We start from the raw sequence: 55,615 nt of genomic DNA on the forward strand, positions 1-55,615 counted from the left end.
GCCTGTACGTGAGCCTGGAGGGCGCGGCCCGGCTGATCCGCTCGTACGAGCCGCACTTCGTGCCCGGGCTGCTCCAGACGGACGGCTATGCGCGCGCCGTGCTGGAGGCCGGGACGGTCGGGCAGACGACCCCGGAGTCGATCGAGCGGCATGTGGCGCTGCGGCTCGCGCGCCAGCGGCTGCTGGAGGCCGCCGACCCGCCCCATCTGTGGGTGGTGATGGACGAGACGGTGCTGCGCCGTCCGGTGAGCGTGGACGCCGCCGTCATGGCCGGACAGCTCGACAGGCTGATGGAGTTCGCCGAGCGCGACCGGATCACCTTGCAGGTCTCCGAGTTCGCGGCCGGCCCGCATCCGGGTACGTCCGCGCCCTTCTCCCTGTTCCGCTTCGCCGAGCCCGAACTGCCCGACATGGTCGTCACGGAGTACCTGACCGGTGCTCTGTACCTCGACGACCGCAAGGAGGTCTCCGCGCACCTGGAGGTCCTCGACCACATGACGACGCACGCCGCGTCCGCGCAGCACACCAAGAAGATCCTGCGGGACGCCCGCGCAAGCCTCTGAGCACGCCCCCCGTCACCCCGAGCATCCCTCCGAGTCCACGAGGAGCAGACCCGCATGACCGGATCCGAGGCCGAGCAGGCACCCGCCCGCATCGACACCAGCAGGCCGCATCCGGCCCGCGTCTACGACTGGTGGCTGGGCGGCAAGGACAACTACCCCGTGGACGAGGAACTGGCCCGCAGGATCCTCGCCGTGGACGGCACGGTGCTGCGCGGGGCGCGGGCCAACCGCCGGTTCATGCAGCGGGCCGTCCGCACGGCCGCCGAGGCCGGGATACGCCAGTTCCTCGACATCGGCACCGGCATCCCCACCCAGCCCAACCTGCACCAGGTGGCGCAGGGCGTGGCCCCCGAGTCCAAGGTCGTGTACGCGGACAACGACCCGATCGTGCTGCGGCACGCGGAGGCCCTGCTGCACGGTTCGGCGGAGGGCACCACCCGGTACGCGCACGCCGACGTCCGCGACGTCGACGCGCTGCTGCTCCGGGCCGCCGACACCCTGGACCTCACCCGACCGGTCGCGCTGTCGCTGGTGGCGCTCACGCACTACCTGAGCGACGACCCGGCAGGCGACGACGTGCACGGCCTGCTGAAGAAGTACGTCACCGCGCTGGCGCCGGGCAGCTGGCTGATCCTCTCCCAGGTCACCCCCGATCTGAACCCGGCGGCCATCGAGAAGGCCGCGGAGAACTTCCGGCGCAGTGGAACCCCTTTCTACCCGCGTTCCCTGGCGGAGTTCACCCGCTTCTTCGAGGGCCTGGAACTGCTCGGCCCCGGCGTGATCCCGGTGTCCGGCTGGCGTCCGGAGCCGGAGGACGTGGCCGTCCAGGCGGAGGGCATCGTGCCGGTCTACGCGGGAGTCGCCCGCAAGCCCTGAGTGGGTACCGGGCGCGTCCCCGGCCGGTGGGAGATCGGGTGAAGGCCGCTGTCCGCACCCCTGACACCGCCGCCCCCTCCGGTAGCATCGGTGACCGGGAGTCGACGGTTCGTCACGGGCGGGCCCTGCGGGGGAAGCGGGCATGGTCAAGAGGTACGTGGTCGCGCCGCACGGGGGCCGTGGCACCCACCCCGACATCGGGTCCGCGCTGCGCGCCGCGACCGCGCGGGGCCGGGCCGCCCGGGTGGAGATCACTCCCGGCCACTACGAGGAACGGCTCACCGTCCAGGGCGAGATCGAGCTGACCGCGCTCGGCGACCCCGGCTCCGTGGTGGTGAGCGTTCCCCGGGGCACCGTGCTCGACGTGTCGGGGTCGGTCGTGGTCCGCGGCCTGGCGCTGGTCGGCCGGGACGCCGACGCCGGCGTCGTCGACTGCCGGGCGGGGACCCTCACCCTCGACCGGGTGGCGGTCCGGGCGCACGACGGGGTCTGTGCGCACGCCCGGCCGGGCACCTCCATGACGCTGACGGACAGCGAGTTCCGCTACGGCCGGACCGTGTTCGCCGGTGCCACCGGACATGTCGAGCGGTGCCGGTTCACCGACGCCGCCGACAACGCGGTCGCGGTGATCGAGAACGCCCGGGTGCTGGTCCGGGACAGCCGGTTCGACGGCAGCCGGATCCACGGCGTACGCGTCAGCGACGCCTGGGCCCACCTCGTCGGGTGCGAGGTCACCGGCGCCGAGAAGGCGGCCGTCATGGCGGACACCCGGGCGGAGCTGACCGTCGAGGGGTGCACGGTCGTCGCCACGCACATGGCGGGCCTGGCCTTCATCGAGCAGTCCAGGGGCTCCGTGCGCGGCACGCGGGTCACCGACGCCGAGAACGGGATCCTGGTGGCAAGCGGCGCCGACCCGTCGGTGCGCGGCTGTGTGTTCGCCGACTGCCGGGACACCGGCATCCACGTCCAGGACTCGGGCCGTGGCACGTTCGAGGACTGCGAGATCACCGGTGCGGGAAACGTCGGGGTGCTGTCGACCCGGGGCGGCGCCCCGCGGGTGACCGGCTGCCGGGTCTCGGCGGGCAATGTCGGCATCGCCGTCACCGAGAAGGCCAGAGGCCACTTCACCCGGGTCGACGTGCACGATCTGACGGGTGTCGCGCTGCGGGTCTGGGACGAGAGCAAGGCCGAGTTCGCGCAGGTCACCGTCGAGCGCTGCCCGTTCGGCCTGGAGACGCGGGGCAACGGCGGTACGACGGCCGAGCTCACCGACGCGAGGATCCGCGACTTCGACATGGCGGCCGTGGCCGCCGTCGGCCAGTCCCGGGTGACGCTGAGAGGCGTGTCGGCACAGCGCGGGCTGCTGGGGTTCGGCGCCGGCGAGGAGGCGCAGCTGCACGTGCACGACAGCGAGGTCTCGGCCGTCGGCACCGGCGGGGCGCTGGCGTTCGGCACGGCGCGGCTCGTCGTGCGGAACCTCGCCGTCACCGGTGCGCAGTCGTACGGGCTGTGCGGGACGGGCTCCGCGTATCTGGACGTCGCCGACAGCCGGTTCGAGGACTGCGCGGCCACGGGCGTGCGCTGCGACGACGCATGCGGCGGCCGGCTGGCGGACTGTGCCGTGACCGGGACGACGGCGGTGGCCGTGCAGCACAACGGCCGCGTCAGCCTGATCTCGCTCCGGACCTCCCTGCCGGTCAGGGAGATCACGGAGCCGGCCCCGCCGCCGACGATCGTCAACCACTACCACGGCCCGGTCTTCGTCGAGGCGGTCCACAGCGCCCAGTTGGCGTGGAACAACACCAGCGTCATCCAGCAGCAGACCGACCAGTCCCACCAGACCGACCAGAGCGATCAGGACGGAGCCGGACGATGAACGACCCGCAGCAGGAGCACCACTACGAGGGGCCGGTGTTCCAAGGGGCCGTGTCGGGCTCCCAGTTCGCCTGGAACAACGAGACGGTCACCCAGAACCAGCAGCTCAACGGCGCGGTCGCCCCGGAGCACGAGGCGCTCGCGACGCTGGTGACCGAGCTGCTCAGGCAGCTGCCCGCAGCCGGTCTCGGCGACCGGGAGCGCGAGGACGCCGAGAGCGCCGCCCAGGAGGTCCTCGCGGAGATCACCGGCCCGGAGTCGCCCGAGCCGGGCAGGCTCCGCCGCTCGGTGACCATGCTCAAGGGAGCCCTGGCGCCCGTCGCGACCGGCCTCGCGGCCGGGACGGCGGTCGGGGCGCAGGAGTGGGCGCAGTCCGCGATCAGGGGGCTGACGGGACTCGTCTGAGGTCCGAGCCGGCGCTGCCCTGCCCGGCTCTGCCCTGCCTGGCCCTGCCCTGCCCGGCCCTGCCCGGCGAGGGCCGGGCGGCACGACGGGGCGCGGGGGCCTCGTACGGCTCCCGCGCCCCGGACCCGACGCGGCGGACTCAGGCGAGCTTGGCCGACAGGGTGATGGTCGTGCCGGTGAGCGCCTGACTGACCGGGCAGTTCTTCTTGGCGTCCTCGGCGGCGGCGGCGAACGCGTCGTCGTCGAGGCCGGGCACGGTGCCCTCCACGGTCAGGTGGATGCCGGTGATGCCCTCTCCCGGCTGGAAGGTGACGTCCGCGGAGGTGACGAGCTTGGTGGGCGGGGTACCGGCGCCGGCCAGGCCGTGCGACAGCGCCATGGAGAAGCAGCTGGAGTGGGCGGCGGCGATCAGCTCCTCCGGGCTGGTCTTGCCGTTCGCCTGCTCGGCGCGCGAGGGCCACGACACCGGCTGCTGACCGATGCCGGAGGAGTCGAAGGTCACGACCCCGTTGCCCTCGAGCAGGTTGCCTTCCCAGACGGTGTGTGCGGAGCGCGTGGTTGCCACGACGAATCCTTTCGAACTGTGACTGTGGAGAACAGCGGGCGGTTCCGGTGACGGATGCCTGGCACCCATCCGATCACACCCGGCGTCGATCCACCCACCGGACAGGGCGGCCACCGCCGGGCGCGTCGCCGGGGCTTCGCCCGTTTCGGCCGGATATCACAGCCGGGCATCGCTGCCTTCGGAAGACCTGACGGGCGACCTGGTGAAGCCATACAGTCCATACATGCTCGAACTCTTCCAAGTCCTCGGGGGCATAGCGGGATTTGGCGGCGTCGCGCTCGGTGTGCTGTACCTGCTCTACCGGGACTTCGTGCGCGACATCATCCGCAACAAGATGTTCCGTGCGCTCACCGCGACCCAGGCGACCGCCCTCTTCGGCGCTGTCATCGTGCTCACCTTCACCGTCGCGATCCTCGGTATCTTCGCCACGCTCGCCGAGAGCAAGGGCGTCCAGCAGTTCGTCGTGCTCGTCGGCATGCTCCTGGTGTTCCTGCTGGCCGTGCTGTTCATCGCGGCCCGGGTGGCCACGGGCGGCTCCCGCCGGGCGCCTCGCGCCGCCGGGACGAACGGTGTCGAGCGGTCGCTCACCACCGTGCGCAGGCATGTGGAGCGGGACGAGCCGGAACCGGCGGAGCGTGCGCTGGAGGCCTCACGTCTGGACCGGGAGTCGGAGGAGTTCTGGTACTGGAAGGCCCGGATCGCCCTCTCCCGCGGAAACCAGCAGGGGGCCTCCCGCTATGCCGACGAGGCGCTGGGCCTGGACGCCCGCAGCCCGCACGCGCTCGCCCTGAAGATCATGCTTCTGCTGCTCGGCAACGATCCGGCGCAGCGGGACCAGGCGGTGCGGCTGGCCGAGGCCAGTACCGGGCTGAGCGCCCAACTCGACACATGGCTGCGCCGGTTGCGGGCCGAGAACATGTTCGACGGCGGGCTGCGCACACGGACCGGTTTCGAGGCGCGCTGTCCGCTTCCCACAAGAACGACGGAGGGTGTGCATGCCGACTGAACCGAGTCCCGCGGCGGGTGCGGAGGCGGTCCTGTACGTGGGGCCGCTTGCCGGTGAGGGCGCGGACGAGACCTGGGAGCGGGCGGTCCGGTGGGAGTCCCGTTGGTCCGGGTCACCTGTCCCACGGGTGATCGCACGGACGCCCGAGCAGGTCGACGCGTTCGTCGCGGGCCGGCCCAACCCCATCGTCCTGGTCCGTCCCGGAGACAAGGCCCCCGTACAGTCGCCGCCGGACGGCGACGTCCTGTCCAACTTCTTACGGGCCCAAGGCGTGTTGGTGATGTGCGGCGCGGAAGGGATCGCACCCGTGCCGGGGCCGCTTCTGCCGGGCCCTGCTCTGCTGCTCACCCGATTGCCGCTGCCACCGGGGCGCGGGTGGCTACCCCGTCACCGTCACCGCGCGCGGGAGACGGAGTGCCGGGCGTTCGCGGAAGCTCGCGGTCTGACGGCCGGCCCCACCCTGACGGCGACGTTCGACCCGTCGAACGTGCAGCCGGACGGGTTCACCGTCGTGATCCATCCCGACGTCACGACTCCGCCCGCGGGAAGTCCCGACGAACCCCTGTGGCGCTGGTTACGGCAGGGGCTGGTGATCCGGCCGTGGCCCACCCTGCGGGCGCTCACGCGGCCCGGACGCAGAAGCCGGGAGATCCGCATCGGGGGCTCGGAAGGGTCGGGGTTCTCTGTCCGGGGGGCAGAGGCCAATCGCCGCGCCACGCCGAGCCCGCCGCCGCCCCAGCAGCCTGCCTCGGCCAGCCCCGCCGGGCTCGACAGCGAGTCCGACGCCGAGAGCGGGCCGGCCTACTACTCCGACTCCTACGGAGTCCCGGCCGCGCCGTCGCCCAGCTACTCCAGCCCGCGGCCCTCCTACGACTCGGCGCCGCTCCCCGACTTCCTCCGGCCGGACTTCATGCTGCCGGCCGCCTCGGCGCCCGCTGCCCTCGGGCGGCAGGCCGGGCCCCCCGGCCGGCCCCGCACCTCCCGCGACACCTCCCGCCCCCTCCCCCACGACGGCCTCTACGTGCGCCGCAACAACGCCTTCGGCACCCGTTCCGCGCTCGGGGTGAAGGAGCTCATCGAGCAGGGCGTGATCGTCGGGCAGGAACACATCAGGTTCGACGACTTCGTGGTCTCCCGGGACGGGCAGGTTCCCGGACCGCGGAGCGGGGAGGCCATCGCCGTGAGTCATGGACTCACCGCGGTGACGGGCGAGTTCAAGGCGCACGAGGCGACGACCCACTTCGTGGAGATCGCCCTCAAGGCCGGCCCGACGCCCGCGGACCCGGCTCTCGCCTCCGCACCCCTGCCCGTCAACTTCGTCTTCGTCGTGGACACCAGCGGTTCGATGCACGGCGAGAAGCTCGACACCGTCAAATCGTCGCTGCACACGATCTACGGACAGCTGCGTCCGACCGACTGCCTGGGCATCATCACGTTCGACCACCGGGTGCGCACCGTCCTGCCCGCGGCCACCAAGGAGGAACTGGAGCGGTCGGGGAACTTCGCGTCGGTCGTCTCCGGGCTGGAGGCGGACGGCGGCACGGACATCAACCTCGGGGTGCAGTACGGCATCGACGAGATCAGCCGTAACGCCGTGAGCGGGCGCACCGTCAACTGCCTGTATCTCCTCTCCGACGGCTCCCCGAACTCCGGCGAACGGGACTGGGTCAACATCCGCAGGAACATCGGGGCCCGGGTGCGCAGCGGCCTCACGGTGTCGTGCTTCGGCTTCGGCTCCGACGCGCGCATGCCCGAACTGTCGGCGCTCGCCGGCGTGGCCGGCGGACACTCGACCTTCGTCACCCGGCCCGAGCAGGTCAAGGCCGATCTGCTGGAGGACCTCGGCCGACGCGACCACCTGGCCGCGGTCGACATCCAGCTCCGGCTGGACATCGACCCGGCGGTGGAGATCCGGCACGTGTACGGGCACGACCCGGTCACCGACCCGAGAGCCCGGGCGGAGGTGTTCCAGCAGGCCCGGCAGGCCGCCGAGCGAGCCCGCAGCGACTACGGCACCGACGCCCTGCCCGACATCATCACCGCCGAGAAGGGCATGCGGATCTTCGCACCCGACCTCGCCTTCGAGGAGACCTACTGGGTGGTCCTGGAGGTGCGGGTGCCGGCCGGCCGGGAGCCGTCCGCGCTGGGCACGGCGACCGTGCAGTACGTGGACACCCTGGCCCGCGACAGCCGTCGCCACGAGTTCGACCTGGCGCGCGACACCTCCCTCTCGGCGGAGACGGTCCTGGTGCACGGCATCGGACTGTGGACGAGCGAGGTGACCTTCCACGCGCTGGACGACCTGTACGAGCGGGACAAGGAAGCGGCCAAGCGCCGTCTGGAACGCCATCTGAAGGCGCTGGAGGCGGCACACGCCCACCATCCGGCCAAGGAGTTCCGCGACGACCGGGTCACCCTCAGCAAGTTCATGTCGCTGACCGACTCCCTGGGCACCGTGGTGTCCTTCACCGACTCCCCCGGGGGCGGCTTCGGCGGCCCCGCGGTCCAGCTGATGAACGACTTCGGGAGGGTCCGCTCCGGACACTGGGCCCGCCACTGACGCGCCCGGCACGGCGAGTCGTTCACCGCACCCGGAACACCGGCCCCCGTGCGGTGAACGGCAGTCGACCGCCCTGCGGGATCAGGTACGCGTGTTCCCGCCGTACCCGCAGCACATCGCACCAGCCGTCGGTGATGACGAGCAGCGGCGCGCCCGGCGGGAAGTCGTCGGCGCGGTGCAGCAGATCGATGCCGGGCTGCAGGACCGTGCCGCCGCGACCGTGCACCCGGACCCGGCCGGCGATCTCGGTGACCGGCAGATAGCCCGCGTCGTGCGCCTCCGCGTCGCAGAACACGACCCGGGCGGCCGGGACGTCGCGGGCCTCGGCGTAGGAGGCGATGGCGCCGAGCGCCTTGCCGAGCAGGGTGCGGTCCATGGAGCCGGAGGTGTCCAGGACGACGCCGAAGGTGCAGCGGGCGATCTCCTCGGGCGGGAACCAGCGGCCGGCGCGCGGGATGTCGGGAGTGGAGGCCTGCCGGCGCGCGGGACGGGCGTAGGTCCGCACCGGCTCGGGGCGTGGTACGAACTCGTCGAACCAGCGGGCCAGTTGGGCGTCCCAGGGCAGCGGCGGGTGACTGAGCGCGCGGATCTCCTCCACCAACCCGCCGGGCAGCAGACCGCGTTCCTGCCGCTGGTGCAGGTCGAGGCCCTGCGCGAGACCGCGGCGGTAGAAGCCGTCGAGGTCGACGTAGTCGTGGGGCGGGCCGAGCGGGGCGCCGAGAATGTCGCCGAGGCCCTTGCCGCGCAGGGTGGCCAGCCGCCGCATCCGGCGCAGGTCCACGGTGATGCGGTCGTACACCTCCTCGGCCGACAGACCCGCCAACTCGGCGTCGTACAGCAGCCCTTCGGGCATGGTGCCGACCTGCATCTCGCGCAGCCAGCCGTTGACGACGTAGTCACAGGCGACGTTGAAGAGGTAGGGGTCGCGGGTGCCGCAGCGGTCGCCGTGGCGCAGGGCGGCGTGCAGCATCTCGTGGGCGAGGACGAACCGCCACTCCTCGTCGTCGTAGCGGCGCAGCGGGTTGATGTAGATCTCGCCCGCCTCCGCGTTCACGGCGGCGATCGAGATGCCGTGCGCGCGGGCGAGTTCGGCGTCGGCGACGAGCTTGATGCCGGCCGCGAGCCCGCCGAGCAGCGGGTAGGACGAGACGAACCAGCTCAGCGCGCGTTCCCAGGGGCGCAGGGGGGTCACCTCGCCGCTGAGGGACGTGCGGCGGCCGCCCGCCATGTCCATCGCGGCGGACACGGTCCCGGTCAGGGCGGTGGCGAAGGCCAGCGGCCAGTCCGGCATCCGGCGCCCGGACCAGGTCCAGCGCACGAGCACCTGGTCGGCGGCCGTCCCCGCGGTGCCGCAGTGCTCGTAGGCGGCCGGGAGCCCGGTGCGCCGCCAGCGGGCGGCGAGCTGTTCCTCGTCGCCGCCCGGGTACGACGTGGGCAGCTCGTCGGGGACGCGGCCGACCGGAAAGGCCAGCAGAAAACGGTTGACGACCATGCAGCGCGCGGCGAGGTCGTACCGGTCGGGCTGGGCGCGCTCGTGCGGGGACGCCGGGAGGTGTCCGAAGCCGAGGTGGAGGGCGGCGTGGGCGAGCGACCAGGCCCAGACGGCGGGGTCGGCGAACCGGGTGGGGTGGGCGTGCAGGGTGCCGTTGGAGTCGGCGCGGACGAGTCCCTCGCGGGGAGCCATGGTGCACTCCTCACGGCGGCAGGTCTCGAAGTCGACGGCGGCCAAGGCCGGGTTGCCGTACATCGCGTGTCTCCCGGCCGCGAACGCCTCACCCGCGAGTTCCCGCTTCTTCTTGTCCCGGTCCTCGCGTCTCACCGGCGCGCCTCCACCAGGCGGGGCATGTCCCGGGCCGCCTCGACCAGGAACCAGGCGGGCAGCACGGGGTTGCCGTCGGCGTCGGAGGCGATGACGGTCTGGGCGATCTCGACGGAGATCTCGGCGAGCTGGACGAGCAGCGACTTGGCGCGGTACGCGGTCTGCCGCCCCTTCGACGACATGTGCTCCCTGACGGCGGGGAGTTCCTTGACGAGCCGGCCGCGGAAGGAGTCGGCGAGGTAGTAGAGCAGGTCGCGGTCCTCGACCCGGCGCGGCCAGGGGGCCTCGCCCTTGAGGATGGCCTCGATGCCGTACCGGCTGCGCACGATCTTGACGTAGCCGCGGAAGGCGATGGCGTGCGCGGGCGTCAGGGTGCCGTGCGCGAGCACCGTGAGGGTGTCCTCGTCGAGGTCGCGCCCGAAGGAGTGCAGCGCGTCGGAGAGCATGTGCCAGGAGCGGGGGGTGGAAAACGGTTCCTCGGTTTTCGGCGGCTTGGACCACAGGTGGTCGGGCCGGTCGGTGAGGTGGTCGAGGACCCACGGGTGGATGTCGTTGCCCGCGGCCCACTTCAGCCAGTCCTTCGCGGACGCCTCGAGGTGGACGTGGGTGAGGCGGTTGACGAGCGCGGAGGCGATGGGCCGCGCGAGCGCGTTGTCCGTGGCCCGGTTCCCGGCGCCGATGACGATCGAGCCCCTGGGGAGCTCGTAGTTGCCGATCCGCCGGTCGAGGATGAGGGAGTAGAACGCCTTCTGCACATCGGGCGTGGCCGCGTTGAGTTCGTCCAGGAACAGGCAGTACGGCTCGTCACGGGCGATGGCCTCCGGCGGGCAGAACACCGAGCGTCCGTCCCGGATCTGGGGAACGCCGATCAGGTCCTCGGGCGCGAGCTGGGTACCGAGCAGGCTCACGCACTCCAGCCCCAGCGACTCGGCGAAGTCCCTTACCAGGGAGGACTTTCCGATGCCGGGGGCGCCCCAGAGGAACACCGGCCGCACGGTGGCGAGGCCGAGGAGCAGTTCGGGGATACGGGAAGGAGTGACGGTGACGGCAGCCTGCAAAGAAGGCTCCTCGGAGGGATGCGGGAAGGGCGCGCGAGTGCGCGGGATCCGGACGAACGGATCAGTACGGACAGTGTGTGCGTACGGCCCTCGCGGCGCAGCCGATTTTCAGGCGGCGCGCTCCTGCGGTCCCGTCTCCAGCGGTACCTGGGGCCCGTCGGACTCGCGCAGCCAGCGGCGCAGGACGCGGTGCAGGTGCTCCGCGCCGGTCAGCTCCTCGTCGTCCTCGACGGGTGCGGACAGTGCGATCGGGGACAGCAGGAACGGTCTGCCCTGGGCTCCGCCGAGGCCGCCGTGGGAGCCGATCTGCTCCTCGAAGGCGAGGACCTCGCCGTCGGCCGGGTCGTGGAAGGAGTTGACCATGATGTCGGCGGTGTGCGGGAAGGAGTGGGTGCGGCGCACGGCGTCGGCGGCGCCGGGTCCGAAGGCGGCCAGCGGGCCGGGCGTCCGGTCGAGTCGGTCCAGCGGGATCTCCGCGCCGTACGCGCCGAGGACGACCCCGCCGTGCTCCTCGCTGCGGACGAGGAGGAAGCCGATGCCGGGGTGGTTGGCGAGGGTGGTCAGCAGGGCGGGGTGGCGGGCGTCGATCTCCTCCTTGCTCATCCGGTGCGGCACGTCCGGGAAGGAGATCAGCCCGAGGTTGCCCGAGGCCAGCACGATCGGTTCCGAGCGGCGGCCGGACGGGCGATGGCGTTCGCCGCCCTCCTCGACCGGCCGGCGCAGCGCCGCGCGGACGGCGGCGCGGGCCTCGGCACCGCTGTGGGTGCGTTCGGCCCTGCGCGGCACGGGCAGCCCGCAGCCGGCCCGCACCAGATCGCCGAGGGTGAGGCCGTAGCGGGCACGAAACGTTTCGCCGGGGCTCTGGCCGTGGTCGGACAGTACGACGATCCGGTAGGGGCGGGGGGCGTGCTCGGCGACGTTCTCGAGCAGCGCGAGCGCCCGGTCGAGGCGGCCGAGGACCTGCTCGGTGTCCCGGCCGAGCGGCCCGGAGTGGTGCGCGACCTCGTCGTACGCCACCAGGTCGGCGTAGACGGAGGTGCGGCCGGCGAGCATGTCGCCCATCACGGCGGCCACCACGACATCGCGTTCGACGACCGTCGCGAAGGCGCGGACCAGCGGGTAGAGGCCGCCGCGTCCGACGCGCGGGCGCTCCCTGCGCAGCCGGGCGCGGGTGGACTGGACCGTCTCGCGGACGACCTCGGCGACGAACGACAGGGCTGTGCGCACGGCGTTGGCCGGGTCGGAGAAGTAGGCGAAGTAGCCGGCCCGGGACCGGGTCTCCCGGCTGCGTCGGCGGGTGGCGATGGACAGCACGAGGGCCTGCTCGTCGGCGCCGCCGCTGAAGAGGTTGCCGCGGCTCGCGCCGTCGGCGGAGAGCAGACCGCCGTCACCGGTGCGTTCGACCGCACGGCGCTGGAGTTCGGCGGCGCTGGTGGGGCGGTTGCAGACCATCACCTCCCCGGTGTCCTTCTCGTACCAGCGGAAGGCGGGCACGTCGTGGTTGCTGCCGTGCAGGATGCCGAGCTGGCTGGCGCCGGTCTGGCTGGACCAGTCGGTGTGCCACGGGGTGAGCCGGTGGCTGGGGCGGGGGGCGCCGCTCCGTGCGAGGCTCTGCGCCCGGCCCTCGTGCGGGACGCCGCCCAGCCATCGGGCGACGGTCGGCATCAGTCCCTTGCGCACCGCCGAGGCCAGCACGTCGTGGCCGACGCCGTCGAGCTGGAGGAAGACGGTGCCCGGCGTGGAGGGGCAGGCGGCGCCGCCTCTTCGACGGCGGTCGGCGAGCCGGTACAGGCGGCGGCGGTAGGCGTCGTCGTCGCGTACGGCCAGGGCGCCGCCCGTCGCGGAGGCGACGGCGGACATCACGGCGGCGACGATCACGGCGGTCTCGGGGGCCACCTCGCTCTGCCCGGAGGGGTTCAGGCGCAGGGCGAGCAGCAGCAGCGAGCCGTTGAGGAAGAACACCAGCAGACCGAGGACCAGCGCCGGGACGAGCAGCAGCAGACGCACCAGCAGGGGCCAGGCCAGGGCCGACAGCACACCGAACACCCCGGCGCCGACGGCGGCGGTCCTGGCGATGGTGGTGGCGCTGTCCCCGTCGGCGGACTGGAGCCGGAAGTCGGGCAGGATCCCCGCGAGCACCAGCATGGTGAGCGTGGAGACCGCCCACACCGCGACGCTCCGTCCGACCTGACTGGCGGCCCGCCGCCAACGCACCCCACGCACGCCCCGTACACCTCACGTTCCGGCCCCGACGCCCGCGGGGGCCGTCCTCCACCCTGTCACACCGCGGTGGCGGCCGGCCCGCGGCTATCGCCCGTCGTAGCCGGCCGTCGGCATCGACAGCCTCCGGTGCACCCGGGCCTTCATCTGCGCGTCGTAGGCGGGCTCGGCGCTGCCGACCGTCTCCACCCGCACCCCGCGCCGGGCGCACTCCGCGGAGAACTCCTCGACGGACGACAGCGCGCTCTCGAGGACCCGGCGGCTCGGCGCGACGAACAGGTCGACGTCGGCCCGGATCCCGTCCCACAGCACACAGTGGTCGGCGCGCAGCCCGCGCACCAGCAGTTCCCGGCCGACGACATAGCCGCGCTCCGCGGCCCACCGCGCGCACATCGCGTGCTGGCTGCGGGAATCCACCAGGAAGGGATCGGCGTCCAGTTCCTCGAGCGGCGTCAGACTCGCGATCGCCGTGACCCGCATGACCCGCACCGGTCCCATGGCGTCCCCCTCACCTCCGGGTTTCGCCGCCGACCCTACTCCTGCCCGTAGGCTTCGGGGGAGTCGCGCGAAGGAGGCAAAGAGGTGGCGGTGGAGATCACGTGGTGGGGGCACGCCACCTGCACGGTCGAGGATTCGGGCGTACGTGTGCTCACCGATCCCCTGTTCGCGCGCCGCCTCGCGCATCTGCGCCGCCGGCGGGGCGCGGTGCCCCCGCCCGGCGCCTGGCGCGCGGACGTGGCGCTCGTCTCCCACCTGCACGCCGACCATCTCCATGTGCCCTCGCTGGCGCGCCTTGCGCCGGGCACGCGCCTGTTGGTGCCCCGGGGCGCGCCGCGCGCCGTCCCCGGGCTGCGCCGGCTGCGGCATCTGCGGCTGAGCGAGATGGCGCCGGGGGACGAGATCGCCGTCGGCGACGTGCGGATACGGGCCGTCCCCGCGCGCCACGACGGGCGGCGGCTGCCGGTCGGACGGCACCACTCCCCCGCGCTCGGGTACGTCGTCGAGGGCGAGGCCAGGACGTACTTCGCCGGGGACACCGGCCTGTTCGACGGTATGGCCGAGGAGGTCGGGCCGGTCGACGTGGCGCTGCTGCCGGTGGGCGGCTGGGGGCCGTATCTCGGCGAGGGGCACCTGGACGCCGGGCGCGCGGCCGAGGCGCTGGTCCGGCTGGCGCCGCGCACCGCGGTGCCGGTGCACTACGGCACGTACTGGCCGATCGGCATGGACGCCGTGCGCCCCCATGAATTCCATGCCCCCGGCGAGGAGTTCGTACGGCTCGCGGCGGAACGGGCGCCGGGCGTGGCCGTGCACCGGCTCGGGCACGGGGAGAGCGTGCGCCCGGAGGTCTCCCGGTGAAATGGTGGCTCGCCGCGACCGTGACGGTCGTGCCGACGGAGGCCACGCAGCAGGCCCTCGGCTATCCGTCGTTGTTCCTGCTGGTGCTGATCGGGGCGCTGGTGCCGGTGGTGCCCACGGGGGCGCTGGTGAGCACCGCGGCCGCGGTCGCCGTCCATCAGACGGTGCCGTACGCGCTGGCGATGGTGTTCCTGACGGCGTCGCTCGCGGCCTTCTGCGGGGACGCGGCGCTGTACTGGCTGGGGCGGCGCGGGATGCGGTCGAAGAACGGCTCGCGCTGGCTGGAGGCGATCCGCTCGCGGGCGCCCGAGGAGCGGCTGGCGCAGGCGCAGGACAAGCTCGCCCACCACGGCACGGCCGTCCTGGTGCTGTCCCGGCTGGTGCCCGCGGGCCGGATACCGGTGATGCTGGCCTGTCTGATGGCGGAGTGGCCGCTGCGCCGCTTCGTGCGGGGCAATCTCCCGGCGTGTCTGGCCTGGACGCTGACCTACCAGCTGATCGGGATCCTCGGCGGCTCGCTGTTCCCCGAGCCCTGGGAGGGCGTGGTCGCCGCGGTCGCGCTGACCGTGGTGATCGGCGCGGCCCCGAGCCTGTGGCGCCGGGCCCGGGGAACCAGGGCCGCCTAGCCCGGCGACCGTACCGGTCCGGCATCGCGCCCGGTCCGGGGCGATTTTGCCTGTCCGGGCCGCTCTTGCCGGTCCGGCGACCGTGGTGCGCGGGGCCCGTGTCGCTCCGGTACCCGTACTGCCCCAGTGGCCCATGCCGCTCCGGTACCCGTACTGCCCCAGTGCCGGTGCCGGTGCCGCTCCGGGCCCGTGCCTCCTCGGTGCCGGTACTACTCCAGTACCCGTGCGCCACCCACCGGGAGGTCCCACAGGTCGTCCCGCGCCAGCCCCGCCTTCTCCCAGGCCGCGCGCACGCGGGTGAGGGGTTCGAGGACCGGCTCGGCGGACAGCACGAACGTGCCCCAGTGCATCGGGGCCATCCGCCGCGCCCCGAGGTCGAGGGTGGCGCGGACCGCCTCCTCCGGGTCGCAGTGGACGTCACTGAGCCACCAGCGGGGGTCGTAGGCGCCGATGGGCAGCAGGGCGAGGTCGATGCCGGGGTGGCGCCGGCCGATGCGGGAGAACCAGTGGCCGTAGCCGGTGTCCCCGGCGAAGTAGACGCGCTGCCCGTCGGGGGCGGTGAGCACCCAGCCGCCCCAGAGGGAGTGGCAGGTGTCGGTGAGGGAGCGCTTGGACCAGTGGTGGGACGGCACGAAGTCGAAGCGGACACCGCGGAGTTCGGCCGCCTCCCACCAGTCCAGCTCGGTGATCCGGGTGAACCGGCGGCGCAGGAACCAGCGTCCGAGCCCGGCCGGCACGAACACGGGCGTGTCGCGCCGGAGCCGGCGCAGCGTGGGGGCGTCGAGGTGGTCGTAGTGGTTGTGGCTGATGACGACGGCGTCGACGCGCGGGAGCGCCTCCCAGGGGACGCCGACGGGGGTGATCCGGGCGGGGGTGCCGAGGATGCGACGGGACCAGACCGGGTCGGTGAGGACGGTGAGGCCGCCGACGCTCACCACCCAACTGGCGTGCCCCGCCCAGGAGACGGCGACGGTACGGGCGTCCACCCGGGGCAGCGGGGCGGGCGCGAAGGGCAGCCGGGGAATGTCGGCGAGGCCGTCCCTGCCGGGCCGTACGGAACCCTCGCGGGCGAACCGGGCGAGGGCCTTGAGGCCGGGCAGCGGTGAGGTCAGCCGGTCGTGGAAGGTCCGCGGCCACACCCGCCGCTCCCCCGGCGGGCGGGGCTCGGCGAGCGGCGGGGCGGGGGGCGCGAGCGGGGACCGGGGGGCCGGGGCGTCGGCGTCCGCCGCGGTCAGCATGCCGGTGGCGGGCGACTCGGACTGCTGCGTCATCGAGGAGGCTCCCATCGCTGAGCGTCGTCACGGAGATCGTCGAAGACCGATCCCAAGAGCGTCAACGCGCGTTGCACCTGCGGCAGTTCCAACGGCGCGGGGGATGTGAGGCATTGCGCGCGCTGTGCGTCCGTACCGTCCAGCAGCATCCCGGTGGACAGCCGGACGCGCAGCGCGCCGAGCTCGTCCCCGAAACGGTGTCCGCCCGGCGCGGGCATCCCGAGCCGGGCGGAGAGGAAGTCCTCCAGGTCCTGTGCGTCGCCGACGCCGTGCGCGGTGAGCGCGGTGCGCAGCGGCCCGAGATCGACGTACAGATGACGGCCGGCCCGGGGCGGCAGGGCGAGGCCGCCCGCGGCGACCACGGTGGCGTGCACGGCGCCCGCCACGCGCGCGTGCAGGCGTACGGCGGCGGCGACGCGCGCCGTGACCGGCTCGGGCTCGGCGAGGGCGTATCCGGCCGCGGCGGCGACCGGGGCGGCCACGCGCGCGCCGAGCGCGGTGAGGACGTCGAGCACACGCGCGTGCAGGTCGTCGCCGGTGGCCGAGGCGGGGAACCGGGCGACGGCCGCCGGCCAGCCGGTGGGCAGCAGCGCGCCGGCGAGGTCGCTGACCACGGTGACGTGCTCCGGGAGCATCTCGGCGGGGCTGACCAGCACGGTGTCCTGCGGCGCGTGCAGCGTGTCGCGCCAGGTCTCGTCGCTGACGAGGTGCAGGCCCTCGCCCGCGGCGGCCTCCACCGCCTCGTGCAGCACCTCGGGCGGCGCGACGGTCGCGGTCGGATCGTCGGCGACGGACAGCACCAGCAGCCTCGGGTCGCCGCCCTCGGCACGCACCCGGCGCACGGTCTCCAGCAGGGCGTAGGGGTCCGGGACGCCGCCGCACTCGGCGGGCGTCGCCACATGGAAGACGGGTCTTCCCAACAGACGTGCGTACGGCGCCCACCAGGCCGCGCAGGGCCGGGGCACCAGGACGTCGCCGCCCAGGGCGGCGGTCAGCGCCAGCAGCAGGGCGGGGGCGCCGGGCCCGGCCACGATGCGCCCCGGCTCGGCGGGGGTGCCGCGGCGCTCCCAGTAGCCGCGGGCGGCGTCGAGCAGGGCGGGGCCGCCGCCGACCGGCTCGGCGTCGGCGCGGCCGGCGGCCTCGGCGAGCACCGAGACGAGTTCCGGCAGTACCGGCAGGCCGTCCGAGGGCAGCGGCGGGCCGTAGCGGACGGGCCCGTGGTCCTCGGCTTCCGTCCGCCGCATGTCGTCCTCCGCGCAGTCCGTCCCTGGTGCCCTGCCTGGTCCTGGCGCCGTGTCCGGCGTGTCCGGCGTGTGTCCGGCGCTGTGCCGTACCCGGCCGTCGGACGTCGTCGTGGGCCGGGCGGGGCGGGGCGTCCCGTGCGGGGCCCGGCGGTCCTGCGGGGCCGGACGCCCGTACGGGGCCGATCGTGCCCCTGCGTTCTGAGTACCCCGTGGGACCGCACCCCATGGCCGGCCGCGCAGGTTGCGCCGGTCACAGCGGCCGGTCCGGGTCTCCGGCGGGTCAGGCGCCGCCCTCGGGGTCCCGGCGGCGCAGCCGGTGCACGGCGGCGCCGAGCGCTCCGGCGATCAGGAGGCCACCGGCGGCGAGCGCGGGAACGGAGTCGGTGAAGGCGCCGCCCTCACCGGCCTGGACGCCGTGCCCGACGGTGGCGGGGGCGCAGTCGCTCTCGTGGGACGGTGCGGCACGGGGCCGGGGCTCGGGCGGGACGCACGGCTGGACGGTGCGGCAGGTGTCGGTGTGCGCCGTGGCGGCGCCCGGGACCTGCGGACAGGGCCGGGTGGTGCCGCAGGACGCGGTGGCCACCGGCCCGCACGGCTGCGGTGCGCCGCGCGCGACGTCCAGGGTCGCGCTCCACGGCTTGCCCTGTCCGCCGGGCGCCGCCGGGCAGGTGCCGTCGACGGTCCAGGCGGCGTCGGGTCCGACCGCCTCCGGGCTCACCTCGAGGTCGGCGGCGGGCGCGATGTGGGCGGTGCCACGGTAGGCGGACCCGGACTGCGCGCCGTCGGCGCCGGGGACCATGCTCAGTTTGACGGTGCCCTCGGCGAAGGCCTGCGAGGTGGCGTCGAGGCTCTCGGGCGCGGCGGCGCCGAGGGGACCGCAGGAGACGGAGACGGTGACGCTGCCGCCCGGGGCGACGCTGCCCGGGCTGACCTCCGCCGCCGGGTCCGCGAACGCCGCCGGACCCACGGCGACCAGCACGGCGCCGGCCACGGCGAGGGAGGAGAGGAGGTGAGCGGTGCGACGCATGGCACGGTTCCTTCGGCCGACGGCTGCGGGCGGGGCGTTCTCGCCCCACAGCCATCAGAGCCCGAGGGCCCGCCGGCCGCGCGCGGCCGGACGCCATTGGCGGGACACAGGCCACCAACCGGGTGACCGTCGGCGCCCGCGCGCGTCGGCGGGCCGTGCTAGACCACGTCGTCCAGGACCTGTTCCCGCAACCGGTTGCAGCAGCGGTTGATCAGCCGGGACACATGCATCTGCGAGATGCCCAGCCGCTCCGCGATCCGGCTCTGCGTCATGTCCTCGAAGAACCTCATGTACAAGATCGCCCGTTCCCGCTCGGGCAGCGCGGCGAGCCGGTCCCTGACGGCCTCCCGGTCGACGACCGTGCCCAGCGCCGGGTCCGCCGCCCCCAGCACGTCGCTCAGCGAGTAGCCGTCCTCGCTGCCCGGCAGCTCCGCGTCCAGCGACAGCGCGGTGAAGCTCTCCAGCGCCGCCATCCCGATGCGCACCTCCTCCTCGCTCAGCTGCGCGCGCTCGGCGATCTCGGCGACGGTGGGCCGCCGCCCGGAGACGGTCCGGGCCAGGTCCTGGTCGGCGAAGCGCACCCGGTTGCGCAGTTCCTGGACCCGGCGCGGCACGTGCAGGGTCCACATGTGGTCGCGGAAGTGCCGCTTGATCTCACCGGTGACGGTGGGGACGGCGTAGCTCTCGAAAGCGTTCCCGAGGTCGGGGTCGTAGCGGTCGACGGCCTTGACCAGGCCGAGGGCGGCGACCTGGCGCAGGTCGTCGAAGGCCTCGCCGCGGTTGCGGAAGCGGCCGGCGAGGCGGTCGGCCATGGGCAGCCAGGCCTCCACGATCTGGGAGCGGAGCGTGTCGCGCCGGGGTCCCGGGGGCAGGGCGGCGAGCCTGCGGAAGGCGTCGGCGGTGTCGGGGGCGTCGTCGTGCGGGTGGCGCTTCACGTGCGTTCGGTTCGGCATGGGGTGTGGCAACTCCCTCGGCAGTGCTTTGGGTTGGCCGGTCACCGGGGAAGCGCGACAGCGGCCCGACCGGGCCGCCGGGGGTCGCGAATTCGCGCCCTCCCACGGACGTGCCTCCGGTCCGAAGCACTGTGGCGCGCCTGCCCCGGACTCCCCCCGCCAAACACCCGCCCAGGTTTTCCCACGGCTCCCGGGGTCACCCGGAGCGGGACGCGGCCTTCACACCGTGTCCATGTCCCCTGCCCAGGAGGTCACTTCCATGAGCGTCAAGGTCTCCGACCACGTTCTTCAGCGCCTGCGGGAGTGGGGGGTGGAGCAGGTCTTCGGCTATCCCGGCGACGGCATCAACGGCCTGCTCGCCGCCTGGGGCCGGGCCGGGGACGAGCCGCGTTTCGTACAGTCGCGGCACGAGGAGATGTCCGCGTTCCAGGCGGTCGGCTACGCCAAGTTCAGCGGCCGGCTCGGGGTGTGCGTGGCGACCTCGGGGCCGGGCGCGATCCATCTGCTCAACGGCCTGTACGACGCGAAGCTCGACCATGTGCCGGTCCTCGCGATCGTCGGTCAGACGCACCGCTCGGCGATGGGCGGCTCGTACCAGCAGGAGGTGGACCTGCACACGCTGTTCAAGGACGTCGCCTCGGAGTTCGTGGAGACGGTGACGGTCCCCGAGCAGTTGCCGAACGTCCTGGACCGGGCGATCCGCACCGCGTACGCCCGTCGCTGCCCGACCGCGGTGATCATTCCCGGGGACGTGCAGGAGCTCGCCTACGCGGCGCCCACCCACGAGTTCAAGATGGTGCCGTCCAGTCTCGGCCTGAGCGACGGGACGACGATCCCGTCGGAGGAGCCCCTGCGGCGGGCCGCCGACATCCTCAACTCCGGTGACAAGGTGGCGATCCTGGTCGGCCAGGGTGCCGCCGGGGCCCGGACCGAGGTCGAGCGGATCGCCGGACTGCTCGGCGCCGGCGTCGCGAAGGCACTGCTCGGCAAGGACGTCCTGAGCGACGAACTCCCCTACGTCACCGGCTCGATCGGCCTGCTCGGCACCCGGCCGTCCTACGAGCTGATGCGCGACTGCGACACCCTCCTGACGATCGGCTCGTCCTTCCCGTACACGCAGTTCCTGCCCGAGTTCGGCAAGGCGCGGGGCGTGCAGATCGACCTCGATCCGCACATGATCGGGATGCGCTACCCGTACGAGGTGAACCTCGTCGGCGACGCGCGGGAGACCCTGCGCCGGCTGATCCCGATGATCAGGGGCGAGGAACGCGGCCGGGAGTGGTTCGACACCGTCTGTGACAACGTACGGCGCTGGGACGACGTCCTGGACCGGCGGGCGCGGCTGTCGGCCGACCCGATCAACCCGGAGTACGTGGCCCGCGCGCTGTCCCCGCTGCTCCCGCCCGACGCGATCGTCACCTCGGACTCGGGCTCGGTGGCGAACTGGTACGCCCGCCACCTCGCGCTGCGCCCCGGCATGCGCGGCTCCCTCTCCGGCACGCTGGCGACGATGGGCTGCGGCGTGCCGTACGCGATCGGCGCGAAGTTCGCCCACCCGGACCGGCCGGTGATCGCGCTGGTGGGGGACGGGGCGATGCAGATGAACGGGCTCGCGGAGCTGATCACGGCCGCCAAGTACAAGGACCGCTGGTCGGACCCGCGGCTGGTCGTCGCGGTGTGGAACAACCGCGATCTGAACCAGGTGACGTGGGAGATGCGCGCCATGGGCGGCGCCCCGTCGTTCCTGCCCTCGCAGGAACTGCCGGACGTGCCGTACGCGGAGTTCGCCCGCTCCCTGGGGCTGACCGGGGTGCGGGTGGAGACGCCGCAGGACGTGGAGCCGGGCTGGCGTACGGCCCTGGAGGCGGACGGCCCCGCGGTCGTCGAGTTCCTCACCGACCCGGCCGTGCCGCCGGTCCCGCCGCACGCCACCTGGGAGCAGATCGAGGCCACGCTCTCCTCGGCCCTCAAGGGCGACGCCGACCGGAACTCCATGATCAAACAGGGCTTCAGGGCGAAGCTCCAGGAGTTTCTGCCGGGGCGGCAGGAGAAGTAGTCCGGCGACCCTGTGTCGGCTCCCTGTGCTCGGGTACGCGGTGGCCACCGACGCCGAGAGAAGGCCTGGAGGGAGAGACATGCAGCGAGGCAGCGACCGGCTGAGCGTGCACCGGGACGACGAGATGAAGCACGAATTGCAGGGTCTGCTGAGGTCCGGCCACCCCACGCGGGTGGAGGAGTGGCACGACCCCGAGCCGTCCGCCGAGGACGACCCCGAGATCTGGGGCGGGCCGGTGGTGCCCGGGAGCCCCCGGGCGACGCTGGAGACCGTGCGGCTGGAGCTGGCGCGGACCCTGGGACGCAGTGCCTTCCCCGCGGGCGCGGGCGCGCTTGCCGTGGGCCTGCGCCGCAAGAACGCGCCGGACGCGCTGGTGGAGGCGGTACGGCAACTGCCGGGCAAGGATCGCTACGCCACCGTCCAGGAGCTGGCCGAGGCACTGGTCGGGAGCGGCCGGTGACGGCGCGGGACCCGGTCGCCGGGATCGGGCCCGCCGGCACAGGGGCCGCAAGCACACGGAAAGGACGTTGAAACCCGGCTACCGGGCGGCCCTGTTCGCCCAGGAAACAGCCTGACCGACGACCTGCGGCCGGTGGATCGTCGGTCGGCCGTCGACGGGCAACCGTAGGCGGGTGGCTGTGGGCGGGCCGCTGCAGGCAGGCCGGTCGTCGACGGTCGGGCGCAGGCAGTCCGGCAGTCCGGCAGTCCGGCAGTCCGGCAGTCCGGCAGTCCGGCAGCACACAGTGGACAGTCCGCGGTAGACCGGTCACCCGCATACAGATACAGACAGGCATCGCGGAACATCGCACGGGACTGTGCGGGACGGCTCCGGTGGGCTCAGGCCGCGCCGGGGCCGCTCGTCGTTCCCCGGCCCCGGCCCCACTTGCCGACCGGGGTGCCCGCCGGGCCGCCCTCCCCGGTCGCCCGGCTCCCGGCCGGGGCCTGGCGCGCGTGGACCTCGTCCGCTCCGACGGCCCGTTCCCTCGCCCCGTCCCGGGTGCGGCCCGGCGAGACGAAGCGGCGCGGGTTACGGCGCAGGTACTCGCCCTCCAGCTGGGCCATGCGCCCGTTGTGGGCACGCAGGGCGTCGTTCGAGCCGTACAGCAGGGTGTCGTGGCGCGTGCGGTGGATCGTCTCCAGCTCTTTCATGAGCTGCTGGTCGTCCAGCCGGTCCGGGTCGACTCCGGTCATGGTCATGCCCCGCTCGTCGTGGTCGTCCATGCGGGTGGGGTACCCCACCCGGGAGCAGGTCTCCGCATCCACTGTACGAACATTCCGGCCCCCGGGCCCCCGGGCGGACCTGCTCCCTACCGGGCCCGCTCCACTCGCCGCTCGTCCCACACGGGCTCCGCGGTCTCCCGGACCCGGCCGTCGCTGCCGAAGACCAGATAGCGGTCGAAGGAGCGGGCGAACCAGCGGTCGTGGGTGACGGCGAGGACCGTGCCGTCGAACGCCTCGAGGCCCTCCTGGAGGGCTTCGGCGGACTCCAGGTCGAGGTTGTCGGTCGGCTCGTCGAGGAGCAGCGCCGTGACGCCCTGCAGTTCCAGCAGCAGGATCTGGAATCGGGCCTGCTGGCCGCCGGAAAGCCGGTCGAAGGTCTGTTCGGCCTGCTGGGTCAGCTCGTAGCGGCGCAGCCGGGACATGGCCGCGCCCCGGTCCTGGGAGTGTTCGCTCCACAGGATGTCCAGGAGGGTGCGGCCCAGCAGCTCGGGGTGGGCGTGGGTCTGGGCGAAGTGCCCGGGCACCACCCGCGCCCCGAGCTTCCACTCGCCCGTGTGCGTCACGGTGTCGCCGGCCAGCAGCCGCAGGAAGTGCGACTTGCCCGAGCCGTTGGAACCTAGGACGGCGACCCGCTCGCCGTAGAAGACCTCCAGGTCGAAGGGCTTCATCAGACCGGTGAGCTCCAGGCCCTTGCAGGTGACCGCCCTGACGCCCGTGCGGCCGCCCTTGAGGCGCATCGTGATGTCCTGCTCGCGGGGCGGCTCCGGCGGCGGTCCCGCCTCCTCGAACTTGCGCAGCCGGGTCTGGGCGGCCTGGTAGCGGGAGGCCAGCTCATGGCTGATGGAGGCGGCCTGTCGGAGGCTCAGGACCAGCTTCTTCAGCTGGGCGTGCTTCTCGTCCCAGCGCCGGCGCAGCTCCTCGAAGCGGGCGAAGCGTTCGCGGCGGGCCTCGTGGTAGGTGGCGAAGCCGCCGCCGTGCACCCAGGCGTCGGCCCCGGCCGGGCCCGGCTCGACAGAGATGATCTTCTCGGCGGCGCGGGAGAGGAGTTCGCGGTCGTGGGAGACGAAGAGGACCGTCTTGCGGGTCTCCTTCAGCCGTTCCTCCAGCCACCGCTTGCCGGGCACGTCGAGGTAGTTGTCCGGCTCGTCGAGCAGCAGCACCTCGTCGGTGCCGCGCAGCAGCGCCTCCAGCACGAGCCGCTTCTGCTCACCGCCGGAGAGGGTGCGTACGAGCCGGAACTGCGCCTTGTCGTAGGGGACGCCGAGCGCGGCCATCGTGCACATGTCCCACAGCGTCTCGGCCTCGTACCCGCGCACCTCGGCCCAGTCGGCGAGGGCCTGCGCGTACTGGATCTGCGCGGCCTCGTCGTCGACGGTCATGAGCGCGTGCTCGGCCCGGTCGACGGCCTGCGCGACCTCACGGATGCGGGGCGGGGCCACGGACACCAGCAGGTCGCGGACGGTGGTCTCGTCCCGCACGGAGCCCACGAACTGGCGCATCACGCCGAGACCGCCGGACACGGTGACGGTCCCGCCGTGCGGTTTCAGCTCGGCCGAGATCAGCCGCAGCAGGGTCGTCTTGCCGGCGCCGTTGGGTCCGACCAGCGCCACCACGGCCCCTTCGCCCACCCGGAAGGACACGTCGCCGAGCAACGCCCTCCCGTCGGGGAGGTAGTACTCGAGGTGCGCGGCTTCCAGGTGTCCCATGAGGACGCATTCTGCGGGCCGCCCACGGGATGCGGCAAACCGTTATGCGCCGCGGGCCGGGGAAGGACCCCGTCGCCTCTCAGCCCCTCAGCCGCCGGCTCCCGCCACCGGCTGTCCCGCCGGGCCGCCCTCCCCGGCGGGCACGACCGTGGCGCCCGCCCAGGACAGGGCCTTCCAGCCGTCGGCCGGGGAGCCGTCGAGGACGACGGTGCCGGTGTTGGCGAGGCGGTGGGCGGCGGCGTAGGGAACGTCGACGTTGACGGCGCGGGCGGCCGCCCAGGCGCGGATCGCGGCGCCGTGGCTGACCATCGCGACGGTTCCCGCGCCGCTCGCCGCAGCCTCGGCGACCACGGCGTCGTACCGCACCAGGAACTCGGTGCCGCTCTCCCCGCCCGGCATGCGCAGCCCGACGTCGCCCGCCGCCCAGGCGAAGACGGTGCGCATGTAGAGCTCGCCGTGCTCGGAGTTGCCGGGCACCATCTCCAGGTCGCCCGCGGAGATCTCCCGGATGCCGTCGCGGACGAGGACGTCGAGGCCGCGGGCGGCGGCCAGCGGGGCGGCGGTGAGCCCGGTGCGCACGAGGGTGGAGACGTAGAGGGTCTCGATGTCCTCGCCGGCGAGGGCCTGCGGCAGGGCAGCGGCCTGCTGTGCCCCGAGTTCGGTGAGGCCGGGTCCGGGGACGGCGGTGTCGAGCAGGTAGTCCACGTTCGAGGGGGTCTGGCCGTGGCGGACGAGCAGCAGTCGCATGCAGTGACCCTCCGGTGTCGAATGCCGCCCCCGCACAAGAAACGGCCACTTCAGGGTACCCGCAGCGCATGATGTCCGATGTCGATCTCACCGTCCTGAAGCCCGGCCGGCACGGCCTGCGCGATCTGTTTCTCGCCCTCGACGACCAGGTGTTCGCGTTCGCCGCCGAGCGGCACTGGCCGGCCGCCGAGCCGGTCCTGCCGCGGCTGAGCCGCAGCGCGAACCACGGCGTGCTCTGGTTCGCGACGGCGGCGGCCCTCGCGGTGTCCGGCACGCCCCGGGCCCGCCGCGCCGCCGTGCGCGGGCTGACCTCCCTGGGCCTTGCCTCCCTCACCATCAACACCCTCGGCAAGCGCTCGGTGCGCCGGTCCCGGCCCGTGCTGGACGCGGTTCCCCGAGGGCGGCGGCTGAAGCGGCAGCCGATCACCACCTCCTTCCCGTCCGGTCACTCCGCGTCGGCGGCGGCCTTCGCGGCCGGGGTCGCCCTGGAGTCGCCGGTGTGGGGCGCGGTGGTGGCGCCGGTCGCGTTCTCGGTGGCGATGTCCCGGGTGTACACGGGCGTCCACTTCCCGAGCGACGTGCTCGCGGGCGCGGCGCTGGGCGTGGGCGCCGCGTTCGCCGTCCGGCACGTCGCGCGCCGCCGTCGCCGGAACCACCGGGACACCGACTCCGTCTGACATACCGTCAGCCCATATGGCAAGACGAATGATCTCACCATCCGAGCATCGGCGTACGGTGAGGGAACCGGGGACCCGGTTCGTCGAGAAGGGGCAGAGCCATGCCGAAAGCACAGGAAACGGCCGTCTACACGCACGGACACCACGAGTCGGTGCTGCGTTCGCACACCTGGCGGACCGCCGCCAACTCCGCGGCCTACCTGCTCGGTTCGCTGAAGCCCCACATGAAGATCCTGGACATCGGCTGCGGTCCCGGCACCATCACCGCCGACCTGGCCTCCCTGGTCCCCGACGGACACGTCACCGGCGTCGACCACGCGCCGGGGATCCTGGACCAGGCGCGGGCCACGGCCGCCGAGCGGGGCCTGACCAACATCGACTTCGCGGTGGCCGACGTGCACGCCCTGGCCTACCCGGACGACACCTTCTGCGTCGTCCACGCCCATCAGGTGCTCCAGCACGTGGGCGACCCGGTGCAGGCGCTGCGCGAGATGCTGCGGGTGACGAAGCCGGGCGGCTACGTCGCGGTCCGCGACTCGGACTACGCGGCGATGACCTGGTATCCCGCCTCGTCCGGGATGGACGACTGGCTGGACCTCTACCGCCGGGTGGCCCGGGCCAACGGCGGCGAACCGGACGCCGGGCGCCGGCTCAAGTCCTGGGCGCTGACCGCGGGGTTCACCGACATCACGGCGACCTCCGCCACCTGGACCTTCAGCACCGCCGAGGAGCGTGCCTGGTGGAGCGGCCTGTGGGCCGACCGCACCGTGGCCTCGGCGTACGCGGAGCGCGCCACGCAGGGCGGGCACGCCACGGCGGAGGAACTGCGCGCCGTGTCGCAGGCCTGGCGGGAATGGGGACGGCGGGAGGACGGCTGGTTCAGCGTCCTGCACGCGGAGATCCTGTGCCGAAAGGCCACCTGACCCGCAAACGGTTCGCGGACGGCTCGTGAATGAAGTGCGAATGATCTCCACGATCCGGGAAACCCGCATTGCAGGAGGTTGACACTATGGTTCCCGTTCTGCTGGTTCTGCTGCTGGTGCTCATTCTTTTCGGCGCCGGATTCGCGGTGAAGTTGCTCTGGTGGATCGCACTCGCGGTTCTCGTCCTCTGGCTGCTCGGCTTCCTGGCTCGTGGAACCAATTCCGCGGGAGGCAGGGGCCGCTGGTACAGGTGGTGAACTGAGGCGGCGAAGCAACACCGGCTTTCCCGGGAGCCGGGCGACTCACTCCCGGGGAAGCAGCGGTCCCAGCGGCCCGAGGTCCAGATTCAGGTCCTCGGGCCGCAGTCCGTAGCGGTCGCGCAGCTCGGCCATACGGTCGTCGAGCAGCATCAGGGTGAGCCCGATCCGCTCCTCCTGCTCCTCGTTCAGGTCGCCCGTGTCGAAGCGGCGCAGCGCCTGCCGTTCCATCAGCTGGCGCAGCAACTCCACGACGGTCAGGACGAGTTTCACCAGATCGCGCTCGACGGTGTCGGGTTCGAGGTCGAGATGGTTGCGGCCTTCGGTCACAGCGACTCCCCCCATGGCGACGGTACCTGCTCGTTGACGGAGCTGATCAGGGCGTTGAGGTCGATGCGGACGAGGTCGACGTCCGCGATGCGCAGCGTGATGTCCCCCGTGATGACGACCCCGCCGGCCAGCAGCCGGTCGAGCAGGTCGACCAGGGCGACCTCACGGCGCTCCACGACGGTCATGCGCCCTCCCCCGGGTCCACGGCGCCCGGGCCCACGGCGCCCGCCTCGCCGGCGGACTCCACGAAGGAATAGGCCGCCCAGGGCCCCGTGAGTTCCACGCGTATTCCGGTTTCCTCCCCCTTGGTACGGTCCACCGTTTCCACGAATTCCTCGGACTCCGCACGCGGAACGAGATAGGCGGCGTTCAGCACATTCTGTCCGGACGCCTCGGAAAGGGCGGAGTTCTGCGGCGGGTGGAGGCGGGCGTCCTCGGCGTGCGCGGACAACTTCTCGTGGAGGCCGCCGGCGAACCGCTCGGCGCGCTGCCGGCTGTCGTCGTGGGCCCGGGCCTTCGAGCGCCGCTGCATCAGGTAGTCCCGGCCCGAGGCGGGCTTGCTCACCGCCTGCTCGGCCTCCTGCGCCTCGGGCTCGACGTACACCTTGACCCCCCACTCGACGCGCCCCGCGAGCCGGTCCAGGACGCGCCGGAAGTCCTCCTCGCGCTCCTCGATCATCACGCGGACGCCACTGTCGTCCCGGAACACCGTGGCGAGCCGGAGCGGCAGCGGAGTGGTGACGGCCGTGAGGGCGTCGATCACCTGCTGGTGGGCGCGGGCGGTCTCCGTCAGCCAGTCCAGGTCCTCCAGACGGTGCCGGAGCGGCTCCTGAGCGAAGTCCCGCTCCGGCACATGGCTGACCACGGCGATCAGGCCGCGGTGGGTGAGCAGCCTGGGCGGATCGCCCGCCACCCCCGACAGGGCGGCCTGCAGGGGCGCGCCGAGGGGGTGACAGACGGCGTACACGTAACGCAGTCCGGTCATGGTGACTCCTCTCGGACGTCCTTCGGTGCGCGGCTCGTCCTGGGGGTGCGGCTCGCCCTGGGGGCGCGGCCCTCCTTCGGGGCGCGCCCCGCCTTCAGGGCACGGCTCTCCGCACGGCTCTCCTCGGGGGCGCGGCCCAGCTCCAGTTCCTCCAGCCGCGCCAGCCGCTCCCGCAGATCGGCGTTCTCACGCGCGAGTTCGTTGCGGCGGGCGCCGGAGGAGAGAGCCGGGTCGTCCTCCCACCAGTCGATGCCCATCTCCTTGGCCTTGTCGACCGAGGCGACGATGAGGCGGAGCTTGATGGTGAGCAGTTCGATGTCGAGCAGGTTGATCCGGATGTCGCCCGCGATGACGATGCCCTTGTCGAGGACGCGTTCCAGGATGTCGGCGAGGTTGGCTCCGCCGCCCTGGCCGTACGGCTCCGGCATCCGGCTCGCCATACTCATCGCCGGTTCCTGGCCTTGGCACGCCTGTCCTCGGCCCGGGGCTCCTCCTCGGGCTCCTCCTCGTCGTACTCCTCGTACTCGTCCTCGGCGTCCTCGGGCTCGCCCTCCTCTCCTTCTTCCTCCTCCTCGTACTCGCCCTCGGGCTCCGCCTCCTCGTCCTCCGCCTCCTCGTCCTCGGCGTACGGGCCCTCGTCCTCGTAGCCCTCGTCGTCCTCCGGGCGGCCGTCCTCGGCGTCCCGCGCCTCGGCGCCGTCCTCGGGCTCGCCGTTCTCCTCGTTCTCCTCGTTCTCCTGCTCCTCTTCGGCGACCGCGTCCTCGTGGGTCGTGACGACCTCGCCGTCGCGGATCTCACCGCGCCAGCTGTCCTCCGCCTCCCCCTTGATGGTGATGAAGCGGGCGAAGTGCTTGAGGTCCAGGCGGGCACGGCGGCCCTGGGCGCGCCAGATGTTGCCGGTCTTCTCGAACAGCCCCGTGGGGTAGTACTCGATGATCAGCAGGATCCGGGTGAGGTTCTCGGCGAGTTCGTGGAAGGAGACGACGCCCTTCGTCGTGCCCTTGGCGCCCTCCGACGTCCAGGCGATCCGGTCGTCCGGCACCTGTTCGGTGGTCTTCGCCTTCCAACTGCGGTTGGACCAGAAGACCTTCGCCTGCCAGTCGCTGGTGGTGTCGTCGGCGCGGTTCGCGCTCTTGACGCCCTTCGCGAAGGTGCTGAAGTCCTGGTACTGCGTCCACTGGTCGTAGGCGGTGCGAAGCGGCACGCCGACGTCGATCGTCTCCATGATCACGGTCGGCTTCTTGCCCGCGCTCTTCTTGCCCTTGCCGCCCTTGCCACCGAGGTTCTTGAACGCGCTGGTCACCTTGTCCTTCACCCGCGAGCCACCGAGCTCCAGCGCGCTGCGCAGCGGTCCCTTGCCCTCGGCGACCTTGCGGCCGCCTTCGAGGGCGAGTTTGGCGAAGCCGGGGCTGTTGCCATCGGCGATGTCGTTGAGCTTGGCGGTGGTGTCCCCGAGCTTGTGGCCGACGCCGGTCAGCAGGCGCGTGGCCTGCGCGGCGAGGTACTCCTGCACCTCTTCCTTGAGCCGGTCGGCGGCGTCGCTGTGGGCGACTCCGGAGAGCGGGTTGCCGCCCGCCGCCTTGCCGGCCGCGGAGGTCGCGGACTTGGCGGATCCGAGGGTTTCGGTCATCGGTCGCCGCCTCCCTTCGGCCGCCGGGCCCGGGAGGCGGTACCCGAGGCGGCCCTCGATGCGGTCCTCGCGCCCGGCTTGCCGGCCGACGCGGTCTTCTTGGCGGCCGTGGCGCGGGCCGGAGCCTTCTTGGCGGGCGCCTTCTTCGCGGGGGCCTTCTTGGCCGTCTTCTTCGCGGGCGCCTTCTTCGCGGGCGTCTTCTTCGCCGTCTTCCTCGGCGGCTCCTCCTCGCCCTCCTCGTCGCCCTCGTCGCCCTCGGCGTCCTCGGCGTCCTGCGCCTCCTCGTCGTCCTCGTCGGCGTCCTCGGCGTCGGCGTCGGCGTCGGCGTCCTGAGGCTCCTCGTACTCCTCGTCCGCCTCGTCGTCCGTGTCCTGCACGCCGGGCACGACGCCCTCGAGCTGGTCGCGCACCTCGGCGGTACGGCCGTGCAGCCGGTCCGCGAGGGCGTCGATCTGCCGCTCGACCATGGCGCCCGAGGCGGCCTTGCCGACCCCTCGCAGGTCCTGGCGCAGCTGGTCCCCGATCTCCTTGAACTGCGGATTGTCCTTCAGCTGCTGAGAGACCAGGTCCGCGATGCCCTTGGGGGTCAGGTTCATCCGCTTGCCGGCCACCAAGGTGCCGACGGCGAAAGCCAGTTTCAGTTTCTTGGTACGTCCGAGGAGGTACCCGGCACCCACCGCGAGGCCCAATGCCGTTCGGTTCATCCTGTCCACCCGTCGTCCGTTCCCGCGCTTCTGCGCGTCGCGCTCTCCAGCCGGTCGAGGAGTTCGTCCTCCTGCTCGTCGAACTCCTCCTCGGTGATCTCGCCGGCGTCCAACCGCTCTTCCAGGCGGGCGAGTTCGGCCCGGACCGTGGCGGGGTCGTAGTAGATCCGCTCGGCCTCCTTGACCACCTGTCCGATCACCCAGCCGCTACCGCGCACCGGGGCGAACGGCAGCAACAGCACCTCTGAGATGAGTCCCATGGCGCACCTACTCCGTGGTGGCGCCCGCCGGTACGGCCGGACCGGGCTCGACGAAGCTGTAGGGCGGCAGCGGCCCGTTGACCCGCAGTTCGAGGTGCGGACGGCCCTTGCGCAGGTCCTCCGCGGCCTCCAGGAACCGGGCCGCCGAGTCGCGGTCCACCAGGAACGAGACGTTGACCAGCCAGCCGGTGGACTCGGGGCCCACACTGGTGGCCGAGGCCAGCGGGTGGAGGTTCTGCTGCACGTCGGCCGCGTCCTCGGCCTCCTGGGCCTTGACCGCGGCGGCCACCATCTCGCCGAGCTGGATCTTCTGGTCGTAACTGCCGCCTCCGGACTGCCGGTTGGCCTCCGCGAGGCCGCGCAGTTCGGGGTTCTCGGCCATCACCAGATGCAGGACGGCCTCCTCGACGTGCGAGGCCTTGATGTTGTACTCGACCTTGCCGTCCAGGGCCCGCAGGCGCTCCTCGTAGTGCTCGGTGCGCTCGGCGAGGACCCCGGTGACGGAACTGTCGTCGGGGGCGACGCTGCCGAACCGCATGGGCAGCACGCAGCCCTGGGCGCCCGCCTCGGCGAGCACGGTCTGGTGGGCGAGCAGCTCCCTGCGCTTGGGCCGCAGCCCCTCGGGGGCGTCGCTGACGACCGCCGCCAGCGCGCCCTCCTTCAGGACGCGCACCGGCAGGGCCGGATCGCCGACGCCGGCCAGGCCGTCCGGAAGGTCGGGGTGCGAGCCGGCGACGATGCCGTACACATAGGTGCTCACTCCTGCTCCTCCTTCCTGCGCGCGGTGGTGCTCTTACGGGCCCGCGGCCTGGGCTCGCGCTCCTCCTGGGAGGAGCTCTCGCCACGGGCCTCCTTGAAGGCGCCGGAGATGGTCTCCGCCGCGCCGGACAGCGCGCCCTTGGACTTGCCGCGCGCGCCGGACTCGGTGATCTCGCCGACCAGGTCGGGCAGGCCCGGGCTCTTGCGCGGCCCCGCCTCCAGGTCCAGGCGGTTGCACGCCTCGGCGAAGCGCAGATAGGTGTCGACGCTGGCCACCACGACCCGTACGTCGATCTTCAGGATCTCGATTCCGACCAGGGACACCCGTATGAACGCGTCGATGACGAGACCCTTGTCGAGGACGAGCTCCAGCACGTCGTAGAGGCCGCCGGAGCCACCTCCACCGCCGGACTGTTGTGCCGGAACAACGGTCATGTCGACCGCGCCTCCTTGTCTGGCATTGGATGATCGGGAATGACTGCGGGCCGGCGGCCTAGCGGCCGCCCTGCCGGTGTGCGTCGGAGCGCCCGCGCTCGTAGCGGCGAACGCGCCGGTAGCCGGTGAGCTGTCCTCCGGGATCGAGATCGACCTGGTAGCTCGCCATGAGGCTCATCGTGTCGGGCACGCGGGACAGCTCCAGGACCTCGACGTCCAGGGACCAGCCGTCCTCCGTCTGCTCGAAGGACGAGACGCTCTCGGCGGTCATCCCCGTGAGCTCCGTGAGCTGGGCGCGCGCCTGGCGCAGCACCTCCATGGGGCTCGGCCGGTCGTCCACCACGTCGCCCTTGCCTTCCTTGCGCGTCGGAGTCCGCGCACTCTCCGGACTCTGCACACTTCGCGATCTCTGCGATCTCTGAGGTCTCTCCGATCTCTGAGGTCTCTGAGGTCTCTGTGATTCCTGCGGGTCCTGCGAACTCCGCGAACTCTCCGGAGTTCGTGAGGTTTGCGAACTGTGAGATTCAGGTGATTCACGTGCGTTATGTGGATCACCTGACGCAGATGACCGTGATGTACCTTTTGTGCTTACCATGGCATCCGGGTGGCCCAAAGGCTCCCGACCAAACCTTCGCGCGGAACGGAGTGCGTCGAGCCGGCGCCGGGCCGGGCCCAGGGATCCCCCGCGGCCCGTCAGCCCCGACCAGGGCCCAGCGTGGGCCTGCTCGGTCGACGCCCGCTCGGTCGACGCCTGCTGGGTCGACGGGCACGACGGCTTCGACGAGGTGCGCGGCTTCGCCCGCGCTGCCGAGCTGCTAATACGCGACGAGGTCGCCCTTCGTGTACTGCTTCGCCTGCCCGCCGCCCGGGAAGAGCGCCTTGTCCGGCCGGTGGGCCTCGACGCTGCGGCGGCCCACCCTCACCTTCCGCACGTCGCCCCGCCCCCGACCCCGCCCCCACTCACGGCACGATCGCCTGCTCCACCAGCAGCCGGGCGGACGCGGCGATCGACTCGGCGTCGATGCCCGCGGCGTGCAGTTGTTCGGCCGGGCTCGCCGAGCCGGGCATCGTCCGGACGGCGAGCCGCACCAGCCGGGGCACCGGCCGGCCGTCGAGGAAGGCGTCGAGGACCGCGTCCCCGAGGCCGCCCTGCTCGTGGTGGTCCTCCACGCTCAGCAGCAGGCCGGTCTCCTCGGCTGCCCGCCGCAGCGTGGCCCGGTCGACGGGCTTGACCGAATACAGGTCGATCACCCGGACCGCGATGCCCTCGCCGGCGAGGGCATCGGCGGCCTTCAGCGCCTCGTGCACGGTGACGCCGGCCGCGACGATCGTCAGCCGGTCCCGGCCGGAGGAGCGCAGCACCTTGCTGCCGCCGACGGGGAACTCCTCGTCCGGCCCGTAGAGCACCGGGTAGGCCCCGCGTGAGGTGCGCAGATAGCGGACGCCGTCCAGGCCGGCCATGGCGCCGACGAGCCGGGCGGTCTGGTGGGGGTCGCACGGGTACAGCACGGTCGAGCCGTGCACGGCCCGGAACATCGCCAGGTCCTCCAGGCCCATCTGCGAGGGCCCGTCCTGTCCGATGGCGACCCCCGCGTGCGAGCCGACGAGGTTGATGCCGGCCCCGCTCACCGCGGCCATCCGGACGAAGTCGTGGGCCCTGGTCAGGAAGGCCGCGAACGTCGAGGCGTACGGCACCCAGCCGCGCGTGGCCAGGCCGACCGCGGCGGCGACGAGCTGTTGTTCGGCGATGTAGCACTCGAAGAACCGGTCGGGGTGCTCCTTGGCGAAGGCCTCGGCGCGGGTGGAGTCGCTCACCTCGCCGTCGAGGGCGACGATGTCCTCGCGGGCGGTGCCGAGAGCGGCGAGGGCCTTGCCGTAGGCGTCACGCGTCGCCACGCCCTTCTCGCGGTCCTCCCCGTCCCAGCGGGGCAGGACGAGGGACCCGGTCGGGACGGAGTGCAGCATGCGCGCGTCGGCCGGCTCGCGCACATGGACCCGCAGGTCACGCATGCCGCCCAGTTCCTCGATCGCCTCGTCGGCGTCGGGCAGCGGCTTGCCGTGCAGGCCCTCGCGGTCCTCGACGGAGCGGACGCCCCTGCCCTTGAGGGTGCGGGCGAGGATCGCGGTGGGCTGCCCCAGGGTGGAGGCCGCCTCGCCGTAGGCGCGGTCGACGGCGTCCACGTCGTGTCCGTCGATCTCGATCGTGTGCCAGCCGAACGCCTGGAAACGGCGGGCGTAGGCGCCGAGGTCGTGGCCGTGCCGGGTGGGGCCGCGCTGGCCGAGCCGGTTGACGTCGACGATCACCGTGAGGTTGTCGAGGCGTTCGTGGCCCGCGTGCTCGGCCGCCTCCCACACCGAGCCCTCGGCGATCTCGCTGTCCCCGCACAGCACCCATACGCGGTTCGCGGTGCGGTCCAGCCGCTTGCCGGCCAGCGCGATGCCGACGCCCACCGGAAGCCCCTGGCCGAGCGAGCCGGTGGCCGTCTCGACCCACGGCAGCCGCTGCGGGGTGGGATGCCCCTCGAGCCGGCTGCCGAGCTCGCGGAAGGTCAGCAGCTCGGCGTCGTCGATGGCCCCGGCGGCCTTGTAGGCCGAATACAGCAGCGGGGAGGCATGCCCCTTCGACAGGACGAAGCGGTCGTTGCCCGGGTGTGCCGGGCGGTCGAAGTCGTAGCGGAAGTGATTCGCGAGCAGGACGGCCATCAGGTCCGCGGCCGACATCGAGGACGTCGGGTGCCCGGACCCCGCGGCGGCGGCGGCGCGCACGCTGTCGACCCGCAACTGCTGTCCGAGTTCGGTGAGTTCGGCGGTGTCCATCAGGCTACTTTTCTCCTTCTGCGTCGCGGGGGTCGCCGCGCCCGGCGGAGCCGGGGGCGGACTCGGCGGCGTCCTCGTCGTCGTGCGCGGTCGCCGGTCCGGAGCTGTGCTGCCCCACCTCCGGTGTCGGCGAGGTGATCGACTGGGAGCCGTCCTCGGGCGATGACCGGCGCGCTCGGGACCCGGCCTCACCGCCGCCGTGCCGTCCCACCTCCGGCGTCGGCGCGTCGATCGACTGGGAGCCGTCCTCCGGGGAGGGATGCGTCTCGCCGGACCCGCCGTTCGCCCTGTCCGTGCCGTTCCCGTCGTTCATGACGTTCGCCTCGTTCCTGTCGTTCGTGTTCTTGTCGTCCGTGTGGCTGTCGCCCTTGTGGCTGTCGTCCGTGTGGCTGTCGTCCGCGGCGTCGGAGTCGTTCGCGGCCTTCACGTCCTCCTCGGTGGCCGCGCCGGGGCCGGAAGCCGTCGGCTCGCGCCGGTGGTCTCCCGGTACCCGGGCCAGTTCCGGCGACGCCGTGTCCAGCGGCACCGACCAGGACCGGACGAGGCCCAACTGGACGTCCTGGCGCGGGAGTACGGCGTCCAGCAGCCAGTCGGCGGCGACGCGCACCCGATTGCCCGGCATGGCGGCGAGATGGTAGCCGCGGGCGACCGCGCCGGCCGCGGGGCCGGACAGGTGGACGCCGAGCGGATTGGCGGCGGCCTGCACCCCGCCCAGGTCCACGACGAACCCCATGTCCTTGTGCCGGTACGGCCGCAGCCCGGCCGTACCGCCGCCCTCGACGAAAGAGGCGGCGACGTTCTGCCCGGCCACCTTGCCCTGCCGCCACGCGTGCTGCGCGGTCATCGGCGTGTACTCCCCGGGCCTCTCCAGATCCGGTACGGCGGCCGCGTCCCCGCACGCGAACACCTCGGGCCTGCCCGGCACCTGAAGCGTCGGCTCGACGAGCAGCCGCCCGCGTTCCATGGGCAGCCCGAGCGACTCCGCGAGGGGATCGGGCCGTACGCCCACGCACCACGCCAGGGTGCGGGTGTCGACGAACTCGCCGTCGGTCAGCAGGACTCCCTCACGGGTGGCCTCCTTGACGGACGTACCCATGCGTACCTCGACGCCCCGTTCGCGCAGCACCCGGTCGGCGGTGCGGGAGAGCCGTTCGTCCAGTTCGGGCAGGACGCGCGACGCGGTGTCGAGGAGCAGCCAGCGCGGCCGTATGCCCCTGCGCAGGGGGTGGGCGCGGACCAGGGCGTCGGTGAACAGCTGCCCCTGCGCGGCGACTTCGGTACCGGTGTAGCCCGCGCCGACCACGACGAACGTACAACGTGCCGCCCGTTCCTCCGCATTGTCACCGGAGGCGGCCAACTCCACCTGCCGGGTGAGGTGATCGCGCAGGTAGAGGGCTTCGGGCAGGCCTCGGAACCCGTGCGCGTGCTCGGCGATCCCGGGGATGGGCAGCAGCTTGTTGACGCTGCCGGCGGCGAGCACGAGCCGGTCGTAGCCGAGCGTGACCTCGTCGCCTTCGGGGTTCGTGCAGTGGACGGTGCGCGCGTCGAGGTCGACGTGTTCTGCCTCGCCGAGCACCGGCCGCACCTCGCGCAGGGTCCCCGACAGGGACACGGTGACCCTGCGCGGCTCGAGGATGCCCGCCGCCACCTGGGGCAACAGGGGCAGGTACAGGAAGTAGTCGGTCGGGTTGAGCAGAGTGATGTCGGCCCGGCCCCCGGCCGCCCGCGCCAGGGTACGGGCCGCCCGGTACCCGGCGAAGCCGGCTCCGACGATCACGATGCGGGGACGCCTCACGGTGGGCCTCCGAAGGGGTTCGGACGGTGTCGTACGAAGGTTTCCGCGTCCCCCCGGCAGGAGCCGCCAAACGTGCGCCGGTGTCCCCTGCGGGCGCCCGGTGTCCGGAGCGCGACGCCCCCGGAGGAATCCCAGGACGCCCGCACACACCGGCCGGCCCCGCGGCAGCGTGTGCCGCGGGGCCGGCCGGATGCCGAACAGGTGACGCGGGTGCGTCACTTCGGCGGATGTGCTCCGCGTGTCAGGCCCGGTGCGGGCCCTCGGGATCGATGTCGTCGGCGCGCGGCGCCTCGCCCGGTGCCGGCACATGGGCGCCGGGCGCGGTCGGCGGCATCGGGGGATACGGCAGACCGGTACCCCCGGGCGGCCCGGCCGGCGGTGTGCCGCCGATGACCCGTCCGGGGCCCTTGTCCGGTGCGGCCGCGAGTCCGGCCGTGGTCGGGGACGACGCGTGCGGCCTGGCGGCGCCGCGCAGCAGGTACGCCACGACGGCGAGGATCGCGGCGGTGATCAGCGCCGCGGCCCAGTCCGGCAGACCGATGCCGAGGGCCAGCCCCACCGCGAGTGCGACGGCCGCGCCCGCGTAGAGGGCGACGGCGCCGGACGCCGCGTAGAGCGTCGCCGTACGGCGCTGCTTGCGGGTCTGCTCGCGCAGTTCCTCGCGGATCGTCTCGCGCGCCACCTGCGCCAGCTCGTCGACCAGATGCTTGTCCAGATGCTCCAGGTGATCCATGCGCTCCATGGGCCTCAGGTACCCGCTGTCATGAACGCTTAACTTCACGGACCGACGGCGGACCCGAGCGGGCGGGCGGGGGACCGAGGACCGGCCACGGAGGGGCCGACGGGGATCGGGTGAAGGGATCACCTCACCGCGGCCGCCCCAACTACGCTCGTCCGTATGGACATTCTGGGAGCCACACTGCGTGTCTGTGTCGACGATCTGGAGACCTCGGTCTCCTTCTACGAGCGGCTGGCGGGCACCGGCGCGCTCCGCTTCGAGCGGGGCGGCGTGCACGTGGCCGCGGTCGGCTGCTTCCTGCTGATGAGCGGACCTCCGGCCGAGCTGGAGCTGCTGCGCAAGGTGGCCGCGACGATCGCCGTCGCGGACGTCGAGGAGGCCCACCGGACCCTCACCGAACTCGGTGCGCAGGTCATCGCCGGTCCCGTCCCGACGCCGGTGGGCCGCAACCTGATCGCCCGGCACCCGGACGGAGCGGTGTACGAGTACGTCGACCGGCGCGGGTCGTGAGGCGTCGGGCGCGACGAAATTCCGCGTGCGGTGGGTCGTCGCGGACGTAGAGTCGGGCGTTCGACGGCAGCACGAAGGAGCGGCAGTGAGTGAGCAGCACACCTACCGGGTGATCGTCCGGGGCACCTGGGACGGCCTCGGCGACGAGAGCCGGACCCGCCTCCTCGCCGAGGCCGCCGACCACGGTCTGACGAGCATGCGGTTCACCGAGGAGGGCACGCTGTCCTACGAGCCGTCGCCACTGAAGGCCTTCTCGATGCGCTACGTGGTGGTGTCGGACGCGACGGACGGCGAGGAGATGGCGGGCGCGCTCGCCGAGGAGCGCGCCGAGACGACGCTGCGGGAGCTCGGCCACGGTTTCACCGGGCTGCGGTCGACGGTCACCGACCTCGACACCATGAAGATCAACCGGAAGTCCGCATCTCGGCGGTGATCGCCCACCGCTCGTGGTCCCGCCACTCCCCGTCGATGTGGATCATCTTCGGGGAGAACCCCTCCCGGCGGAAACCGCAGCCACGGGCGAGGGCGATCGAGGCGACGTTGCCGGGCTGCGCGTTGATCTCCAGCCGGTGCAGCCGCATCGGTCCGAACGCGTGGCCCACCACCAGGTCGAGCGCCTCGCGCATCAGCCCGCGCCCGGCCGCGTGCGCGAAGGCGCCGTAGCCCAGCGCGCCGCACTGGAAGCCCCCCTCGACGATGTTGTTGATGTTGACGAACCCGGCGATCGCCCCGTCCTCGAGGGTGCACACGAGGAATCCCGCCTTCGACGGGTCCTCGATCAGCCGGCCCGCGTAGGCGGTGTACGCGGCGGCGGTGGCAGGCGGGAACAGCCACGGGTGGTGCAGGTCCTTGCTCTCCCGCGCGCGGGCGGTGAACTCCGGCCCGTCCTCGTAGGTGAAGTGGCGTATGCCCACGCGGGGGCCCTCGGCGAGGTGACGGGATGCGGAGTGCGGCATCGGGACAGCCTACGACGCCTGCGACGAGGTCACCTGCGCCGTTTCCTGAAGTACGCGAACGAGGCGCCGCACAGGAGGCCGATGACCCACATCGCCAGGAGCGCCGTCCACAGCGGCACCGTCACCTCGGGGATCAGCAGCCGGATCTTCGTGGGGCGGGTGTTCTGGAAGATGAAGATCAGGGTGAGGACGGCGAGCGCCAGGACGACGATCCGGCCCGGCGTCAGCGCTTCGTTCCTGCGACCGCTCTCGGAGGTCTTCGGGCTCATGCGCCCAGCGTGATCCCTGAGCCGCGCCCGCGCACGGCGGGACGCGCCCACCGGGTGAGGCGACGGGGCGGTCAGCGCAGGGCGGGGGTGTCGAGGGTCAGTGTGCCCTCGTCGGCGTCGAGTACCGCGGGCACGCCGAAGGGCACGGTCAGCGCCCCCTCGCAGTGGCCGAACCCGAGCTCCTCGACCACGGGGACCCCGAGGCCGCCGAGCCGGTCCACGAGGACCGGGCGCAACTCCTCGTAGGGGCCGCACCTGTCCCAGGAGCCGAGTGCCACACCCGCGACGCCGTCCAGCCAGCCGGTGCGCAGCAGTTGGGTGAGGGCCCGGTCGACGCTGTACGGCCGCTCCCCCACGTCCTCGATCAGCAACAGCCCGCCGCGGGCGCCGGACCGGGTGTGCGGGGTGCCGTAGCCGGTGGCGAGCAGGGCCAGACAGCCGCCCAGGGTGACGCCCCGCGCCCGGCCCGCGGCGATGGCCGTACCGGTGGAGGCGAGCGTGCGGACCGTCTCGGGGGCGAAGAGGGTGGCCCGGAAGTGCTCCTGCCCCCGGGCGCTCTTGATGAAGTCGATGCCCGCGGCCGCGGGGCCGTACAGCGTGACCAGGCCGAGGCGGACGGCGAACGCCTCGTGCAGGGTGGTGCTGTCGCTGAAGCCGACGAACACCTTCGGTCCGGCCGCCCGCATCGCGTCCCAGTCGAGCAGGTCGACGATCCGCTGCGCGCCGTAGCCGCCGCGGGCGCACAGCACGGCGTCGACACCCGGATCGCACCAGGCGCGCTGGAGGTCGGCGGCCCGGTCGGCGTCGGTGCCCGCGAGGTGCGGCAGCCGGTCGTGCCGGTCCAGCACATGAGGGGCGACCACCGGATCGAGGTCCCAGCCGCGCAACAGGTCGAGGCCGGCCTGCAGCCGCTCCTCCGCGACCGGCCCGCTGGGCGCGACGACCGCGACCCGGGCGCCGGGGGCGAGCCGGGACGGCCGCACGAGTTCCTTCACCGCACAAGCTCCAACCTGGGGATTCCGGGCGGGCTCAGCCCGAACACCTGAGCGTACAGCGACAGCTCGGCCTCCAGGGCGCGCACCGTCGTGGCCACCTGCCGGAACCCGTGCCCCTCGCCCTCGAACGCGAGGTACGCGTGCGGCACCGGCCGCCCGGCCGATCCGGCCGATCCGGTCGCTCGGGTCAGTCGGGCCAGGAACCGCTCGCACTGGGCGGGCGGGCAGATCACGTCGTCCAGCCCCTGGAGGAGCAGGAACGGCACGGTGATCCGTTCGGCGTGCTCGATCGGCGAGCGCTCCGCGTACCGGGCGGGCACCTGCCCGAGCGGTCCGACGAGACTGTCCGGGTAGCGCGACTCGAAATCGTGGGTCTCCCCCGTCGCCCAGCCCACCAGGTCCAGCACGGGGTAGCGGATCGTGCCGCAGGCGTAGACGTCGGTGCCTGCCAACGAGACCGCCGCGGTCCAGCCGCCCGCGCTGCCGCCCCGGACGGCGAGTCGCCGACGGTCGGCGGTGCCCTCGTCGGCGAGCGCCAGCGCCACGGCCGCGCAGTCCTCGACGTCGACCACGCCCCACTGCTCGCGCAGCCGCTCCCGGTACTCCCGCCCGTACCCGGTCGAGCCGCCGTAGTCGACCTCCACGACCCCGATGCCCCGGGAGGTGAAGTAGGCGATCTCCAGATCCAGTACGAGCGGGGCGCGATCGGTGGGCCCGCCGTGCGCCCACACGACGTAGGGCGGCAGTTCGTGGCCGGGCGCGACCTGCCCGGGGTGGTGGGGCGGGTAGACGTGTGCGTGGATGTCACGGCCGTCGGGGCCGGTGAAGGTACGGATCCGGGGCTCGGGGTAGTAGGCCGGATCCACCGCGTCGTCGTGCGCGGCGCCGATCACCCGCGCCCGGCCGGTCCTGGCGTCCAGCTCCACCACCTCGTACGCGCTGCGCGGACTGGCCGCGACGGCGACGACGCGTTCACCGTGGACCGCGAGGGTGGGCGCGAACTCCGTCCACGGTCCGGCCGCGTCGACGAGTTCACCGGTCTCCGGGTCGAGGATCCCGAGCACGGTGGCACCCCGGCCGTGCACGACGGCGACGAGTCCGTTCTCCAGCGGAGCGAACCAGCGCTGCCCGAGCTTCCACAGGGCTCCGCCGAACTCCTCCTCGCGGGGGCAGAGGGGCTGGTGGTCGCGGTACAGGTTCCACCAGCCGCTACGGTCGCTCGTATACAGCAGACAGTCGCCTGCGGACTGCTGTCCATCGGGTGCCGACCGTCGTCCGTCGCCCGCCGACCGTTCTCCGTCGCCCGCGGACCGTCGGCCGTCGTCCGACAGCTGTCGCCCGTATCCCGTCGACCGCATCCAGTCGACCTGGGCGATCGACTCCCCGGGCCCGCCGGCCACGACCCGGGCGCCGCTCAGCGTGCCGTCACCGCTGACGTCGGCGACGACCACCTCCGTGCCCTCCCACGGCATCAGCGGATGGTCCCAGGCCAGCCAGGCGGCCCGGCGGCCGTCGGACGAGAGGCGGACTCCCGTGACGAACCGGCTTCGGTCGTCGGTGAGTTCACGCACGGCGGCGCGGTCGTCGGCGGCCGAGCCGTCCAGCGGCACCGCGGCCAGCACCCGGCGCACATCGGTCGGGCCCTCGCCCGTGAACTCCTCCAGTACGCACCACACTTCGCCCCGCTCCAGCAGCAACTGCGGCTCCACCCAGCGCAGTCCGCCGCCCACCGACGAGACGGGAGTGAGCGGGCGCGGACCCTCGCCGGGCGCGGACCCGGGCTCGTACCCGTACAGCCGCTGGTCGGCGAAGTGCACGAACACCACGAGCAGCCGGCCGTCGCGCACGGCACCGGCCCACGGCCGCCCGCCGTACTCGACCACCCGGCTGCGGACGTTCCAGGGGGCGGGCAGCACGGACTCCTCCGTGCCGTCGGGCCGTCGCCGGACGAGGGTGCGGCGGCCGTGCTCGGCCGGCCGGGGCGCGGTCCACCACACCTCGTCGCCGACGAAACCGACGTACTCGGGGCGCCCGTCGTGCGTGGCCGCGAGGGTCGCGTCGATGGGCGAGGACCAGGAACCGTACGGCAGGACCTGCACGTTCTCCCCCGTTCGCCTAGGCCGTCCGCAGGAAATGGTCGAGCACACGGACGCCGAAGTGCAGCGCCTCCACCGGGACCCTTTCGTCGACGCCGTGGAAGAGGGCCTGGTAGTCGAAGCCCTCCGGAAGCCTCAGCGGTGCGAAGCCGTAGCCGGTGATGCCGAGCCGCGAGAACTGCTTGGCGTCCGTACCGCCGGACATGCAGTACGGCACCACGTGCCCCTCGGGCGCGAACTCCTCGACGGCGGCGCGCATACGGGCGTAGAGCGGGGCGTCCACCGGTGCCTGGAGGGCGACTTCGCGGTGCTGGAACTCCCAGTCGACGTCGGGGCCGGTGAGTCGGTCGAGTGTCGCGCGGAACTCGTCCTCGCCGCCCGGGAGGTAGCGGCCGTCGACATGGGCGACGGCTTCACCGGGGATCACGTTGACCTTGTAACCGGCGTCCAGCATGGTCGGGTTGGCGCTGTTGCGCACGGTCGCCTCCACCAGGGCGGCCGCCGGGCCGAGCTTCGCCAGCAGAGCGTCGACGTCGTGGAGGTCGGCGTCGACGCCGTACAGCGCGGCGAGTTCGGTGAGGGCCGCACTCACGGTCGGGGTGAGCCGCAGGGGCCATTCGTGCTCGCCGATGCGCGTGACGGCGGCGGCCAGGCGGGTCACCGCGTTCTCCCGGTTGACCTTCGAGCCGTGTCCTGCGCGGCCGCGCGCGGTGAGCTTCAGCCAGCCGGTGCCCCGCTCGCCCGCGGCGATGGGGTAGAGCTCGCGCCCGGCGCCGTCGTGGAAGGTGAACGCCCCGGATTCGCCGATGGCCTCCGTGCAGCCCTCGAAGAGTCCCGGATGCCGGTCGGCGAGGAATCCGGCGCCGTCCTCGGCGCTGGCCTCCTCGTCGGCCGTGAAGGCGACGACGAGGTCGCGCCGGGGCCGGACGCCCTGCCGGGCCCAGGCCCGCAGCACGGCCAGGATCATCGCGTCCATGTTCTTCATGTCGACGGCGCCGCGCCCCCACACGACCCCGTCCCGCACCTCCCCCGAGAAGGGGTGGACGCTCCAGTCGGCGGCTTCCGCGGGGACCACGTCCAGGTGCCCGTGGACGAGCAGCGCGTCCGCGGCCGGGTCGGTGCCCTCGATCCGCCCGACGACGTTGGTCCGCCCCGGGGTGCGTTCGAGGAGCACCGGCTCGATGCCCGCCTCGGCGAGCAGCGCGGCGGCGTACTCGGCGGCGGGCCGTTCCCGGCAGTCGCCGCCGCCCCGGTTGGTGGTGTCGATGCGGATGAGATCGGAGGTGAACCTGACGACCTCGTCCCGCGCCTGCGCGTCAGCCATGCCGCTCCCGCCTCCGCCCCCGGTCCCGCTCCTCAGCCATACTGCTCCTCGATCGCGGCCGAGACGATCGTGGTGACCGCCTTGAAGGTGCGGATGCCCTCGTACATGGTGCCGCTGGTGTACGCGATCCTCCGCTCGCCGACACGGGCGACGCCGGGCACGACGGTGGCCGCCATCGCGAGGTGCTCGGCGTCGAACTCGACGGCGACCGTGAACGGCCCACCGCTCAGCGGCTCCTGACGGACCGCCAGCCGGGTCGCCTCCTTCGCCGCCGCCCGGATGTCGGCGGCGGTGCGGGCCGGGGTGCGGCACACGGCCGCGTACCGGGAGACATGGTCCTTGACCGCGACCTTCAACGCCTCGGGCGCGTACCCGAGCGCGTCCTCGCAGGCCACGTCGTCGCCGGTGACGAGGACGACCGGCACCCCGTACTCCGCGACGACCTGCGCGTTGAGCAGCCCCTCGCTGGCCCGTACGTCGTTCAGCCAGACGCCGGTGAGGGAGTTGGCCAGGTAGGTGTGGGCGAGGACGCCCTCCATGCCGGCGCCCGCGTGGTAGCCGACGAAGGCGATGCCGTCGATGTCCCCGTGCTGGACGCCCTCCACCATGGAGAGGGACTTGTGGCGGCCGGTGAGCATCTCCACCCGGTCGTCGAGCTGCTCGAGGAGCAGGTTGCGCATGGTCGAGTGGGCCTCGTTGACCAGGACCTCGTCCGCCCCTCCGTCGAAGAAGCCGAGCACGGCGGCGTTGACGTCCGAGGTGAACATCGACCGGCACCGCTGCCACTCCGGCGCCCCGGGCAGTACGTCGGCCGGCCAGGTGACGCCGGTGGCGCCCTCCATGTCGGCGCTGATGAGGATCTTCACGTCCGGCCCCCGTCCTCTCAAGGAGACCCGAGCCTATCGGGCCGCACCTCGGTTTCCCGGGGAGCGACTCCCCTCACCCGTCCTCAAAAATACCCCCGGGGGTATCTCTGTTACGGTGGACGACAGATACCCCCGGGGGTAATTTTCGAGCCCTTCCGCGAAGGAGTGTGTGCCGTGTTCTTTGTCGACATCCTCGAGACCGGAGGGCTGGGCAACCGCAGCTACCTGGCGGGCGGCGCGCACACGGCGGTGGTCGTGGACCCGCCGCGCGACATCGACCGCGTGATCGCCGCGGCGGCGCGGCGGGGGGTGCGGATCGTGGCCGTCGCCGAGACCCATGTGCACAACGACTACGTGACCGGCGGCCCGGAGCTGGCCCGGCTGACCGGGGCGCGCTGTCTGGTGCCGGCCGGGGCCGAGGTGGCGTACGCACGCGTGCCGGTCGGCGACGGGGACGGCGAGCCGGTCGACGAGGGCCTCGCGCTGCGGGCGGTGGCCACTCCCGGACATACCCCGCACCACACGTCGTACGTCCTGGAGGAGGCGGGCCGGCCGGTGGCCGCGTTCACCGGCGGGTCGCTGCTGATCGGCGGCGTGGGCCGGCCCGACCTCGTCGAGCCACGGCTGACCGAGCGGCTGGCCCGGGCGCAGCACGCCTCCGCGCACCGGCTCGCGCACGAGCTGGACGACGAGGTGGCGGTGCTGCCCACGCACGGCTTCGGCAGCTTCTGCTCCTCCTCGCCGGCGGGCGGCACACGGAGCACGATCGGCGCGGAGAAGTCGTCCAACCCGGTGTTCGCGCAGGATGTGGACACGTTCGTGAAGGACCTGCTGGCGGGGCTGGACGACGTCCCGGCGTACTACGCGCACATGGGCCCGGCCAACACGGGCGGTCCGGCTCCGGTGGACCTGACCGCGCCCCGGCGCGCCGACGCGAGCGAGATCGCCCGGCGGCTCGCGGCCGGTGAGTGGGTCGTCGACCTGCGCGGCCGGGTGGCCTTCGCCGCCGGGCATGTGGCCGGGGCCTACAACTTCGAGATCGACGGACAGCTCGCGACCTATCTGGCCTGGTTGATCCCCTGGGGCAGGCCGGTGACACTGCTCGCGGAGAGCGCCGAGGACATCGGGCGCGCCCAGCGGGAGCTGGCCCGGGTCGGCATCGACCGTCCGGCGGCGGCAGCCGTCGGCTCCCCGGCCGACTGGGTCGCGCAGGGGACACGCCCCGCGTCGTTCCCGCGGGCGACGTTCGCCGACCTGGCCGCGGCCCGCCGAGGGGGCGCGGACCTGACGGTGGTCGATGTACGCCGGGACAGCGAGCGGGCGGGCGGCTGGATCGAGGGCAGCGTGCACCTGCCGGTACACCTGCTCCACCGGCGGTCGGCCGAGGTGCCCGCGGGCACGGTCTGGGTGCACTGCGCGGGCGGGATGCGCGCCGCGATCGCCGCGTCCCTGCTCGACGCCGCCGGCCGTGACGTGGTCGCCGTGGACGACACCTTCGCCGCGGCGGCCGAGGCCGGCCTCACCCTCACCGGCCTCACCGGCCTCACCGACACGCACGGGGCCGCCGGGGCTGCCGGGGCTGCCGGGGCTGCCGGGGCTGCCGGGACCGCCATATGAGCGCGGTCGTCCTGGCCCTGCTGGCCGGGGGCCTGGTCGGTCTGGCCCTGGGCGCGCTGGGGGCGGGCGGCAGCATCCTGACCGTCCCGGCCCTGATCTACCTGCTCGGCTTCAGCCCGGCCGGCGCGACCACGGCGGGACTGGTCATCGTGATCGTCACGTCGGTCACCGCGCTGCTGGCCCACGCGCGGGCGGGGGCGGTGCGCTGGCGGGCCGGTCTGCTGTTCGCCGCGGCCGGGGTGCCGCCCGCCGCCGCGGCGGGCGTCCTGTCCGCCCGCGTTCCCGAGGCCCTGCTGACGGTGATGTTCGCGGCCCTGGCCGCCCTGGCCGCCGTACGCCTGCTGCGCCGTCGCGCCCCGCGCGAGGGCGGGAAGGTCTCGGTGGCCCGCGCGGCCGGCGCCGGGGCCGGGCTGGGCGCGGTGACCGGGTTCCTCGGCGTCGGCGGCGGGTTTCTCGCCGTGCCGGCGCTGGTGGGCGTGCTGGCGGTACCGATGAGCGCCGCGGTGGGCACGAGTCTGCTGGTCGTCATCGCCAACGCGCTGGTGGCCCTCGCGGCCCGGGCGCTCACCGCCGTCCACCTGGACTGGACGCTGATCACGCCGTTCCTGGCGACCGCCGCGCTCGGGGCCTGGGACGGCAGGCGGCTGGCCGCCAGGGTCTCCGCGCGGACGCTGCAGCGCGTCTTCGGCGGGGCACTGCTGGCCGTCGCGGTGGGCATGGGCCTGACGGCCGTCCGGTGAACGGCTCCCGGGCGCTCAGGCCAGCGACAGGAAGAGCTTCTCCAGGCGGGCCCGCATCTGCGCGGAGTTGCGCACCTCCGGGTCCTCGCTGGTCACGCACTGCTCCAGCCCGGTCGCGATGATCGAGAAGCCGGCCCGGTCCAGGGCCCGGGACACGGCGGCGAGCTGGGTGATCACGTCCTCGCAGTCCCGCCCCTCCTCGATCATCCGGATCACTCCCGCCAGCTGCCCCTGGGCTCGCCGCAGCCGGTTGAGCGCCGACTTCAGCTCCTCGGCCGACATGTCGAGTTGCACGCTTCCTCCTCTGTCTCCCCATACGCCCCGTATATACCCCCACGGGTATCCTACCCGTGGGGGGGGCAACATCCCGTCGAAAGGATCTGTTCCGTGACCGACCACCCCACTGACCGCAGGACCGCCCCCTCGCCCGCGCCCGCGGTTGCGGTTGTCGCGCCCGAGCCCGCGTCTGCCGTCGTCCCTGCCCGTGGCTCTGACTCTGGCTCTGGCTCTGGCTCCGTCGTCCCGGTCTCCGTGACGGCCGCCGAGGCGGCGGCCCGCCCGGGCGGGTTCACCGTCGTCGACGTGCGCACGCCCGGCGAGTACGCCGGCGGCCATCTGCCCGGCGCGCACAACGTCCCCCTGGACCGGCTCGGCGAGGCCACGAGCGTCCTGAGGGCGGCCGCCGAGCGCGGACCGCTGCTGATCGTGTGCGCCTCCGGCGCCCGGTCCGCGAAGGGCTGCGCACAGCTCGCGGCCCTCGGTGTCGCGGCGGCCACGCTGGAGGGCGGCACCGGCGGGTGGGCGGCGGAGGGCCACCCGGTCGAGCGGGTGGCCGGGGCCCGCACCGCCTGGCCGATGGACCGCCAGGTCCGTCTCGCCGCCGGCTCCCTCGTCGTCGCCGGTTTCGCCCTGGGACTGGCCCGGCCGGCGGCGCACCGGCTCTCCGGGCTGATCGGCGCGGGCCTGGTCTTCTCGGGGGTCACCAACACCTGTGGGATGGCCGCCGTGTTGGCCCGGCTGCCGCACAACCGCCCGACCGGGCAGGCCCCTTCGTTCGAGGAGACGATGGTTCGGCTGGCTCCGGACGTGTTGTGATCGGGGTGCGTACGCCCGCACCGCAGTGACACGAACGGGGACCCCGCCATGACCACGCACACCGCCCTGCCACCGGAGCGCTTCGAGGCCGACCGGCCTCATCTGCGGGCCGTCGCCTACCGCATGCTCGGCTCGCTCGGCGAGGCGGAGGACGCCGTGCAGGAGACCTGGCTCAGGGCGGCCCGGGCGGACGTCGGTGACGTGGAGAACCTCAGCGGGTGGCTCACCACGGTGGTGGGCCGGGTGTGCCTGAACATGCTCCGCTCGCGACGAACGCGCCCCGAGGTGCCGCTCGACGCCCGGGTGGCCGAACCCGCGGTCGGGACGGCGGACGGCGGCGACCCCGAGGAGGAGGCGCTGCTCGCCGACTCGGTCGGGGTGGCCCTCCTGGTCGTGCTGGACACGCTCGCCCCGGCCGAGCGGCTGGCGTTCGTGCTGCACGACCTGTTCGCCGTGCCGTTCGACGCCATCGCCCCGATGATCGAGCGGACTCCGGCCACGACCCGGCAGCTGGCCAGCCGGGCCCGCCGCCGCGTCGGGGGCGGCGGGACTTCCCACGCCGTAGGCCCCGCCGGCGCTCCCGGTCCCGCCGCGCCCGCCGCCGACCGGGCTCGGCAACGCCGGGTCGCCGACGCGTTCCTGGCCGCCACACGCGGCGGCGACTTCGAGGCACTGCTCGCCCTGCTGCACCCGGACGTGGTCCTCACCGCCGACCGCTTCGTCGTCCCGACGCCGGAGCCCCTCACGGTCAGCGGGGCCCGGCCCGTGGCCGAGGGCGCGATGGCGGCGACCGGCCGCGCCCGGTTCACCGGCCTCGCCCTGCTCGACGGCCGGATCGGCCTCGCGATGGCGCCGCACGGCAGGCTGCGGCTGGTTCTGCTGTTCACGATCGCGGAGGACGGGATCACCGGGATCGACGTGGTGGCGGACCGGAAGCGGCTGGACGGCATCGAGGTCGCGGTGCTCGACACCGTCGGGTCCGGGCCCGCGGTCGCCGGGCCCGGCGACACCGCGCCCGTGGGCGTCGACGGCTGACGGAGGGGGTGGGGGCGACCAGGAAATCCGGCCGCCCCCACCCCCTCCTCACCGTGCTCAGAACGCCAGCACCAGCGAGGCCACCGCCGGCGCCGCGTAGACCAGCGGGAACGGCAGGTGGGCGAACCAGCGGGCCCGCAGCACGGTGGCGGCGGCGCCGAGGAAGTACAGGACCAGGCCGGTCGCGGCGAGCACGCCGACCACGGGGACGAACAGCCCGGCCAGCAGTCCGGCCGCGCCCGCGGCCTTGGCCGCGCCGAGCCAGGGCCACCACGAGCGCGGCACTCCGTAGTCGGCCAGCGGCTTCACCGTCCACTCGGCGCCGAGGAGGATCGAGGCGGCCGAGAAGCCCGCCATGACGGCTCCGACAACAGTGACGACGATGTAGGCGGTGGAGTGGTCGGTGAACATCTCAGCTGCTCCTCAGGGGGTTTCCGGGCGTTCCTTCATCCCCCTGACACGGTGCGCCGCGAAAGTGTGACGGCCGCGGGAGCCGCTTTCGATGTGAGGGTGGTCACTCGGCCCGGGTGGCCACCTGCCACTTCGACGGCAGCTCGATCCGGGTGCCGTCGGGTGTGAACTCGGTGGTCACGAGGGGCAGTTCGCCGGAGGCGAGGATCGTGAGGCCGGCGGTGCGCAGATACGCGGGCACCGCGTCGTCGGCCACTTCGCCCGGGGCGATGCCGTGCCGGAGGATCGGTGCGAGCTTCGGCGGCGGGCCGGCCGGGCTCTGTGCCAGAGCGCCGAGGACGGGGCGGGCGGCCTCCGACAGTTCGACGAGGAAGACCCGGCCGCGTTCCCCCAGCAGCGCGGCGATCCCGTCCACCAGCGGCTGCCGGTCGCCGGGCTCGCACTGGTGCAGGACGCCCCTCATGTAGACGTTGGTGTCCCCGAGTTCGGCGTGCAGCGTCTCGGCCGCACCCTTCTCGGCCGCGTCCAGCAGCCGGTACGTCGCCTGCCCTGCGGGGTCGGCGCGGCGGGCGTGGTCGAGGGCCGCCGCGGACAGGTCGGCGCCGACGACGTGCGGGAAGCGGTCGGCGAAGTACCGGGTCTGGGTGCCGTTGCCGCAGCCGAGGTCCACCAACGCCAGTCCGGGGTCGGCGAGATGGGGCTCGAAGAGGGCCAGGTGGAGGGCGGCGGTCTGCTTCGGATCCGCGTCCCAGAACACCCCGCCCGGTTCCTCCGGAGCCTCGCGCCAGAAGCCCTCCCACGCCTCCCGGTACCGACTCGTCACGCTCATGCACAACTCCCCAGGATGCAAGGCCGATCCGTCGTAGTGACGGGCGAGTACGGTCTATCGCTCCCCGGTCGGCGCGACAAGCGCGGTACGCATTCCTTCACGCCGCGTTCGAGATCCGTCCGCCGTCCCGCGCGCCCGGTCGGTCGTGCTCAGCGCCCTGCGGGGCGGCGCGGCAGCGTCAGCTCGAACCACACGGACTTCCCCGCTGCCGTCCGGCTGGCGCCCCACTCCCGGGCCAGCGCGCTCACCACGCGCAGCCCGCGCCCGGCTTCGTCGCCGGGTCCGGCGCTCAGCAGGGTCGGCAGTTCGTGGTCGTCGTCCTCGACCTCGCACAGCAGCGTGTCGCCGCGGACGAGGCGCAGGGCCACGGGGCTCCGGCGGGAGTGCCGTACGGCGTTGGTGACGAGTTCGCTCACCATCAGCTCGGCGGCGTCGGCGAGCTTCGTCAGGCCCCAGTCGTGGAGCTGTTCGCGCACCACCGCGCGGGCCCGGCCGGCCTCCGCCGGGTCGAGGGGGAACCGCCATTCGGCTACGTCGTCCGGCTCGATGCCGTTGAGGCGCGCCAGGAGCAGGGCCACGTCGTCCTTGCGGCCGCCGCGGGTGTTGAGGGCGCGGATGATGGTGTCGCAGGCGTCGTCCATGGAGGCGGCCGGGTGGGCGGCGGATTCGCAGAGGGTCGCGAGCCCTACGCCGATGTCCTCGCCGCGGACCTCCACCAGCCCGTCGGTGCACATCACCAGCCGGTCGCCCGGCTCCACGCGCATGCGGACCGCCTCGAAGGGCACCCCGCCGACCCCGATGGGCGCGCCGGTGGGCAGGTCGAGGAGTTCGCTGCGGCCGTCCACGGCACGCACCAGCACGGGTGGGATGTGGCCCGCGTTGGCGAGGAGCAGCTCGCCCTCGATCGGGTCGTAGACGGCGTACAGACAGGTCGCGAGGTAGGTGTCACCCAGCCGCTGCGCCAAGTCGTCCAGGTTGCGCAGGAGTTGGGCGGGCGGCAGGTCGAGGGCGGCCATGGTCTGCACGGCCGTCCGCAACTGCCCCATCATGGCGGCGGAGTTGAGCCCGTGGCCCATGACGTCACCGACGACGAGGGCGGTGCGCGCGCCGGGCAGCTTCACCGAGTCGAACCAGTCGCCGCCGACCCGCCCGAGCAACGTACCCGGCAGATAGCGGGTCGCGATGTCGCAGCCCGCCATGCGCGGCGGGATGTGCGGCAGCATGCTGTCCTGGAGGGTCTCGGCGACGCTCTCCTGGTAGGTGTACATGCGCGCGTTGTCGAGCACGAGGCCGGCGCGGGCGGCGAGTTCGGCGCCGGTGACCCGGTCCATGTCGTTGAAGAGGGCGCGCTCGGGGTGGCGCAGCAGGATCATGAAGCCGAGGACGACGTTACGGGCCTTGAGCGGGACGATCAGCATGGAACGGCCGGTGATCAGGGGCCGGATGTCGCGCTTCTCGAACTGCGAGGCGATGGCGTGGCCCATCTGCTCGCTGATGCGCGGTACGAGGACGGGCTGTCCGCTCGTCATGCACTGGAAGAACGGGGTGTGCGCGGGGAACGGCATCGCCTCGCCGACGGGTACGACGTCGTCCCAGCGGCCGGGTTCGTCGGTGTGCTCGAGGGCGACCCGGTGCCACATGGTGGTCGTGTCCGGCACACCGTCGGGGAACCCCTCGCCGGCGACGACCTGTTCGCGCAGATAGGTGCCGGCGACGTCGGTGAAGCGCGGGACGACGGCTCTGCTGACCTCGTGGATGGTGCGGGAGAGGTCGAGGGAGGTGCCGATCTTCCCGCTGACCTCGTTGAGGAACTCCAGCCGCTCGCGGACGGCGACGTACTCCAGATCCTCGCCCTCGTCGACGAACTCCTGCGGTATGGGCGTCCCTTCGGCGACGGCGCGGGCGGCCCGCTCACGGCGTGCCCTGCGCTCGACGCGCCGGGCCACGCCCCAGTCGGGGGTCACGGGGACCCGGTCGTTCTGGCTGAACTCCAGTACCGGATAGCCGAGTTCGAGGACCTGCGCGACGATGCGGGCGCTTTCGCCGACGCTCATGCTGGGCAGGATCTCGGGCAGCCGCCGGGCGAGTTCCGCGGCGCCGGGGAAGTCGGTGTGCAGGGCGAAGGCGGGCGCGATGCGTTCGACGGCCAGGGGGTCGGCCGGTTCGTCCTGGCGCAGTCCCGCCGCGTCCGCGGCCAGCACCAGCAGCCGTTCCGTGCCCGGCCCGACCAGCGGGTACGCCCACCACAGCACGTCGACCCGGCCACGGTCGCGGTCCTGCCCGGGGACGGTCAGCCGGGCCCGTCCGGCGGCCGGGTAGCCGAGGCCCCGGTCGAGGGAGGAGTCGAGGCCGGGCCCGAGGCCGTCGTAGGCCGCGTAGTCCCCGTAGCCGTCGTATCCGCCGTCGGGAAGATCGTCGTCCGGCTCGGGGAGCGCGCCGGACACGGGCAGCAGGTCGATCGCGGGCTGGCCGATCGCCTCCTCCTTGACGACGCCGAAGAGCCGGCGTGCGCCGGTGCTCCAGTGGGAGACGAGCCCCTCACGGTCCACCACGACCACGGCCAGGGGGACGCGCCCGGCGTCGGCGGACCCTCCCCCGGCCTCCGGGCGGAAGGGCCCCCCACTCGCTTCGCTCGCCGCGCCGCTCCCGGCTCCGCGGCTGGGAGGTGCGTCCCTCTCGGTGCCACGGTCCATGGCCCAGGCCCTCTCTCCCCAGAGCTGTGCAAGATCTGTCCCGCCGTCACCACCGTACGGCGCACGTCGCTCGGCATGTGCGGCAATCCTGGAATTGGTTTCGGCGGGGCGCGCCGGGGTACGCCGCACGTCCCGGCGTCCGCTCCCGGCGGGATCAGCCCTCGTGGCCGAGCTGGAGGTCGCGTTCCGCGCGTCCGCCGCCCGCCACTCGGAGGACGGTGGCGACCGGCGGGTAACCGGCGGCGATGACGGTGTACTCGCCGCAGGACCGGTCGACGAAGCGGAAGGTGCCGTCGGGGCCCGTGGTGAGGGTGTCCACGACGTTGCCCGCCGCGTCGAGGAGGGTCACGCGCGCGTCCTCGACGGGCCGTCCGCCGGTGGCCCGGACGGTGCCGCGCAGCAGGGCCCCGTGGGCGAGTTCGACGTCCTGGCGGGTCTCGCGGGCGGCCTGGACGCACACCGCGACGGCGGCCGGGCGGAAGGCCGGCGCGCCGGCGGCGAGGGTGTACTCCCCGGCGAGGACCTCGGTGATGACGTAGCCGCCCTCACGGCCGCTGCGGGTACCGGCGACGACCTCGCCGCGGGCGTCGGTGAGGGTGACGGTGGCCTCCCGCACCGGGGAGCCGTCGGCGGTCACCACGTTCCCGGCGAGGCGTCCGGCGGCGCCGAGGACGACGTCCAGTTCGAGGGGGCGCTCGCCCACGGCGACGGAGACGGCGCGCGGCTGGTGGCCGCCGGCGGCGGCGATCAGGACGTACGCCCCGGGGCCGGGCGCGGCCAGCGCGAACCCGCCGTCCTCGCGGCCGGCGTCCCGGCCGATCTGCTGCCCGGTCACGTCGATGAGCGTGAGCGCCGCGCCGGGCACCGGGCTCCCGTCGGAGTGCCGCACCGTGCCGTGGACGGGTACGCCGGCGGTGTGCGGCGTGTGCAGCGCGAGGGTCTGCGGGGCCTCCGTCTTCCCGGGCGCGGGTTCCGTCGCGGTGGCGGGGTGGGCCACCAGCGGTTTCTCCTCCAGGAAGAAGGCGATGAGCAGGCCGAGGACCAGCACCGGCACGAGGTACAGGAAGATCCTCGGCATGGCGTCTGCGTAGGCGCGGATGTAGGCGTCGCGCAGCTCCGGGGGCAGGGCGTGCACGAGCTGGGGGGTGAGGGACTCGGGGTCCGGGAGGCCGCCGGCCGTGCGGGCGGGCAGGCGGGCGTGCAGGGCGTCGGTGAGCCGGCCGGCGAAGAGCGTGCCGAAGACCGCCGCGCCGACACTGCCGCCGATCTGCCGGAAGTAGGTGTTGGCGCTGGTGGCGGTGCCGAGGTCGGCGGGGCGCACGGAGTTCTGCACGGCGAGGACGAGGACGGGCATCACCAGACCGATACCGGCGCCGAGGACGGCCATCCAGAGGCTGTACTGGAGCCGGGGGGTGTCGGCCTCCAGCCGGGACAGCAGCCACATGCCGAGGGCGGCGAGGGCGCTGCCGAGCACGGGATGGATCCGGTAGCGGCCGGTGTGCGTGATGAGCTGCCGGGAGAGCACCGAGGCGCCGACGATGCCGCCCGTCATCGGCAGCATCAGCAGCCCCGACTCGGTGGCGGTGGCCCCGTCGACCATCTGAAGGAAGGTCGGCAGATAGCTCGCGGCGCCGAACAGTGCGACACCGATCACCAGGCCGACCAGTGCGGTGACGTTGAAGACGGGATCCCTGAACAGCCGTGGCGGGATGAGGGGTTCGGCGGCGACGCGCTCCACGGCGAGGAACAGGACGGCCGTGACGACCGCTCCCGCGCCGAGGCCGAGGATGACGCCGGAGCCCCAGGCGTGCCTGGTGCCGCCCCAACTGGTGAGCAGGACGAGGCAGGTGGAGGCGGCGGCGAGCAACAGGGCGCCGAGGACGTCGAATCGGGGCTTCGCCGTCGGCTTCGGCAGCTTCAGCACGACGGTGACGACGGCGAGGGTGACGAGACCGAAGGGGACGTTGATGTAGAAGCACCAGCGCCAGGAGAGGTGGTCCGTGAAGTAGCCGCCGAGCAGCGGTCCGGCGACCGAGGCGAGGCCGAAGGCGGCGCCGATGAGGCCCATGAACCGGCCGCGCTGCCGGGGCGGCACGATGTCCGCGATGATCGCCTGCACGCCGATCATGAGTCCGCCCGCGCCGACGCCCTGGACCGCGCGGAAGGCGATCAGCTGGTCCATGGTCCCCGCCCGCCCGGCGAGCGCGGAGCCGATGACGAAGACGACGATCGCGAACTGGAAGACGCCTTTGCGGCCGAGGAGGTCGCCGAGCTTGCCGTAGACCGGCAGGCCGACGGTGGCGGTCAGCAGGTAGGCGGTGATCGCCCAGGACATCCGGTCCAGGCCGTGCAGTTCGCCGACGATCTTCGGCAGCGCGGTGGCGACGATCATCTGCTCCAGGGCCGCGAGGAGCATTGCGAGCATCAGGGAGAAGAAGATCAGCCGCACCCGGTGCGGGCCGGGTTCCGTCGCGCCGGCCGGCGCCGCCGGCCGGTCTCTCGCGGCAGGTGCCGTGACCGGCTCGTCCTGTGCCGGCGTGGTCCCGCCCATGTGCCGCTCCCCTCGTCGCGCCTGCCACGGTTGCCGCGTGAAGCGACAACTACGAGCAAGCGCGACGGGTCACGGCGCCGTCCCGGTCACAAGTGAGTTCCACTCGAACCGGTGAGGGGAGTCAACGCGCGCGGAGCGCACGGGTGTTGATCTACTTCTCGAC

The 55,615-nt window shown here is 73.2% G+C and carries 54 protein-coding genes and 3 pseudogenes (2 of these 57 only partly in view); 19 read left to right on the forward strand and 38 right to left on the reverse strand.

Annotated features, from left to right (window positions below; all coding sequences use genetic code 11):
- The 4 genes from ABT070_RS32655 to ABT070_RS32670 form a co-directional block, all read left to right on the forward strand.
- A protein-coding gene (locus tag ABT070_RS32655; RefSeq protein WP_351765938.1) for a Sco1979 family transcriptional regulator crosses the window boundary here: on the forward strand, window positions 1-563 show its 3' portion. It extends 301 nt beyond the left edge of the window; the window shows 563 of its 864 coding nt (coding positions 302-864); its start codon lies off the left edge, out of view; the stop codon is at window positions 561-563.
- 54 nt (window positions 564-617) lie between these two features.
- Window positions 618-1,439, forward strand: coding sequence for an SAM-dependent methyltransferase (locus ABT070_RS32660; RefSeq protein WP_351765940.1), 822 nt, complete (start codon window positions 618-620; stop codon window positions 1,437-1,439).
- 142 nt (window positions 1,440-1,581) lie between these two features.
- Window positions 1,582-3,315: a right-handed parallel beta-helix repeat-containing protein gene (locus ABT070_RS32665; protein WP_351765942.1), complete on the forward strand. Its 1,734-nt coding sequence runs from the start codon at window positions 1,582-1,584 to the stop codon at window positions 3,313-3,315.
- Entirely contained in the window at window positions 3,312-3,719 is a 408-nt protein-coding gene (locus ABT070_RS32670) for a hypothetical protein (RefSeq protein ID WP_351765944.1), read from the forward strand. Before ABT070_RS32665 ends, ABT070_RS32670 begins: the two co-directional genes overlap by 4 nt.
- 139 nt (window positions 3,720-3,858) lie before the next feature.
- Here ABT070_RS32670 and ABT070_RS32675 read toward each other — a convergent pair whose 3' ends face one another.
- Entirely contained in the window at window positions 3,859-4,284 is a 426-nt protein-coding gene (locus ABT070_RS32675) for an OsmC family peroxiredoxin (protein ID WP_020125610.1), read from the reverse strand.
- Between the two features lie 223 nt (window positions 4,285-4,507).
- Here ABT070_RS32675 and ABT070_RS32680 point away from each other — a divergent pair, with 223 nt between their 5' ends.
- Both ABT070_RS32680 and ABT070_RS32685 read left to right on the forward strand, forming a co-directional pair.
- Window positions 4,508-5,290, forward strand: a complete 783-nt coding sequence (locus tag ABT070_RS32680; RefSeq protein ID WP_351765946.1) for a hypothetical protein — start codon at window positions 4,508-4,510, stop codon at window positions 5,288-5,290.
- Entirely contained in the window at window positions 5,280-7,850 is a 2,571-nt protein-coding gene (locus ABT070_RS32685; RefSeq protein WP_351765948.1) for a VWA domain-containing protein, read from the forward strand. Before ABT070_RS32680 ends, ABT070_RS32685 begins: the two co-directional genes overlap by 11 nt.
- 22 nt (window positions 7,851-7,872) lie before the next feature.
- On the opposite strand, the gene ABT070_RS32690 is transcribed toward ABT070_RS32685, so the two are convergent.
- The 4 genes from ABT070_RS32690 to ABT070_RS32705 form a co-directional block, all read right to left on the reverse strand.
- On the reverse strand, window positions 7,873-9,669 hold the full coding sequence (locus ABT070_RS32690; protein WP_351765950.1) for a vWA domain-containing protein: 1,797 nt from the start codon (window positions 9,667-9,669) through the stop codon (window positions 7,873-7,875).
- Window positions 9,666-10,727, reverse strand: a complete 1,062-nt coding sequence (locus ABT070_RS32695; protein ID WP_351765952.1) for an ATP-binding protein — start codon at window positions 10,725-10,727, stop codon at window positions 9,666-9,668. Before ABT070_RS32695 ends, ABT070_RS32690 begins: the two co-directional genes overlap by 4 nt.
- 108 nt (window positions 10,728-10,835) lie before the next feature.
- Window positions 10,836-12,950, reverse strand: coding sequence for a phage holin family protein (locus ABT070_RS32700; protein WP_351765954.1), 2,115 nt, complete (start codon window positions 12,948-12,950; stop codon window positions 10,836-10,838).
- A gap of 84 nt (window positions 12,951-13,034) precedes the next feature.
- The gene (locus ABT070_RS32705; protein ID WP_351765956.1) at window positions 13,035-13,445 is read right to left on the reverse strand and encodes a hypothetical protein; all 411 of its coding nucleotides are present in this window, start codon (window positions 13,443-13,445) and stop codon (window positions 13,035-13,037) included.
- Window positions 13,446-13,529: 84 nt separating this feature from the next.
- Here ABT070_RS32705 and ABT070_RS32710 point away from each other — a divergent pair, with 84 nt between their 5' ends.
- Both ABT070_RS32710 and ABT070_RS32715 read left to right on the forward strand, forming a co-directional pair.
- Window positions 13,530-14,303 carry an MBL fold metallo-hydrolase gene (locus ABT070_RS32710; RefSeq protein WP_351765958.1) on the forward strand — a complete coding sequence of 258 codons (774 nt, stop codon included), beginning with the start codon at window positions 13,530-13,532 and terminating at the stop codon, window positions 14,301-14,303.
- Window positions 14,300-14,929 (forward strand): DedA family protein, encoded by a 630-nt coding sequence (locus ABT070_RS32715; RefSeq protein ID WP_351765960.1) that lies wholly within the window; start codon window positions 14,300-14,302, stop codon window positions 14,927-14,929. The genes ABT070_RS32710 and ABT070_RS32715 overlap by 4 nt, the downstream gene beginning before the upstream one ends.
- A 209-nt stretch (window positions 14,930-15,138) precedes the next feature.
- On the opposite strand, the gene ABT070_RS32720 is transcribed toward ABT070_RS32715, so the two are convergent.
- The 4 genes from ABT070_RS32720 to ABT070_RS32735 all read right to left on the reverse strand — a co-directional run bounded on the left by ABT070_RS32720 (window position 15,139) and on the right by ABT070_RS32735 (window position 19,424).
- On the reverse strand, window positions 15,139-16,200 hold the full coding sequence (locus ABT070_RS32720; protein WP_351765962.1) for an MBL fold metallo-hydrolase: 1,062 nt from the start codon (window positions 16,198-16,200) through the stop codon (window positions 15,139-15,141).
- On the reverse strand, window positions 16,197-17,444 hold the full coding sequence (locus ABT070_RS32725; RefSeq protein WP_351765964.1) for an aminotransferase class I/II-fold pyridoxal phosphate-dependent enzyme: 1,248 nt from the start codon (window positions 17,442-17,444) through the stop codon (window positions 16,197-16,199). The genes ABT070_RS32720 and ABT070_RS32725 overlap by 4 nt, the downstream gene beginning before the upstream one ends.
- A gap of 280 nt (window positions 17,445-17,724) precedes the next feature.
- The gene (locus ABT070_RS32730; RefSeq protein ID WP_351765966.1) at window positions 17,725-18,471 is read right to left on the reverse strand and encodes a hypothetical protein; all 747 of its coding nucleotides are present in this window, start codon (window positions 18,469-18,471) and stop codon (window positions 17,725-17,727) included.
- A 158-nt stretch (window positions 18,472-18,629) separates the two neighbouring features.
- Entirely contained in the window at window positions 18,630-19,424 is a 795-nt protein-coding gene (locus tag ABT070_RS32735; protein WP_351765968.1) for an RNA polymerase sigma factor SigF, read from the reverse strand.
- 259 nt (window positions 19,425-19,683) lie between these two features.
- Between ABT070_RS32735 and ABT070_RS32740 the strand changes: the two genes are divergently transcribed.
- Together ABT070_RS32740 and ABT070_RS32745 are read left to right on the forward strand one after the other, a co-directional pair.
- A complete protein-coding gene (locus ABT070_RS32740; RefSeq protein ID WP_351765970.1) occupies window positions 19,684-21,480 on the forward strand; it encodes a thiamine pyrophosphate-requiring protein in 1,797 nt (598 codons plus the stop codon).
- A 79-nt stretch (window positions 21,481-21,559) separates the two neighbouring features.
- Window positions 21,560-21,940, forward strand: a complete 381-nt coding sequence (locus tag ABT070_RS32745) for a DUF2795 domain-containing protein (protein WP_351765972.1) — start codon at window positions 21,560-21,562, stop codon at window positions 21,938-21,940.
- A gap of 506 nt (window positions 21,941-22,446) precedes the next feature.
- Here the strand turns inward: ABT070_RS32745 and ABT070_RS32750 are convergent.
- The 3 genes and pseudogenes from ABT070_RS32750 to ABT070_RS32760 all read right to left on the reverse strand — a co-directional run.
- Window positions 22,447-22,701 (reverse strand): annotated as a pseudogene (locus ABT070_RS32750) (DUF6158 family protein); the annotation flags it as partial.
- Window positions 22,702-22,787: 86 nt separating this feature from the next.
- Window positions 22,788-24,407: an ABC-F family ATP-binding cassette domain-containing protein gene (locus ABT070_RS32755; RefSeq protein WP_351765974.1), complete on the reverse strand. Its 1,620-nt coding sequence runs from the start codon at window positions 24,405-24,407 to the stop codon at window positions 22,788-22,790.
- Between the two features lie 87 nt (window positions 24,408-24,494).
- Window positions 24,495-25,154, reverse strand: coding sequence for a histidine phosphatase family protein (locus tag ABT070_RS32760; protein ID WP_351765976.1), 660 nt, complete (start codon window positions 25,152-25,154; stop codon window positions 24,495-24,497).
- Window positions 25,155-25,222: 68 nt separating this feature from the next.
- Here ABT070_RS32760 and ABT070_RS32765 point away from each other — a divergent pair.
- From ABT070_RS32765 to ABT070_RS32775, 3 genes and pseudogenes are all read left to right on the forward strand, one after another.
- Window positions 25,223-25,798: pseudogene (locus tag ABT070_RS32765) on the forward strand (phosphatase PAP2 family protein); the annotation flags it as partial.
- Window positions 25,799-25,932: 134 nt separating this feature from the next.
- Window positions 25,933-26,754 (forward strand): class I SAM-dependent methyltransferase, encoded by an 822-nt coding sequence (locus ABT070_RS32770; RefSeq protein WP_351765980.1) that lies wholly within the window; start codon window positions 25,933-25,935, stop codon window positions 26,752-26,754.
- Between the two features lie 86 nt (window positions 26,755-26,840).
- The gene (locus ABT070_RS32775; RefSeq protein ID WP_054241705.1) at window positions 26,841-27,011 is read left to right on the forward strand and encodes a hypothetical protein; all 171 of its coding nucleotides are present in this window, start codon (window positions 26,841-26,843) and stop codon (window positions 27,009-27,011) included.
- A 45-nt stretch (window positions 27,012-27,056) separates the two neighbouring features.
- Here ABT070_RS32775 and ABT070_RS32780 read toward each other — a convergent pair whose 3' ends face one another.
- The 14 genes and pseudogenes from ABT070_RS32780 to ABT070_RS32845 form a co-directional block, all read right to left on the reverse strand.
- A complete protein-coding gene (locus ABT070_RS32780; RefSeq protein ID WP_351765983.1) occupies window positions 27,057-27,341 on the reverse strand; it encodes a gas vesicle protein K in 285 nt (94 codons plus the stop codon).
- Window positions 27,338-27,526: a gas vesicle protein gene (locus ABT070_RS32785; protein ID WP_057602494.1), complete on the reverse strand. Its 189-nt coding sequence runs from the start codon at window positions 27,524-27,526 to the stop codon at window positions 27,338-27,340. The genes ABT070_RS32780 and ABT070_RS32785 overlap by 4 nt, the downstream gene beginning before the upstream one ends.
- Window positions 27,523-28,326 (reverse strand): GvpL/GvpF family gas vesicle protein, encoded by an 804-nt coding sequence (locus tag ABT070_RS32790; RefSeq protein WP_351765985.1) that lies wholly within the window; start codon window positions 28,324-28,326, stop codon window positions 27,523-27,525. The genes ABT070_RS32785 and ABT070_RS32790 overlap by 4 nt, the downstream gene beginning before the upstream one ends.
- The gene (locus ABT070_RS32795) at window positions 28,323-28,772 is read right to left on the reverse strand and encodes a gas vesicle protein (RefSeq protein WP_351765987.1); all 450 of its coding nucleotides are present in this window, start codon (window positions 28,770-28,772) and stop codon (window positions 28,323-28,325) included. Before ABT070_RS32795 ends, ABT070_RS32790 begins: the two co-directional genes overlap by 4 nt.
- On the reverse strand, window positions 28,769-29,956 hold the full coding sequence (locus ABT070_RS32800; RefSeq protein ID WP_351765989.1) for an SRPBCC family protein: 1,188 nt from the start codon (window positions 29,954-29,956) through the stop codon (window positions 28,769-28,771). The genes ABT070_RS32795 and ABT070_RS32800 overlap by 4 nt, the downstream gene beginning before the upstream one ends.
- Complete coding sequence (locus ABT070_RS32805) at window positions 29,953-30,660, reverse strand: DNA primase (protein WP_351765991.1); 708 nt, start codon at window positions 30,658-30,660, stop codon at window positions 29,953-29,955. The genes ABT070_RS32800 and ABT070_RS32805 overlap by 4 nt, the downstream gene beginning before the upstream one ends.
- On the reverse strand, window positions 30,657-30,920 hold the full coding sequence (locus ABT070_RS32810; protein ID WP_351765993.1) for a gas vesicle protein GvpG: 264 nt from the start codon (window positions 30,918-30,920) through the stop codon (window positions 30,657-30,659). The genes ABT070_RS32805 and ABT070_RS32810 overlap by 4 nt, the downstream gene beginning before the upstream one ends.
- A gap of 7 nt (window positions 30,921-30,927) precedes the next feature.
- On the reverse strand, window positions 30,928-31,680 hold the full coding sequence (locus tag ABT070_RS32815; RefSeq protein WP_351765995.1) for a GvpL/GvpF family gas vesicle protein: 753 nt from the start codon (window positions 31,678-31,680) through the stop codon (window positions 30,928-30,930).
- Window positions 31,677-32,114: a gas vesicle structural protein GvpA gene (locus tag ABT070_RS32820; RefSeq protein WP_351765997.1), complete on the reverse strand. Its 438-nt coding sequence runs from the start codon at window positions 32,112-32,114 to the stop codon at window positions 31,677-31,679. Before ABT070_RS32820 ends, ABT070_RS32815 begins: the two co-directional genes overlap by 4 nt.
- A gap of 58 nt (window positions 32,115-32,172) precedes the next feature.
- Window positions 32,173-32,511 (reverse strand): gas vesicle protein GvpO, encoded by a 339-nt coding sequence (locus ABT070_RS32825; protein ID WP_351765999.1) that lies wholly within the window; start codon window positions 32,509-32,511, stop codon window positions 32,173-32,175.
- A gap of 421 nt (window positions 32,512-32,932) precedes the next feature.
- Window positions 32,933-33,046 (reverse strand): annotated as a pseudogene (locus tag ABT070_RS32830) (non-homologous end-joining DNA ligase); the annotation flags it as partial.
- A 28-nt stretch (window positions 33,047-33,074) separates the two neighbouring features.
- On the reverse strand, window positions 33,075-34,931 hold the full coding sequence (locus ABT070_RS32835) for a transketolase (RefSeq protein WP_351766001.1): 1,857 nt from the start codon (window positions 34,929-34,931) through the stop codon (window positions 33,075-33,077).
- 4 nt (window positions 34,932-34,935) lie between these two features.
- Window positions 34,936-36,726 carry an NAD(P)/FAD-dependent oxidoreductase gene (locus ABT070_RS32840; protein WP_351766003.1) on the reverse strand — a complete coding sequence of 597 codons (1,791 nt, stop codon included), beginning with the start codon at window positions 36,724-36,726 and terminating at the stop codon, window positions 34,936-34,938.
- 241 nt (window positions 36,727-36,967) lie between these two features.
- A complete protein-coding gene (locus ABT070_RS32845) occupies window positions 36,968-37,468 on the reverse strand; it encodes a phage holin family protein (RefSeq protein ID WP_351766005.1) in 501 nt (166 codons plus the stop codon).
- A gap of 156 nt (window positions 37,469-37,624) precedes the next feature.
- Here ABT070_RS32845 and ABT070_RS32850 point away from each other — a divergent pair, with 156 nt between their 5' ends.
- Window positions 37,625-37,975 (forward strand): VOC family protein, encoded by a 351-nt coding sequence (locus ABT070_RS32850; RefSeq protein ID WP_351766007.1) that lies wholly within the window; start codon window positions 37,625-37,627, stop codon window positions 37,973-37,975.
- A gap of 85 nt (window positions 37,976-38,060) precedes the next feature.
- Window positions 38,061-38,408 (forward strand): DUF6204 family protein, encoded by a 348-nt coding sequence (locus tag ABT070_RS32855; RefSeq protein WP_351766009.1) that lies wholly within the window; start codon window positions 38,061-38,063, stop codon window positions 38,406-38,408.
- Here ABT070_RS32855 and ABT070_RS32860 read toward each other — a convergent pair.
- The 6 genes from ABT070_RS32860 to ABT070_RS32885 all read right to left on the reverse strand — a co-directional run bounded on the left by ABT070_RS32860 (window position 38,380) and on the right by ABT070_RS32885 (window position 44,481).
- A complete protein-coding gene (locus ABT070_RS32860; protein WP_351766011.1) occupies window positions 38,380-38,931 on the reverse strand; it encodes a GNAT family N-acetyltransferase in 552 nt (183 codons plus the stop codon). The two genes, ABT070_RS32855 and ABT070_RS32860, sit on opposite strands and share 29 nt — an antisense overlap.
- A gap of 29 nt (window positions 38,932-38,960) precedes the next feature.
- On the reverse strand, window positions 38,961-39,200 hold the full coding sequence (locus tag ABT070_RS32865) for a LapA family protein (RefSeq protein WP_351766013.1): 240 nt from the start codon (window positions 39,198-39,200) through the stop codon (window positions 38,961-38,963).
- Between the two features lie 71 nt (window positions 39,201-39,271).
- Window positions 39,272-40,195 carry a S66 peptidase family protein gene (locus tag ABT070_RS32870; RefSeq protein ID WP_351766015.1) on the reverse strand — a complete coding sequence of 308 codons (924 nt, stop codon included), beginning with the start codon at window positions 40,193-40,195 and terminating at the stop codon, window positions 39,272-39,274.
- A complete protein-coding gene (locus tag ABT070_RS32875; protein ID WP_351766017.1) occupies window positions 40,192-42,294 on the reverse strand; it encodes a S9 family peptidase in 2,103 nt (700 codons plus the stop codon). Before ABT070_RS32875 ends, ABT070_RS32870 begins: the two co-directional genes overlap by 4 nt.
- 16 nt (window positions 42,295-42,310) lie before the next feature.
- Window positions 42,311-43,615, reverse strand: a complete 1,305-nt coding sequence (locus ABT070_RS32880) for a M20/M25/M40 family metallo-hydrolase (RefSeq protein ID WP_351766019.1) — start codon at window positions 43,613-43,615, stop codon at window positions 42,311-42,313.
- A gap of 32 nt (window positions 43,616-43,647) precedes the next feature.
- Complete coding sequence (locus ABT070_RS32885; RefSeq protein ID WP_351766021.1) at window positions 43,648-44,481, reverse strand: M55 family metallopeptidase; 834 nt, start codon at window positions 44,479-44,481, stop codon at window positions 43,648-43,650.
- A 174-nt stretch (window positions 44,482-44,655) separates the two neighbouring features.
- Between ABT070_RS32885 and ABT070_RS32890 the strand changes: the two genes are divergently transcribed.
- Together ABT070_RS32890 and ABT070_RS32895 are read left to right on the forward strand one after the other, a co-directional pair.
- Window positions 44,656-46,098, forward strand: a complete 1,443-nt coding sequence (locus tag ABT070_RS32890; RefSeq protein WP_351766023.1) for a rhodanese-like domain-containing protein — start codon at window positions 44,656-44,658, stop codon at window positions 46,096-46,098.
- On the forward strand, window positions 46,095-46,838 hold the full coding sequence (locus ABT070_RS32895; RefSeq protein WP_351766025.1) for a sulfite exporter TauE/SafE family protein: 744 nt from the start codon (window positions 46,095-46,097) through the stop codon (window positions 46,836-46,838). The genes ABT070_RS32890 and ABT070_RS32895 overlap by 4 nt, the downstream gene beginning before the upstream one ends.
- A gap of 15 nt (window positions 46,839-46,853) precedes the next feature.
- On the opposite strand, the gene ABT070_RS32900 is transcribed toward ABT070_RS32895, so the two are convergent.
- Entirely contained in the window at window positions 46,854-47,132 is a 279-nt protein-coding gene (locus tag ABT070_RS32900) for a metal-sensitive transcriptional regulator (protein ID WP_351766027.1), read from the reverse strand.
- A gap of 237 nt (window positions 47,133-47,369) precedes the next feature.
- Between ABT070_RS32900 and ABT070_RS32905 the strand changes: the two genes are divergently transcribed.
- Together ABT070_RS32905 and ABT070_RS32910 are read left to right on the forward strand one after the other, a co-directional pair.
- Complete coding sequence (locus ABT070_RS32905; RefSeq protein ID WP_351766029.1) at window positions 47,370-47,933, forward strand: rhodanese-like domain-containing protein; 564 nt, start codon at window positions 47,370-47,372, stop codon at window positions 47,931-47,933.
- A gap of 48 nt (window positions 47,934-47,981) precedes the next feature.
- Complete coding sequence (locus ABT070_RS32910) at window positions 47,982-48,968, forward strand: sigma-70 family RNA polymerase sigma factor (RefSeq protein ID WP_351766031.1); 987 nt, start codon at window positions 47,982-47,984, stop codon at window positions 48,966-48,968.
- Between the two features lie 57 nt (window positions 48,969-49,025).
- On the opposite strand, the gene ABT070_RS32915 is transcribed toward ABT070_RS32910, so the two are convergent.
- The 5 genes from ABT070_RS32915 to ABT070_RS32935 form a co-directional block, all read right to left on the reverse strand.
- Entirely contained in the window at window positions 49,026-49,379 is a 354-nt protein-coding gene (locus tag ABT070_RS32915; RefSeq protein ID WP_351766033.1) for a DoxX family protein, read from the reverse strand.
- 103 nt (window positions 49,380-49,482) lie between these two features.
- Window positions 49,483-50,208 carry a class I SAM-dependent methyltransferase gene (locus ABT070_RS32920; RefSeq protein WP_351766035.1) on the reverse strand — a complete coding sequence of 242 codons (726 nt, stop codon included), beginning with the start codon at window positions 50,206-50,208 and terminating at the stop codon, window positions 49,483-49,485.
- A gap of 149 nt (window positions 50,209-50,357) precedes the next feature.
- Window positions 50,358-52,901 (reverse strand): SpoIIE family protein phosphatase, encoded by a 2,544-nt coding sequence (locus ABT070_RS32925; protein ID WP_351766038.1) that lies wholly within the window; start codon window positions 52,899-52,901, stop codon window positions 50,358-50,360.
- Window positions 52,902-53,055: 154 nt separating this feature from the next.
- Window positions 53,056-55,452: an MFS transporter gene (locus ABT070_RS32930; RefSeq protein ID WP_351766040.1), complete on the reverse strand. Its 2,397-nt coding sequence runs from the start codon at window positions 55,450-55,452 to the stop codon at window positions 53,056-53,058.
- Between the two features lie 151 nt (window positions 55,453-55,603).
- Window positions 55,604-55,615, reverse strand: partial view of an SRPBCC family protein gene (locus ABT070_RS32935; protein WP_351766042.1) — the 3' end only. Its footprint extends 432 nt past the window's final position; only the last 12 of its 444 coding nucleotides appear in the window; its start codon lies off the right edge, out of view — the gene reads right to left on this strand; its stop codon occupies window positions 55,604-55,606.

It is taken from the genome of Streptomyces sp. NPDC002884, assembly GCF_040295245.1.
GTDB lineage: Bacteria > Actinomycetota > Actinomycetes > Streptomycetales > Streptomycetaceae > Streptomyces.

Coding starts and splice junctions, on each gene's coding strand:
- ABT070_RS32705 (WP_351765956.1), bottom strand. CDS start 13,445: ATGGGACCGGTGCGGGTCATGCGGGTCACGGCGATCGCGAGTCTGACG.
- ABT070_RS32795 (WP_351765987.1), bottom strand. CDS start 28,772: ATGAGTATGGCGAGCCGGATGCCGGAGCCGTACGGCCAGGGCGGCGGA.
- ABT070_RS32760 (WP_351765976.1), bottom strand. CDS start 25,154: ATGCGACTGCTGCTCGTCCGCCACGGCCAGACCCCCTCGAACGTGGAC.
- ABT070_RS32740 (WP_351765970.1), top strand. CDS start 19,684: ATGAGCGTCAAGGTCTCCGACCACGTTCTTCAGCGCCTGCGGGAGTGG.
- ABT070_RS32880 (WP_351766019.1), bottom strand. CDS start 43,615: ATGGCTGACGCGCAGGCGCGGGACGAGGTCGTCAGGTTCACCTCCGAT.
- ABT070_RS32670 (WP_351765944.1), top strand. CDS start 3,312: ATGAACGACCCGCAGCAGGAGCACCACTACGAGGGGCCGGTGTTCCAA.
- ABT070_RS32735 (WP_351765968.1), bottom strand. CDS start 19,424: ATGCCGAACCGAACGCACGTGAAGCGCCACCCGCACGACGACGCCCCC.
- ABT070_RS32720 (WP_351765962.1), bottom strand. CDS start 16,200: ATGACGCAGCAGTCCGAGTCGCCCGCCACCGGCATGCTGACCGCGGCG.
- ABT070_RS32770 (WP_351765980.1), top strand. CDS start 25,933: ATGCCGAAAGCACAGGAAACGGCCGTCTACACGCACGGACACCACGAG.
- ABT070_RS32845 (WP_351766005.1), bottom strand. CDS start 37,468: ATGGAGCGCATGGATCACCTGGAGCATCTGGACAAGCATCTGGTCGAC.
- ABT070_RS32775 (WP_054241705.1), top strand. CDS start 26,841: ATGGTTCCCGTTCTGCTGGTTCTGCTGCTGGTGCTCATTCTTTTCGGC.
- ABT070_RS32725 (WP_351765964.1), bottom strand. CDS start 17,444: ATGCGGCGGACGGAAGCCGAGGACCACGGGCCCGTCCGCTACGGCCCG.
- ABT070_RS32805 (WP_351765991.1), bottom strand. CDS start 30,660: ATGAACCGAACGGCATTGGGCCTCGCGGTGGGTGCCGGGTACCTCCTC.
- ABT070_RS32745 (WP_351765972.1), top strand. CDS start 21,560: ATGCAGCGAGGCAGCGACCGGCTGAGCGTGCACCGGGACGACGAGATG.
- ABT070_RS32930 (WP_351766040.1), bottom strand. CDS start 55,452: ATGGGCGGGACCACGCCGGCACAGGACGAGCCGGTCACGGCACCTGCC.
- ABT070_RS32810 (WP_351765993.1), bottom strand. CDS start 30,920: ATGGGACTCATCTCAGAGGTGCTGTTGCTGCCGTTCGCCCCGGTGCGC.
- ABT070_RS32800 (WP_351765989.1), bottom strand. CDS start 29,956: ATGACCGAAACCCTCGGATCCGCCAAGTCCGCGACCTCCGCGGCCGGC.
- ABT070_RS32660 (WP_351765940.1), top strand. CDS start 618: ATGACCGGATCCGAGGCCGAGCAGGCACCCGCCCGCATCGACACCAGC.
- ABT070_RS32860 (WP_351766011.1), bottom strand. CDS start 38,931: ATGCCGCACTCCGCATCCCGTCACCTCGCCGAGGGCCCCCGCGTGGGC.
- ABT070_RS32910 (WP_351766031.1), top strand. CDS start 47,982: ATGACCACGCACACCGCCCTGCCACCGGAGCGCTTCGAGGCCGACCGG.
- ABT070_RS32755 (WP_351765974.1), bottom strand. CDS start 24,407: ATGGGACACCTGGAAGCCGCGCACCTCGAGTACTACCTCCCCGACGGG.
- ABT070_RS32895 (WP_351766025.1), top strand. CDS start 46,095: ATGAGCGCGGTCGTCCTGGCCCTGCTGGCCGGGGGCCTGGTCGGTCTG.
- ABT070_RS32820 (WP_351765997.1), bottom strand. CDS start 32,114: ATGACCGTTGTTCCGGCACAACAGTCCGGCGGTGGAGGTGGCTCCGGC.
- ABT070_RS32920 (WP_351766035.1), bottom strand. CDS start 50,208: ATGAGCGTGACGAGTCGGTACCGGGAGGCGTGGGAGGGCTTCTGGCGC.
- ABT070_RS32785 (WP_057602494.1), bottom strand. CDS start 27,526: ATGACCGTCGTGGAGCGCCGTGAGGTCGCCCTGGTCGACCTGCTCGAC.
- ABT070_RS32915 (WP_351766033.1), bottom strand. CDS start 49,379: ATGTTCACCGACCACTCCACCGCCTACATCGTCGTCACTGTTGTCGGA.
- ABT070_RS32835 (WP_351766001.1), bottom strand. CDS start 34,931: ATGGACACCGCCGAACTCACCGAACTCGGACAGCAGTTGCGGGTCGAC.
- ABT070_RS32680 (WP_351765946.1), top strand. CDS start 4,508: ATGCTCGAACTCTTCCAAGTCCTCGGGGGCATAGCGGGATTTGGCGGC.
- ABT070_RS32790 (WP_351765985.1), bottom strand. CDS start 28,326: ATGACCGGACTGCGTTACGTGTACGCCGTCTGTCACCCCCTCGGCGCG.
- ABT070_RS32850 (WP_351766007.1), top strand. CDS start 37,625: ATGGACATTCTGGGAGCCACACTGCGTGTCTGTGTCGACGATCTGGAG.
- ABT070_RS32925 (WP_351766038.1), bottom strand. CDS start 52,901: ATGGACCGTGGCACCGAGAGGGACGCACCTCCCAGCCGCGGAGCCGGG.
- ABT070_RS32865 (WP_351766013.1), bottom strand. CDS start 39,200: ATGAGCCCGAAGACCTCCGAGAGCGGTCGCAGGAACGAAGCGCTGACG.
- ABT070_RS32665 (WP_351765942.1), top strand. CDS start 1,582: ATGGTCAAGAGGTACGTGGTCGCGCCGCACGGGGGCCGTGGCACCCAC.
- ABT070_RS32730 (WP_351765966.1), bottom strand. CDS start 18,471: ATGCGTCGCACCGCTCACCTCCTCTCCTCCCTCGCCGTGGCCGGCGCC.
- ABT070_RS32685 (WP_351765948.1), top strand. CDS start 5,280: ATGCCGACTGAACCGAGTCCCGCGGCGGGTGCGGAGGCGGTCCTGTAC.